Origin of the sequence: Marinobacterium nitratireducens (assembly GCF_014645375.1) — a bacterium.
GTDB lineage: Bacteria > Pseudomonadota > Gammaproteobacteria > Pseudomonadales > Balneatricaceae > Marinobacterium_A > Marinobacterium_A nitratireducens.
Genome location: NZ_BMLT01000005.1, coordinates 115344 through 173014, shown reverse-complemented (window position 1 = coordinate 173014; position 57671 = coordinate 115344). Strand labels below are relative to the sequence as shown.

Sequence of the window (57671 nt, the reverse complement as noted above, 5' to 3'; positions counted from 1 at the left end):
TGGCCATCGGGGCCGTCGCCGCGGTGCTGCTGTTCGCCGGCGGGCTTAAGGCGCTGCAAACGGCGTCGATTGTGGCGGCCCTGCCATTCTCGGTGGTGGTGATCCTGGCCATCTACGGCTTGTTGAAGTCGTTGCGCGCGGAGCTGACCGACGTGCGGGCCGCGAAAGACGCCGACCTGTCCAGGCGTTCGATCGAACCGGCCACGGCAAAGGCGGTTTCCGTGACCTCCACCAATTGATCGCGACCGGCACTGTCGGGTGACGATGCCGGTCGCTACCACGAGAACTGCCAGCAAAGCCGGGCCCTTTGGACTCGGCAACCACAAATTCTGGAGTTGTTATGTCCACACAAATCGTTCTTCCTCGCATATTGCAGACGGGCGCGGGTGCTAGTCAGGAAATTCCCAACGTTCTGGCCAGTCTGCACTGCCGCCGGCCCCTGATCGTCACCGACAAAATGATGGTTGAGCTTGGCTACGCGGCGCGGATTCAGCGCTGTCTGGAGCAGCATATGATCTTTCCGGACATCTTCGATGCCACAGTGCCGGAGCCGACAGTCGGCTCTATTCAGGCGGGTGTCGAGCAAGCCCGCTCGGGCGACTATGACTGCCTGATTGCACTCGGCGGCGGCAGCCCCATCGACAGCGCTAAGGCGATTGCGGTACTGACCAAACATGGCGGTCAGATGCGCGATTACAAGTTCCCCCGCATCGTGCTGGAAGGAGGACTTCCGGTCATCGCCGTACCGACCACGGCCGGCACTGGGTCCGAAGTGACGCGCGTCACCATCATCACAGACGAGACCAGTGACGAGAAAATGCTCTGTGTCGGTCTCGGCTTCATGCCGGTGGCGGCGCTGGTCGACTACGAGCTGACACTGAGCCTGCCGCCGCGCATTACCGCGGACACCGGTATCGATGCCTTGACCCATGCGATCGAGGCTTATGTCAGCAGGAAGGCCAACCTCTACAGCGATGCCCAGGCGCTGGCGGCGATGCGCCTGATCGCCCCGAACCTGCGCCGGGCTTACCAGGATGGCTCGGACAAGGTCGCGCGTGAAGCCATGATGCTCGGCTCGACCCTGGCTGGGGTGGCCTTTTCCAATGCCTCGGTGGCGCTGGTACATGGCATGAGTCGGCCGATCGGCGCCTTTTTCCATGTGCCCCATGGCCTATCCAACGCCATGCTGCTGCCGACCGTCACTGCCTGGTCGATTCCGGCGGCGCCCGAACGCTACGCCGATTGCGCCCGGGCCATGGGTATCGCAAGCGAACAGGACGATACCGACACATCCAACCGCAAGTTGCTCGACGAGCTGCGGGCGCTTAACGACGAACTGCAGGTGCCGAGTCCCGAGTTGTTTGGCATCGAACGCCAGCGCTTCGTCGAGCTGTTGCCGGTAATGGCGGAGCAGGCGCTGGCGTCCGGCTCGCCGGGCAACAACCCGCGTGTACCCGACGTTAACGCCATCATCGAGCTGTACCGGCAGCTCTGGTAAACCGACGTAACCCGGGGCTGTCTGCTGATGGCCCGAACCAACCTTGAGGACAACACAATGGAAACACTGGGACACCTGATCAACGGCCAGATGCTGGTAGAGGGCACGCGCCGCCAGGACGTATTCAATCCGGCTACCGGCGCCGTCAGCAAGCAGCTGGCGCTGGCATCGCGGGAAACGGTCGAGCAGGCGATCGCGGCGGCCCACGAGGCCTTCCCTGCCTGGCGCGACACGCCACCGATCAAGCGGGCACGTATCATGTTCCGTTTCAAAGAGCTTCTGGAGCAGAACGCCGACAAGATTGCCGCGCTGATTGGCGAAGAGCACGGCAAGATCGCCCACGATGCGCTCGGCGAGCTGCAGCGCGGCATCGAAAACGTCGAATATGCCTGCGGCGCGCCGGAGCTGCTCAAGGGCGAGCACAGCCGGAACGTCGGCCCCAATATCGATTCCTGGAGCGAGTTCCAGCCGCTGGGCGTCGTGGCGGGCATCACACCGTTCAACTTCCCGGTGATGGTGCCGCTGTGGATGTTCCCGATGGCACTGGTGTGCGGAAACTGCTTTGTGCTCAAGCCGTCGGAGCGGGATCCCTCATCCACGCTGTTCATCGCCCAGCTACTGCAGGAAGCGGGATTGCCGGATGGCGTCATGAGCGTCGTCAACGGCGACAAGGAGGCGGTCGATACCCTGCTGCACGACGAGCGGGTGCAGGCCGTCAGTTTCGTCGGCTCGACGCCGATTGCCGAGTACATCTATTCAACGGCCACCGCCAACGGCAAACGTTGTCAGGCGCTCGGAGGCGCCAAGAACCACGCCATCGTGATGCCCGACGCCGATATGGACAATGCCGTCAACCAACTGCTGGGCGCGGCCTTCGGCTCGTCCGGCGAGCGCTGCATGGCACTGTCGGTGGCGGTCGCGGTGGGCGATGCCGCGGCCGATGCGCTTGTCGGCAAGATGAGCGCAGCCATGGCCGGCCTCAAGGTGGGCGCCTGTACTGACAGCAGCAATGATTTCGGCCCGGTGATCACCCGCCAGCACCAGGAAAAGGTACTCGGTTATATCAACAGCGCCGAAGCGCAAGGGGCCTCTGTTGTCGTCGATGGACGTCAGGTCAGCGTGCCCGGGCACGAAAACGGCTTCTTCGTCGGCGGTACGCTGATCGACCACGTCACCCCCGAGATGGTCAGCTACCAGGAGGAGATCTTCGGGCCGGTGCTGCAGGTGGTGCGAGTCCAGACCATGCAGCAGGCAATGGAACTGATCAACGCCCACGAGTATGGCAACGGAACCTGCATCTTTACCCGTGACGGCGAAGCGGCGCGCTACTTCAGCACCCATATTCAGGTTGGCATGGTCGGTATTAACGTGCCGCTTCCGGTGCCAGTGGCCTATCATAGCTTTGGCGGCTGGAAGCGTTCGCTGTTTGGCGACCTGCATGCCTACGGGCCAGACGCGGTACGCTTCTACACCCGACGCAAAACCATCACCCAGCGCTGGCCGAGTGCCGGGGTGCGTGAAGGGGTCGAGTTCTCTATGCCAACGCTGAAATAGTCGTTTGTGCCTGCAGGCGTCCGTCCGAAAGTGGACGCCTGCCGTTACACGGGCCGTATCCCGATCGCACCTGCACGGTGGCTTCAGGCTGGCGCTCGGGTCGCCGATCGGTGACACTCGTTGCAATAGAACCGTCGGAGCAACCCTACGCCCATGAACAAGAAGCGCCTGCCCCCCCTGAACTGGCTGAGGTCCTTTGAAGTCTCCGCCCGTCATCTCAATTTCACCCAGGCTGCGACGGAGCTCAATCTGACGCAAGCCGCGATCAGCCAGCAGGTCAAGGGGCTGGAAACCCAGCTGGGAACCCCTCTATTCAAGCGCCTGCCGCGCGGGCTCGAACTGACCGATGCCGGCAAGGCTTATCTGCCGCCGGTGCGCGATGCCGTCGAAAGCCTGGTGGCGGTAACCGATGAACTCTTCGGCCAGGGATTCACCAAGGCGTTGACCATCAAGGTCAACCTGGTGTTTTTTACTCGTTGGCTTGTGCCCCGCCTGGAACAGTTCCGTGCTCTGCACCCTGAGGTGGGACTGCGCTTTACCAGCAATATATGGGTCGACGAACGAAAGTGGGATGCCGACCTCGAAATACGCTATGGTCTGGGCGCCTGGCCGGGTCTGAAGGCGGAGCGGCTGACCTGGGACAAGCTGCTGCCCGTCTGCAGTCCGACGCTTGTCGGGGGCGGTTCGCTGCCGACATCACCAGAGGAGTTGGTCGGTCAGACGCTGCTCCATGTGATAGGTTACAAAGAGGGATGGAGTTACTGGTTGGGTCAAACCGGCTTTGCCCATCTCGAAACATCACCGGGCATACGGTTCGATACCCTGATCTCGGCGTTGGAAATGGCAACGCAGGGACATGGTATCGCTCTGGGACGAACCTCGTTGGTATCGGACATGCTTGCCGACGGGCGACTGGTAGCCCCCTTTCCCCAGCAAGTTGAGACCCAGGAAGCCTTTTATCTGACTTATCCTGAACATCAGTATGTGCACCCCCACGCCGAAACATTCCGTGCCTGGATTGTTGGAGAAGCCGAGAGCGGGCACGACTGAGAACGAAGCCATTTACTTCCGGTTATGAAGTCCCGGGGCCCATTAGCGTGCTGCAGCTGTGGCCGATTTGTGCCGTGTGCGACTGCATGGTGGATGTCTTCTTGGAATTAGCGCGTCGCTCGAAAGCTAGCGCCAACAAGTCGGAGTTTACGTAGCTATCTCTAAGTGGTGCCGTTGGTGAGCAAATAAAGAAGTTTTGTGAGGTGGGTGGCACTGGTCGGGTAGTCGCCTGATGCTAGACTGAAACAACATGCGAGCGTCCTTGCTGCCAAATAGTCGGGGAGGGCGGCGCTATCGAACCCGCTTCACGCGGCCGCCGGTCCATTATGAAAATAACCCTCCATGCTATACCAGGCTGGCGCTGAAATGAACGTAAACGTCCAGTATGCCGTTCGGTTGTGGTACGGGGCTGGTGGAGGGTGTACAGTGCTGGCAGCAGCCGATCAGAAGTGAGGTTTTGTGAGGTTCGGTACGACCGGGTGGCACGGTGGGGGGGCTATGGGAAAGATAAAGGGCAGCCCAACGGGTGTCGAGGTTGCCCTTCTTGTGTCTGTTCTGGTGGCTACTTCGCCTGGGTTAGCAGCCAGCTGTTGGCCGCGTATCGGCCCGCGTTCTCACGACGGTGGGCCAGAGGCTCCTGTGCGTGTGCCTTGACCCAGAGGTCGTGATAGTGGCTGAGCCGGTCGTGCCTCTGATTCATCGAGCAGCGCCCCAACAGGCGGTTGACGAAGTCGCGGTCGTCCTTGAGCAACGGCAAGTCCTGCAGGTCCTCGGCGAAGAGCAAGCGCGGTTGGGTTTCATCCGCGCCAGGCTCTACCAGTCTGTAGTGTCCGGGTGCATCTTCGTATGGCTCAGACAACCTCCAATTTTCACTAAAAGCCCCCGGTGACTGGTCGACAAAACTGACAAAAGGGGTAATGTCGGTTTTGTCGGTGCCGTGTTGGGTGCGTTGCCCGATTTTCTGCAGCCAAGGGTTCATGCTGCATCCTCGAACGTTTGCCAGAAATAAGCGGTCTTGGGTCGCCCTGTGGTCTGCGTTTCCTCCACCAGCAGGTAGTGGTGATCAACAAGCAGCTCCAGGGCCTCCCGGACCGCGTCGGCACTATCCAGCCCAGCCCAGCCCTTGCGCTGGATATCGCGACTGCTGAAAGGATTGGGCAGCTGGTCCTGTTTCGCGACGATCGTCTTGGCCCCATTGATGTCCCGGTTTCCGGCGGCGCTATACAGCCGTTCAGCATGGCTGCGCAGGTAGCGCGCCCAGCCAAGTGCACGGCAAGTGGAGTCGTGGTCTACTTCACCGCGCTGGCCGTCAATCACCGCGAACAGCAGTGCCAGGGAGCAAATGGTTTTCGGCATCTTCAGCAGGTGCGCTTCGAGTGCCGGCAACAGCTCCCCACTCCTGGCTTCCGCTTGAAGCTCGGTCATCCACTCGATGAAAACCTGCTGGGCATCCGGAGTGAAACGCCAGTACGGCGGCTGCCCCTCGTTCAGCTCGAAGCTCAAAGCCTGGAGCCGATAGAAGGTCTGCTTGTACAGCTCCTTGGCTCTCGCGTCCGGAGCACGGTCGTTCCAGGCCCAGTTACGTACCGGATCCGGCCAGACGGCAAGCTGGAAGCGCTGGATCAGGCCATCGTCATCGGTGCCGCGCGTTGCGCCCCGTACCAGCGGCGCAATTTTCGCCGGCTGGATACCTCCGATGATGGAGAGGTTACAGTGCTCGATGGACACCGTGCCCCGTCCAATGCGGTCATAGGTGTAGCGGCCGTCTCCATTGAAGCACTCCAGGTAGAAGGCTCGGTCGGCGGCGTACTCATCTTGCTGCATCTTCGAGAGCCAGCCCGCCAGCTCATCGCGTACCAGGACCAGCCCGTTCGGGTTTTCATTCAAGCGTTCGCCGAGTGCCTCTACGGTCGCGTCGTTGACGATCAAGCGGGGCGGCGCCTCCGGTACGGCGACGGAAGACTCGAGCAGAGCCAGCTGTGCCTTGGCGCCGTCGCGGTCTCCCTGGTCGGCGAGCTTTTTGGCCCGCTGCTTGGCTGCCTTGCGCTCCAGTTCGAGCAGCTCGGCATCTATTACCGACTCCGCCAGTTGAGCCTTGTGCGCTTCCTTCATCTCGCGTTCGATCAAGTCGAGAGGGAAGCGCATAGCGCTCAGCGACGGCGACTTCATCGCCGAGGGTCCGCCGATCATCGCACCCCAGAGGTTCGGTGTGATGGTCCAGTCGTCGTTCTGCTTCGGGCGGATCAGTACCTTGCGGCCGAGTACACCTGCCAGGCTAACCAGTGCCGCGACGGCACAGAAGTCGGGCGCACACTGCTGGCGATTGGCGACGTCCATGACATAGCTGCGGATCACTTCAGGCAGCAGTGCTGGATCGAAGGGCTCCACCGGCGGCAGGCTATTGGGCAGCGGTACCGGCTGCGTTCGAGTCTGTGCCACATTGACCGCCCGCGCTTGGTCGAGAAGCTCCCGCGCCTGGTCCGGGGTCACATCGGCTGCATCAGCCTTATCCGGGAGTGCCTGGGGGGCGATCAATAGCAGTTCGGACGTCAGGCCCTTGAGCTGTTCGATGATCACCGCCGCAGCTTTGCAGCCCGGCTCGTCGTTGTCCGGCCAGATCACAACTTTGCGGCCCTTCAGCGGCTCCCAGTTGGCTTTGGAGACTGCGTTGGTGCCACCCATCCAGGACACCGCCACCAGCTCCGGGAACAGCTGTTGTGCCGCATCAGCGGCCTTCTCGCCCTCGCAGACCAAGACCTTGGCATCGGGTTGGTGTGCCAGTCGGTCCAGGCCATACAGCGGGCGGAGGGAGCGGCTGGCCAGGCCTTTCCAGCGCCAGCCACTGCCCTGGCTGTCCTGCCAGTAGGTCAAGGGCAGAACCTGCTTGCGTTCGCTGACCGGATCGAAGCGGCAGACGTAAAAGAGCACCTGGCCCTTGTTGTCACGGTATGTCCACGAGCTGGTCGCCTCGCCGAATTTGAAATGGGTTTTCGGCGGCATCGGTGCAGTGGCCGGAGCCGGGAGCAGGATCTGCTCCCCGGAGCCGGTTGGCTGGTGGTGTGCATCATTTGCCGCCGCACGCATTGCGCTGAGCTGGTGGCGATTCATCAGGTCCAGCGCGGCGGTCTTCTGATCACTAAAGTTATTCAGGTAGGCCCAGAGGCTGATCAGATCGCCGCCACAGTCGCTGGTCGAGAAGTCGGCCCACTTTCCGGAGTCGAGGTTTACCCGGAACGAGCCGGGTTTCCGGTCGTGGCGTGTGGGATTGAGTGCAACCCACTCGCGGCCTTCAGCCTTGCCGTCCGGCAGCCACTCCGGCACGAGTCGAGAAGGGGTGAGCAGGCTGTTGATCATGGCGAAATCAACAGCGCTATGCTGATTCGCCAGGTTCATTATGCGGCCTCCTTGTTCGGCAGCTCCTCAGAGCCGCCGGTCAGATCATTCTCGGAGAGCAAGCAGGCAAAGGCGTGCAGCCGCTCCTTAACCTCTTCATAGATAGCTTTGTAGTGGCGGTTTTGTGCCATCCCCGAGGTCAGCGCGCACTTCGCGATGATCTCGGCGGTGGCCAGGAGAGCCAGTTCGTGATCAGTGAGTCGGTCGCGCAGTCCTTTGCAGTCTTTGGGGCTTCTGGTCGGGAACAGCGCCTTGTAAATAGCTCTGGTAATGTTCCCGTGCTGACGCACGGCGTTTTTGCTGCCCTGCTCGATGGAGTATTTTCTGAACTCATCGACCACCTGGCTGAGATCCTTGCGAGCGATCTTGCCTGCGGATCGATTTTTCTGCCAGTCGGGCGTCCGGCAGACCTCGTCCAGTTCCCAGTGCTTGCCCGCCTTGCGGAAAAGGCGCTTGATGAGCTTCAGCAGTTCGGGGTGGGGCGTACGTCCGCAAATAAACGGAAGGATCTTCAGAACCGCAGACTCGTCCAGGTGATAGTCGCTCGGTGCGGTACAGGCGTTGGCCGAGTACGCCGTAGCATACTCATGCGCGCCGATGAATCGATCTTCGATCAGCGAGTTGACGAGCGCCATGACCTTCTTGTGAGACTGTCGGCATGTTTTTGCTACAGCCTCGACAGGCACGGTGACGACGTCTTTTGGCGGAACCGGTTGCGGCAAGAACGAAGTCGTCGATTGCATGTAGGTGCTCGGGGTATTTTTCTTGACGTTGACAGAGCCAAGGCTGGTGGTGCCAAGAATGAGGGTTACTGCCGCCATTACGCTGCCACCTCCCGTGCTTCGAGCCACTTCGACAGGTCGGACTCTCGGTAACCAACACAGCGCTCACCGATGCGGATCTTGCGCGGGAAGGTCGGGTCGTTCTTGGCAATGCGGTACAGGGTGGCGCGGCTGACGCTGATGAAGTTGGCGGCGTGGGTTGGGCGAAGGATCTGGCTTTTGTGCATTAGGCTGTTCCTGTTGAAAATTAGTTGGCTAAAGACGAACGGAAACAACAAGGCGACGGTGGACCAACCGGCGCTTTATGAATGTTCAAGCCCAGGGGGAGGGGGTTGCTCGAATGGCATCGGCATTCTTTAGAGTTCTTCGCGAGCTTCATTAAATACTAATGCTTTATGGCTAGTGCTGGTTTTGGTGTGATGAATGTTTTCGATCGCTGTGAGCTAACAGGCTTTCGAGTAATTTTTAGGTTTTCAGTTTTTTTGAAGTTTTTTCGATTTTTTAAGGTTTTTTATCTGTTGGAAGGGTCCTTACGCTTGAAAAGTGGTGGATGATTCATAGCTCTCCTCGGTGGTTTCTGAAATTGGATTCATTAGTGGGCATCGGCGAAGCTGACTCCTTCGTCGTAGGCTCGCTCCATTACTGTAAAGCGGTCTGCGCATGCCGTAGGGCGCGCTCTTTGTGGCTTCCTAAGGATGCGCCAGCTTGGTTTTGCAACACCTATGCAGCTCCGTGCACGCCTCCTGGTTTGCGTTTTGGTTCAGGGCTGCATTGCGAACCGGAGGGGCGTGGAAAGTTATCCATATGCCCGTAGTTGTAGCTCGGGTTACTTCACTCCGTCGGCTGGTGTCTCGTTAATGTGCGTAAGATATCGTTTTGTTTTAAAGCGTCAAGGTGCGATATGGGTGTTTTTATATAATAATTTTTGTCATGGTTGTTATTTTTAAATTGCAAGCTGAAATTGTTGTGAGTGCTTATTTGTGTGACAAAGTCAATACGTTAAAGGAAAGGCGTGCGCGTGCATTTGAATCCATTTCGTTTAACCGAACTGTGTTAGAGTTTTTATTAACTTCGGGGCTGACGGCAAGTGTCTTGCGGATTGGGGAAGGGGCTATGAGGAATGACAGTGCTCGCCAGGCTAGATGGTCAGCAACCTGGCTTACTTGGAGTGGCGGAATGCTTTGAGCGGTTACTCGGTCTACTGCTTCGGCAGACCGAGTTCGTCGTAGTGTGTTGGAATTCGCGCAGGTGCTTCTTACGCGCAGTAACATGACAAGCAGGTGGCTTCAGATCTGGCGCTGCCTAAAGTTGGCCACGACAACCGTTGTGCTTGGCTCTCTGCTCAGCAGCTCCAGGCGATCGCCAAGCTTGCTCCATGCTTCGCGCATCTGCGGCCAGTAGCTGAACTGTTGGTAGGTCCGCTTGACCTTGCTCTGCTCGGTGTGGTTTAAGCAGCGCTCCGCAACCTCGGGCAGGACGCCCAGCTCCACCATCAGCGACGCTCCGGTGCGGCGGAGGTCATGCGGGCGCCACTGCTCCCCGGTTCCAGAGGTTAGCATTAGAGCTTCTGCGTGCTTGGCAGTTCGCCCATTCAATACCTTCTCAGGAGCGCGCTGCCGGTCGGCCACCTGTTTAGTAATCGCCTTCTCGTTGATATGGCCGTCAGAGCGAGCGGCCGGAAACAGCCATGCAGTTCCGGACGTTAGCTGGTGCAAGCGCTGGAAGTAGTCGAGTGCAAAGTCCGACAGGTAGATTTCGTGCGCCTTGCCGTTCTTGCTATTCTCGGACGGGATGCGCCAGATCCGGGCTTCAAGGTCAACATGCCCCCAGCGGGCCTTGAGTAGCTCCCCAATGCGGCAGCACGTAGCAAACTGGATTGGCAGCGCAAGCTCGTTTGTGCCGACGAGGCCCGCGCTGGGCAGCTTTTGGAATAGCTCCCGGATTTCCTTCTCATTCAGGACGCGCTCGCGGATCTCGCCGGAGCTGCCCACTTTCGACTTCTTGATGCTGGCGGTCGGGTCCTGTTCAATAAAGTCACGCTCGACGGCGTAGCCGAAAAGCTGACGCATCAACGAAAAGACTGCTGTGGCGATTCGAAGTCCACGCTTCTTGACGGTGCTGTTGATCGTACTGATGTGGAGTTTGCGTACATCCTCAATGCCAAGTTCGCCGATCACGGGGAGTACGTCTTTCTCCATCATCCGCCGCGCTTCTGCTCCACCGTCCTTGCGACGAACAAGATCGTCCGAACACCACTGCTCGAACACGTCGCGGACTGAGACTCTCGCTGCTTCACGGCTGATCCTGTCGAGCTCCGTGCGCTTCTTGTCAGCTGCGGGGTCCTCACCACGCTTGGCTCGCGCCTTGTGCTCCGCCGCCAGGTCGCGAGCCTCCTTGACCGTTAGCGAGTCTACTGGAGCGCCCTTACCATAATTGAAGGGCCCCAGGCTCATGGAGCGGTTGACGTAGTTGTCTTTGGGCTTCTTGATCGGAGCAGGTGCTATCTTGGCGGAATAGCCAAACACCCAAAACTTACCCCCGGCCGGGGTTACTCGAAGACGCAGGCCTGGCATCTTGCTGTCTTTGAAGTACTGGGTCTTCTGAGTTGCCTTGATGCTCTTGCAGAAGCTATCGGGGTTAGTGGCGGGGATGTCGTTCTTGGCTGCCATGATGTTGTCTCGATTCTGGTGCAGGACTGGTGCAGGAAAAGTGGTCCTGACACTGCGTGAGACAATATAGAACAATATCTACATAAAAGTACATTTAAAACAGTTGGTTATGTGGTTTGTGGTGAGCGCATGAGAGACGTAAATGACAGTGTGAGATGCTAAAAAACTAGCATGGGGTGCAAGGGGTCGCAGGTTCAAATCCTGCCGTCCCGACCATTAATTAAACGATTCGTAGTATCCACTCCAAGAGTCGTATTCCGTCGGTCATCCGTTTCTTCTGCAATCTCCTGTAAAACTAATGCCGACTTGGCATCGATGCACGCTTGCAGTTAGTCATTTGTTCGAGACTTGTCCTTTCGTTATTCCGCGAATCCGGCGCATCCGTAGGATGGGTTAGCGACGCAACTGCGTTTCGGTATCAGCGCGACTGGATTTTCGGGCGTCGCGTAACCCATCACCTGTTCTGGCCGGCCGACCATAAGCAGAATTTCAGCAGTAGCTTAAAATAGCATTCCCCGTTATTTTAAATTAATGTCTAAAGTAAAATAACGGTTTGGTTTATTTTAACTTTAGCGAGGGTTCTGTGGAGAGAGGCGTATCAGGGCGGTTTGTCAGCAGTATCGCGGGCGGTGTGGAATGTCAGGCCTTCATACCGAACCCCTTGCCGCCGGATCCGCCGCTGCAGATCGATTCCAAGCTGCAGCGTCGTATCAACGAAGCTATGCTGGCGCTTGGTCGCCTGGATGCCATCAGTACACTGCTCCCCGATGCTCACCTCTTCCTGTACAGCTATGTTCGCAAGGAAGCGGTGATGTCCTCGCAGATCGAAGGTACCCAGTCGTCGCTCAGTGATCTGATGCTGTACGAAATGGAAGGGCAGCCTGGGGTGCCGCTCGATGACGTTCAGGAAGTGTCCTGCTATGTTGGCGCCTTGTCATTGGGATTACAGCGTATCGGCGAAGGGCATCCGATAACGTATCGCCTGTTAACCGAGCTTCATCAGGCCCTGATGACCTCGGGTCGTGGTATCAGTCGAGGGCCCGGTGAATTTCGTAAAAATCAGGTGTGGATTGGCGGGCACCGCCCAGACGAGGCAACCTTTGTGCCTCCAACGGCGGATCAGCTTGCGGATTGTTGGGGAGAGCTCGAAAAATTCATTAACGATGTACCTGAAGCCACTGATCCGTTGATCAAGGCGGCTCTGGTGCACGTTCAATTCGAAACCATCCATCCATTCATGGACGGCAATGGTCGTCTCGGCCGCCTGCTGATTCCTCTGATACTGGTTGAAGCAGGTGTACTGCATCAACCGCTTCTCTATCTGTCGCTGTTCTTCAAGAAGTACCGGCAAACCTATTACGATCGCTTGCAGCAAGTGCGAACATCCGGAGACTGGGAAAACTGGCTACTGTTTTTTGTCGATGCCGTTTCGGCGACCGCAGCGCAGGCCGTGAGCACAGCGCAAAAGCTAAACCAGCTGCGTGCCGCGCATAAGATGACAATACAAGGGCTCGGCAGGATGTCGGGCTCCGCGGGTTTGATCCTGGATGCATTTTTCGAGCACCCGATCGCCAGTATCGCTAGGCTGGTGCAGAGCACTCAGTTGACGCCGGCCACCATCGCCAGAGTCCTGGAGAGACTGGAAGCGTTGGGGATGGTTCGTGAAATGACAGGACAAAAGCGTAACCGGATCTACGCCTATAGCGACTACATTGAGATTCTTAACCAGGATCCATAGCGATCCTGAACTCGGGTCGTGTCGCCGTCATTCCTGTATGGTATTCAGCTTATCGGCTTCTTATTATTAGTTCTTCTTCACGCTAAAAGTCGCGCAATGTCACTGCAGGAAAGGAGTCCGGGTTGACCAATAAAACGATCGATACCTACCACCGACAGGCACAGGGATTTGCGGATCAGTACGACTCTGTGCCGGCCGAGCAGGTTCATGGTGAGTGGCTAACTGTGCTTCAGAGTATGCCGGCTGGTCGCGCGTTGGACGTGGGGGCTGGCAGCGGCCGGGATGCGCGCTGGCTCGATGCGATGGGGTGGAAGGTTACGGCGGTCGAGCCTGCACAAGCGCTGCGTACGACTGCGCAGAGGAGTACGCCGGCTTCCGTCGAGTGGGTCGAGGATAGATTGCCTGAGCTTGGGCGGGTTACGGCAGCGGAGCAGACCTTCGAGCTGATTTTGCTGTCGGCCGTCTGGATGCACCTGCTTCCGGAACAGCGTCGACGTGCGCTCGAGGTGCTGGCTGGCCTACTTGCTCCCGGTGGCCTGATGGTGATAACGCTGCGCTTCGGGCCTTCCGATCCGGCGCGCCCGATGTACGAGGTCAGTGTCAGTGAGCTAAAAACGCTGGCTGCGCCATTGGGCCTGAGCCTTACGACGGAGGAGTCCGGCTCGGAGGATTTTCTGGGGCGCCGAGAGGTCCGCTGGCAGACGGTGCTGATTCGGCATCGCGGTGGGGAGACGTAAGCATGAGCAACGCCCGGCTTCTTACCGGCGGTACTGACCGCCCCCTGCTGGCGGCGTTGCGTCATGCCATCGCTCATGCGACTGAGATCGAGATCGCGGTTTCCTTTATCAAGGTCAGCGGACTGGACCTGATCTTCGATGACCTCGAGGTCGCGTTACTATCCGACCGCGATATTCGTCTGACCATCCTCACCAGTGATTACCTGGACGTGACGGACCCCCGTGCACTGCGTCAGTTGATGCTGCTGGCGGAGCGCGGCGCGGATATCCGGGTCTTCGAAGCGGGCAAGGGCGATAGCTTCCACCTCAAGGCCTACATATTCGTGCGTTCGCAAGAGGGGGATTTGGTCAGCGCCGATGCCTTTATCGGTTCGAGCAATATCAGCCGCATTGCCCTGACCGACGGCCTCGAGTGGAATTACCATATCGATTTTCCCAACGATGCGGATCGGCATGCCGCCATGCGCATCGATGAGATCCGGGATCGGTTTCGCCAGTTGTTGCAGTTGCCGCAGGTGAGTTCGCTTAGTTACGACTGGATCGAAAAGTACGAAGTCCGTTACCGGGCGACCCGCAAGGTAACACCTTTCCCGAGGGTTGCGCCGGGTTCGGATGAGCCCGAGCCGCCGATCCCAGCACCGCGCGAGCACCAGCAGAGTGCGCTCGAGGCATTGGAGCAACTGCGGCAACGGGACGCTCGTCGAGGCCTGGTGGTGCTGGCGACCGGTATGGGCAAAACCTACCTGGCCGCGTTCGATTTCAAGGCGTTCGGCGCTCGCCGTGGTCTCTTTGTCGCGCACCGCGAAGAGATTCTGCTGCAGGCTGAGCAAAGTTTTCTAGCGGTGCTGCCAAAGCTTCGGATCGGTCGCTACACCGGCAAGCAGAAGGACACCGAGTTTGACGTGCTGTTCGCGTCGGTGCAGACACTAGGTCGCGATCGGCACTTGAATCGTTTCCAACCGGACTACTTCGATTACACCGTCGTCGACGAGTTTCACCACGCTGCGGCGGCTGGTTACCAGCGCTTGCTGGAGTATTTTCGACCGCGTTTCCTGCTGGGGCTGACGGCGACGCCCGAGCGCAGCGACCGCTCCGAGATCGTCCAGCTATGCGATCACAACCTGGTGTTCCGGCTCGATCTGTTCGACGGTATTTCGTCAGGGCATTTGTGTCCGTTCCATTATTTCGGCATCTACGATGCCGAAGTGGACTACGAGCACATTCCCTGGCGCAATGGCCGCTTCGACCCTGAGAAACTGTCTAACAAGCTGGCGACGCTCGGTCGCGCCAGGCATGCGCAGCAGGAGTGGCGCAAGCGTGCCGGCTCCCGAACGCTGGCGTTTTGCGCCTCCCGTAACCACGCTGATTTTATGGCGGAGCAGTTCCGCAAGGCGGGGATCGCCGCGCTGAGTGTGCATGCCGAATCGGAGGCGACTCGCAGTGAGGCACTCGAGAAACTGGCGAGTGGTGCCATCGAGGTGCTGTTCTCGGTCGATCTGTTCAACGAAGGCGTGGACGTTCCCAGCATCGATACGGTGATGATGCTGCGCCCGACCGAGTCCAAGATTCTGTTCCTGCAGCAGTTGGGTCGCGGGCTTCGCACCGATGCCGGCAAGTCGCACCTGGTGGTGCTGGATTTCGTCGGAAACCACCACAGTTTCCTTAACCGACCGGAGTTGCTGCTGGGTCCGTTGTTGGGCCATACGCCGAATCGTCGTGAGTTGATCAAAGCGGTGGAGGAGAGCGCATCGTTGCTGCCCGATGGCTGTTTCGTCAATTACGACCTGCAGTTCGTCGATTTCCTCAAGTCGATGGCAGCCAACAACCTGACCGAGGATTACTTCAAGCTGCGGGACAACTTGCAGCGCAGGCCAACGCTGACCGAAATGTGGCGCAGCGGCAGCAGCTTGCTCAAGCTGCGCCAGCAGTACGGCAGTTGGTGGGAATTCCTCGACGAGCTTGGCGAAACGACGCCGGACGAGGCGGGTGCGATCGAACTCTACGGCCAGTGGTTTCGGGACCTGACGACCACGAAGGTCAATAAAAGCTACAAATTGGTGTTGTTGAAGACCCTGCTCGAACGGAACGCGATACAGAGTCAGGTAGCGGTCCAGCAACTTGGCGAATGGTCGTATGACTGGTTTTCCGAAAAAGAGGACTGGCAAGCCGACCTGCCAGACAGCATGCGGCCGCTTGCGAATGTCACAGAGGCTAAGTGGCGTTCACAGTGGCGAGATATGCCGATCAAATATTGGTGCACGCCGGAGGCGTCCGGGATTAGCTGGTTCGGGCTCGATGGCATGAACTTCTCGTTCCAGCAGAGCATTGCGGTTGACATCGCGGAGACGTTCACTCGGATGACGCAGGAAATTCTGGACTGGCGCTTCGCGCAGTACGCGGCTGACCGACTGCCGCAATTGTCCCTCGTCGACGTTACGGCTATAGCGGACAACCATGAGGCGTCCGCCGAGGAAGCCCAGCTGCCATTCTTTCCCAATATTCGCATCGCCTGCGGGCATTTCAAAACCGGCAGCGCAGATGCCGAAGAGCTGGTAAGCATGCCTACGGGCTTCGGTGCGCTCAGTCAGGACCGTCACTTTATCGCCCGGGCGTCCGGCAACTCCATGAATGGCGGCCGAAATCCCATCCAGGACGGTGACTATCTGCTGTTGGAGCAGATTACCTCGTCGAGTGCTGGCAGCATCACCGGCGATATCGTGGCGATCGAGCGTCAGGATGCCGGCGGCGACAATCAGTATCTGCTGCGCAAGGTGCTCAAGGACGACCGCGGCCAATACATCCTGCGCGCCAACAACCCCGAGTATGCCGACCTGCAGGCGTCCGAGGAGATGGCCACCTTCGCGCGCTTCAAGGGAATTGTGGATCCGCGGGAGCTGTTCGTTGGCCGGTCGTTCATGCGCGAAGAGATACCTCCGCTGTTCGGCGTCGAGTTCAATCCGGGAAACTGGCAGTCCGGCCACGTGGTGCTGGCGGAGCAGGGCGTGCATGTATTGCTGGTAACGCTGAACAAGCAGGGCAAGAGCCAGGATCACCGTTACCACGACTACTTCATCGATCCACACCATTTCCACTGGCAGTCGCAGAACTCGACCACGCCGGAAAGCAAGCGGGGACGGGAGCTGATCCATCATGAGCAACTCGGCCTTCAGGTGCATCTGTTCGTGCGCGATCACAAACTGCTCAATGGTAAGGCGGCGCCGTTCCGTTATTACGGACCGGTCCGCTATGTCCGCCACAGCGGCAGCGCGCCGATGAGCATCGAGTGGGAATTACGGTGAGTAGGCTTTTGAAAATCTCTCTGCATAGCCGAAAGCCGCGTTGAAACCTGTCACTTCAGTTCCTTGCTGCGTCTATTAATTCTGTTGATGGGTTGCGCCGCGACATACATGGCGCTAACCGGAAGCCTGGTGCCAACGCGGCTCCACCCATCCTACTACTGCGTTAAAAACAGGCTCAAAGTCGGGTGGGTTAAACGACGCCTCGTATGAAGCGTAGTCGCGGGCTTGTCCACGACGTCGCGGGGACCAACCTGAAACTTCAGTTCTTTGCTGCGACTGTTGATTCTCTTGATGGGTTGCGCCGCGACAACCATGGAGCTAACTGGAAGCCTGGTGCCAGCGCGGCTCCACCCATCCTACTACTCGCTGATACTGAGGACCGGGAGAGAGCCCCTAAGGCGCGACCGGATCATAGAGCAGTGCGTTCTGCCATTCGCTGATGAAGCGGCGTCGCTTCGACTGGTCCAGGTAGACCATCAGGGCCGGGCCCAGGACGATCGGGTGAAAGTTGGGCAGCTGTTCGCCAGTCAACGCATCGATCGAAAAGGGGCCGGTGGCGCGGGGATGCAGGGCGATCAGCTCGCCATTGTCGGCGATGACCTGCTGCCCCTGGAACGACAGCAGGAAGCGCAGAAAGCGTTCGGCGCCCCCTGGATTCGGGGCTTTTTTCGTGATGAAGGCGACCCGGCTGACGACCAGCGCATAGTCCTCCGGCACGATCACGCCGATGCGCGGGTCGCGCTGGGCGCGGGCCAGGGCGTAGGAACCGAGCAGGTTGTAGCCGAGCACCAGATCGCCTTCGGCGATGGCGTCGAGCAGCTGCGAGGTGCAGCAGTAAACCTGGGTGAAGGCACGGCCCAGGCTTTCCTTCAGGCGGCCGCTGAGGCTCGAGGTGACCTCGTCCTGGGTGGCCACCAGGTAGCCGACACCGGATGTGCGGACATCGTAGGAGCCGACCCGGTGCTGGAAGAAAGCGCCATCGCTGCGCAGAGCCGTGGCCAGGTCTTCGTGGGTGGTCGGCAGCGGGCGGCCGGCGAATGCGGCCTTGTTGTAGACGAAGACCACCGGCTCGTAGCTGAAACCGAAGGCCTCGTTGCGCCAGTTCGCCCAGGCCGGCAGTTCATCGAGTACCGGATCGTCGAAGGGGCGGGCGAAGCCGTCGTTCACCAGCCGCACCTGAAGATCCATTGCCGAACTGATCACCAGGTCGGGATAGCCTTCGTCCTCGAGCGACTTTATCCGCTCATGCAGCTCCATGGTGTTGAACTCGCGATACTCCGCCGCGAGGTCGGGATTGGCAGCCCGAAAGGCCTCGAGCACCGGCTGTATCGCCGGGGCATCGGTGGCGCTGTAAATCAGTACCGGGTCCCCCTCGTCGGTCTCCGCCAGTGCCGGAGCCACCAGGATTATCAGCATGAGCAGCAGGCTGCACAGGCGCTTTTTCATGTTGAGCCTCCCGGCAGATGCAGCCGCGCCCGCAGGCCGCCAAGCGGGCTGTTTTCGAGAAACAGATCACCGCCGTGGGCTTCGGCGACACTTTGCACGATGGACAGTCCCAGGCCCGAGCCCGATGCCTCTGTCGCCAGGCGCGAGAAACGCTGCAGCGCCTGGCGGCGCAGGTGGGGCGCAATGCCGGTGCCGCGGTCGTCGACGATGATATCGAGCCCGCCGTTTGCAGCGGCGACCAGCTGCAGATCGATCTGGTTGTCGTCCGGTCCGTAGCGCACGGCATTGTCGAGCAGGTTGCGCACGGCTTCGCGCAGACTCACGCGGTCGGCGGGAAGGCTGCAGTGCGGCAGGTCGCAGTGGTAGGCGAAGTCGATATCCCGGTGGGCGTGATCCCGCACGCACTCCGTCAGCAGCTGTTTCAGCAGGGCGTCGATATCGATCGGTTCCAGGCTTTGGGTGTCGCTGCGGTGGACGACCATGGCATGGGCCAGCAGCTGGTTGGTCAGGCGTGTCAGTTGCAGGTGTTGCTGGCGGATGGTATCCAGACGCTGGGGCAGGGTGGCCGGGTCATTGGTCTGGCTGGCGATGTCCAGCTGCGCCTGGGTTGCGCTCTGGGCCGTGCGGATCTGGTGACTGGCATCGGCGATGAACGTCTTCATGGCCTCGAGGTTGTCGAGCAGCCTGCGGTGATAGCTGTTGATGGCGTCCACCAGGGGCGACACTTCCTGGATCGGCGTTTGTGCCAGTGGCTCGGTATCGCCGGCCGAGCGCTGCTTCAGGGTGCGTGATATCAGGCTGAGCGGGTCCAGCGCCCGGTTGATGCCGAACCAGAGCGCCGCCAGCGCGAGCAGCATCAGGCCCAGCAGCGCCAGCAGTGCCTTGTAGAGAATATCGACCATCAGCTCGCGACGGGCATTGAGCGTCTGCCCGAGGGTGACCTGGACCCAGCCGGAGACCGCGGGCTCGGTGAGACGCTTGCTCTGGATGACGAAGCGCAGGGGTTCGCCGCGGTAACGGGCATCGTAGAAAAAGGGCTTGTCCGACGGCTCGAATGTCTCCGGCTGCGGCAGGTCGTCGTAACCGGTGATCCATTCTCCCTGCGGATTCCGCACCTGGTAAAACACCTTGTCATCCGGCGCCAGCTGCATCATTTCCAGCGCCGCATAGGGCAGGTCGAGATCGACGCGGCCGTTACGGACCAGCAGCCCCTCCATGATCGAGAGGCTGGCACTGTTCAGCAGCCGGTCGTAGGAGTAGTCCGCTGCCTGGCGGGCATAGCGCCAGGCGCCGAGGCTCAGCAACAGCAGCACTGCCACCAAAAGCAGGGCCGTGCGGGACAGCAGCCGTCGCCGCAGCGAGTAGCCGCGTTTAGTCGTCGACATGGGCCAGATAGCCAAGACCACGGATGGTCTTGATGATCAGCGACGAGTCGGCGAGCTGCCGGCGCAGGCGTGTCAGCGCCTGTTCGATCGCGTTGGGCGTGTAGGCCTCGTCGAAGGTATAGAGCCGGTTGGCGATATCGTCCTTGGTCAGGACGCGATCGAGGTTCTTCAGGAACAGCTCCAGCAGCTGCACCTCCCGCGGCCGCAGTTCGATCGGCCGGCCGTCGACGCTGGCACTCTGGGTCGCCAGATTGAAGGTCAGGTTGCCGAACTGCAGCTCGTTGCTGGCATCGCCGCGCTCGCGCCGTATCAGCGCGCGGCAGCGGGCCGCCAGCTCGCGGAAATCGAACGGCTTGACCAGGTAATCGTCGGCGCCCAGGTCCAGCGCGCTGACGCGATCGTCGATTTCGGCCCGGGCCGTCAGTATCAGCACCGGAATCCGTTTGCCGGCCGCTCTCAGGCTTTGCAGCAGTTGATAACCGCTGCGCCCCGGCAGGTTGATATCGAGAATGAGCAGGTCGAAGTCGTCGAACGAGAGACTGCGCTCGGCGTGTTCGACCGAACCTGCCCAGTCCAGCGGGTGGCCGAGGTTGAGGAAGTACTCGCGGGTCGCGTCGGCGAGGGCCTGGTTGTCTTCTATCAGCAGCATGCGCATAAGGGCTGCAATTGTCTCCCTGTTGTTGCCGTCCGGCAACGCTCTTTTTGTTGCGCGCTGTCAGGCTGGTGTCAGTTTGAACGCTTAGAGTCCGTCTTGCAGAGCTGCCAAGACGCAGCCAATTAGAAAAAGTATAAGCGGAGACAAAAGATGACTATCAAATTCGGTGCCCTGTTGCTGACCGGCGGTCTGGCCCTGGCTGCAAATGCCATGGCGTTCGAACCCTCCAAGCCCGAATGTATCGCACCGGCCAAGCCCGGTGGTGGCTTCGACCTGACCTGCCGCGTTATATCGAACGGTTTTGCCGATGCCGGCCTGCTCGCGACGCCGATGGCCGTCACCTTCATGCCGGGCGGCGTTGGTGCCGTGGCCTACAACCATATCAACGCCAGCCGTCCGGACGACGGCGATGCATTGGTCGCCTTCAGCTCCGGATCGCTGCTGAACATCGCCCAGGGCAAGTTCGGCAAGGATCTGGACGAGTCGGATGCCCGCTGGGTCGGTGCGGCCGGGGTCGACTACGGTGCCGTGATCGTCAAGGCCGATGCCCCCTGGAGCACCCTCGGCGAGCTGGTGGCCGATCTGCAGAAGGATCCGACCAAGTATGTACTGGGTGCCGGCGGCGGCGTGGGCAGCCAGGACTGGATGAAGGCCGCGATTCTGATGAAGTCTTCGTCGGTCGATCCCAAGTCGATGCGCTATGTCGCCTACGAAGGGGGCGGTGAAGCCCTGGCCGCGCTGATGGGCGGTCATATCCAGGTGTATCCGGGCGATGTCGGCGAAATGAAGGGCCAGCTCGAAGCCGGCAAGGTGAAAATGCTGGCGGTGATGTCGCCGGAGCGCCTGGACGGCGAGTTCGCCGGGATTCCGACGGCCAAGGAGCAGGGCTTCGACGCCGAGTGGACCATTCTGCGCGGCTACTACCTGGGGCCGAAGGTGTCCGACGATGCCTACGCATACTGGTCCGGTCAGTTCAGCAAGGCCTACCAGAGCCCGGCCTTCATGCAGACGGTCGCCGACAAGGGGCTGATGCCGTTCAAGATGCAGGGCCAGGAGTTCGACCAGTACGTCAAGGAGCGCGTTGGCTACATGCGCAATCTGGCTCGCGAAGCCGGCCTGATCGACTGAGGCCCCGCCATGTATGACCGCATCTTTGCGGGTACCCTGCTGCTGCTGTCCGGGCTGATCGCCTGGACAGCAGTCGGCTTCGACGTACCCTTTCAATACGAGCCGCTCGGGCCCAAGGCCTTCCCGGTCATTCTTTCGATACTGCTGGCACTGACTGCGGGCTGGTTGCTGGTCAAACCCAGCCGTAACGACTGGCACCCGGATCGATCGGTCCTGATGAAGCTGCTCGCAGGGCTCGCGACGATGACGTTGTACGCCGTTTTGTTCGAGTCCGCGGGCTTTATCGTGGCGACCTTCCTGGTTGGCACCGTTTTCAGCTGGCTGTTCGGCGAAAAGCCCTGGCGCGCCGCGGCCTATTCCCTGGCGCTGAGCCTGTGCGGGTACTTCCTGCTGAAGGACCTGCTGCAACTGAACGTGCCCGCCGGCGCGTTACTGGGAGGTTGAGCGATGGAGATTTTCAATCATCTGGCGACCGGATTCTCGGTTGCCCTGGCCCCGATGAACCTGGTGCTGGTGCTGGTGGGCTGTTTCGTCGGTACGCTGATCGGATCCCTGCCGGGTATCGGCCCGATCAATGGCGTGGCGATTCTGCTGCCGCTGGCGTACGCCATGGGTTTTCCGCCGGAGTCGGCGTTGATCCTGCTGGCCGGGGTCTACTACGGCGCCGAATACGGCGGCCGCATTTCCAGCATTCTGCTCAATGTACCCGGCGATGCCGGTGCCATCATGACCACGCTCGACGGCTACCCGATGTCCAAGCGCGGTGAAGGCGGGCGGGCGCTGGCGCTGTCGGCGGTCTCGTCCTTCGCCGGCAGCATCGGTGCGCTGCTGCTGATGGTGATATCGGCGCCGCTGCTGAGCCAGCTGGCGATCCAGTTCGGGCCGTCCGAATACGTGCTGCTGATGATCTTTGCCTTCACCTGCCTGGCGACCATGGTCGGCAGCCGGCCGGTAAAAACCCTGGTAGGGGTCCTGATCGGGCTGCTGCTGGCCACCGTCGGGGTGGATTCCGGCACCGGGGTGCTGCGCTTTACCATGGGCATTCCCAACTTCTTCGACGGCGTCGACTTCCTGGTGGTGGTGATCGGCATGTTCGCCATCAGCGAAGTGCTGGCGCTGCTGGAACACTGGGCCCGTAACGATCTGTCGATCACGCCGGTGGGCCGCAGCTTCGTCAGTTTCGCCGATCTGATGAAGGTGAAGTGGGTCGTGCTGCGCTCGACCGTCATTGGCTTCCTGATCGGCGTGCTACCGGGCACCGGCGCGTCGATTGCCAGCGCGGTTGCCTATGGCACCGAAAAGCGGTTTGCCGAGGGCGACGACAGCCAGTTCGGCAACGGCGATATCCGTGGCCTGGCGGCACCGGAAGCGGCCAACAATGCCTCGGCTGCCGGCTCCATGGTGCCGATGCTGACGCTGGGCATTCCCGGCAGCGGTACCACCGCGATCCTGCTGGGGGCGCTGCTGATGTTCAACATCACGCCGGGTCCGCTGCTGTTCGAGCAGCAGCCGCAGATCGCCTGGGGCCTTATCGCCTCGATGTTCGTCGGCAACCTGGCGCTGCTGGTGATGAACCTGCCGCTGATCGGGCTTTTCGTCCGGCTGCTGTCGATTCGCCAGGCGTATCTGGTGCCGGTGATCGTGATGCTGACCTTCGTCGGAATCTACTCGATCCACGGCGACAGCTTCGACCTTTACTTCATGGTACTGCTGGGCATCTTCGGCTTTCTGCTGCGCAAGCTCCACTTCTCGCTGGCCCCGGTCATACTGGGTCTGGTGCTGGGTGAGGTGCTGGAGGAGAACCTGCGTCGGGCGCTGTCGATCAGCGGCGGCGACTGGTCGATCCTGCTCAATGGGCCCATGACCTATACCCTGGCCGCGGCAACGCTGGTCGCACTGCTGGCACCGGGTCTCTGGCGCCTGTGGAAAAAGGGGCGCGGTACCGATGGCGCCGTTGGCCGGAAACTGGTTGAAGAGGAATAAGCACGTACCATGATGCTGACGGGACGCACGCTGCTTGTCGGCATCATCGGGGCACTCGCCGCGCACTGGCTGGGTGTCCCGTCCGCCTGGCTGCTGGGGCCCGTCATCTGCGTGACCCTGGCGGCCCTCCTCGGGCTGCCGGTGGGCATGCCCAAGGCCACCACCTCGGCGGTCAGTCTCTTCCTGGGCATTTCCGTTGCCCTCAATCTCGATGCCGGCCTGTTGCAGCAGCTCGGACACTGGAAGCTCAGTGTGCTGCTGCTGTGCCTGATGCTGGCGCTGCTGCTGACCCTGCTGTTCCGCTACTATTCCCGCCAGCCGGGCTGGCAGAGCATCGAGGCGCTGTTCTGCTCGGTGCCCGGCAATCTGGCCATCATGCTCAGCCTCGCGGCAGACACCTCGGCCGACCTGCGCCGGGTCGCGCTGGTGCACAGCATCAGGGTCTGTTTCCTGGTGACCCTGCTGCCGCTTTTCTTTCCCATCGCCGAGCGCCAACTGGGCATCGCCGCCATTCAGATCACTCATCCCGAGCGCCTGCTGCTGGTACTCTTGCTGGGCCTTGCGATCGGGACCTTGCTGTCCCGTTTAAGGGTGCCGGCCGCCATGCTGTTCGGCGGTTTCGCCGCGGCGCTCGCGGTGAAGCAGTTACTGGGCTGGGAGCATGGTCTGCCCGACAGCCTGATGGTCGGCCTGCTCGTTGTGCTGGGCAGTGCCATCGGCGCCCGCTTCAATGCGGTAAGGCTGTCTGAGGTGCTGCCGGAGCTGCGGGCGGCGCTGGGAGGGCTGCTGATCACGCTCTCGATCTGCGGCGTCTTCGCCTGGGGGCTGTGGTATTTCCTCGGTGTTTCCTGGATCCAGGCGATGCTGGCCTACGCCCCCGGCGGCATCGAGGTGATGATCGCCATTGCCATGAACCAGCAGGTCGATGCGGTGTTCGTCGCATCGCACCAGATCTTCCGCATGATCGCGATGAGCCTGCTGATTCCGCTGCTGCTGCGCCGCCTGCAGAAAGCGGTGGTCTGATCGCGAACGCCCGCTGCTGCAGAACGTCGGCCCCGCCAATATCGCAGACCACAGCATCAGGCGCCTCTGCACTGGCGACTATCGGGGCATGCTCACCGATATCGATGGTGCGGGACAGGTTTTCAATTATCCGCTCCCTCGCGCTCTGGTGTCTGGCGTTGCTGTCCCAGTCCCCCGAGGTTGCAAGTCCATAGCCCATCAACGTGCCCACCACCATGCTTCCGTCTCCCTCCCGCTTGCCTGTCCGGCAAACCGGCGAAAAGGGCCCTGCTGGGCAATCCGGCTTCTGACGTGTGTCGATCCGCTATGACGGGCCTGAGTTCCGGTTACCTCTCGATGCCGCGATGTTTCCTGCCTTCAAAGCCGTAGTTTGCTGATTCGAAATGGATGAACAGTTAATCTTAATTTCGCATAGTAAAATTAAATTCCTCAAAATTGATTGTTATGGTTTTAATGTGATAAGTTGATTTTGAAATATTTGAGAGGTCAAGGCGATTAGGGGTCATCCATGCTCCATCACCCTGTGGGTCCTGCGAGGGAGCCGACCCGCTAGCTGGGAGCAGAGGATGTTCGAGACAACCGATCGAACCCGGACGCCGCCAAAGGTTTCCGTAAAGCGCGCACCTGTGCAGGGTGCGCAGCTCAATGCAACCTGACATCAAGCCCCTCGATATCACAGGGTGTCGATTTTCCTGGCGTTATTGCCATACGGGCCGGTTTCGCGTCGGCCAAAAAGCCGTTCGCCTCCCTGGCGTATACCGATCGAAAAGAGTGAGGATCGATGCGTACCACTGAGAGCCTGTTCGAGCGCCACGGTGCCCGATACCGCTGGCTGGCGACCGCAACCGTTATGATTGGCACCATGTCCATGGTCCTGGCGTCGACCATCATCAATGTGGCGATCCCGAGCATCCGGCAGGCGTTTGATATCAACCAGGTCCAGGCCCAATGGCTGGTGACGGGGTTCATGGGGGCGATGACCCTTGGCATGTTGACCAATGCATGGTGTGTAAAGGCCTTCGGTCCCCGTGCCACCTATATCGTCTGCATGAGTGTCTTCTTGCTGGCAAGTCTGCAGGGTGCGCTCAGCCCCGACTACAACTGGATGGTGCTGTCACGGGTGCTGCAGGGATTTATGGCCGGTTTCATCCAGCCACTGGCGCTGGTGGTCATCTCCGAGGTCTTTCCGCTGGAGCAACGGGGAAGAGGTATCGGCATCTATGGGTTCGGGGTCATTCTCGGTCCGGCGCTTGGGCCGGCTCTGGGTGGCCTGCTGGTGGATCTGCTGTCCTGGCGCGCGGTGTTCTTCATCACCATTCCCTTCGGTCTTGTCGGATTGGCGATGGCCTGGCCATTTCTGCGCAGCCGGAGCGGGATCGAAAAGCGCCCCCGGCTGGACCTACCGGGACTGGTGCTGCTGGCCGCGACTCTGGCCACCCTGTTCTGGGGGTTGTCCATCGGCCAATGGGAAGGCTGGGGCCAATCCCTGGTCTGGCTGGCGACATCGCTAGGCCTGCTTACCGGCTTCGTGCTGCGCCAGTTGTACTGTCGTGAGCCCTTGCTCGACATCCGGGTATTTCGTTCTGCCGGGTTTGCGGGCAGTGTCCTGGTGGCGGTGACAATCGGTGCCAGCCTGTTCGCAATCACCTATCTGGTGCCGTTGTTCGTGCAGGACGTGCAGGGACGGTCGCCGAGCGCGGCCGGGGCCCTGTTAATGCCTGCAGGATTGGTGATGGCGGCAGTTTTCCCGTTTTCCGGACGACTGGCCGACCGCTTTCCTGCTCCGAAACTTGCACTTGTCGGCCTGTTGCTCATGATTTGCGGCTTGGCGCCGATGCTGGGTGCGAATCAGGAAACCCCGATGTTCATGCTGATGCTATGGCTGTTGATCGGCCGCATTGGCCTGGGCGTGATGATGCCGCCGGTGACAGCCGGTTCACTCAGGTTGCTGGAGCCTGCGCTACTCACGCAGGGGACTGGCGTGGTGAACTGCGCGCGACAGATCGGCGGCGTGCTGGGGGTCAATCTGGCGGCGTTGATGCTGGAACTGAGCGCCAGTTCGGATCTGCTGGATTATACGGACCCACAGGCCATCGTAGCCGGTTTCCAGAATGCCTTTCTAATGCTGCTGCTGCTGTTTCTGGCGGCCCTGTATCCCTTGTGGTTGATGCATCGTGGCACCCAGAGTGTCAGCAAATCAATGACCGCCGTAGAGGTGGTCGAACCTGAGTGAACATGCGTCCGTGCGAATCCCGGTGGCCGGAAGCGGGGCCATCGGTAGCCCTTACGGTACGCAAGGCGCGCATCCCTGGCGTGGCGGCGCCGCGGCTGGAGACCGTTTAGGCGTTGATGCAGATGCGTGAAGCGTCCCAGGACAGCTCCTCGAAGGACCAGCGATACCCACTTCAACAACAATAGCCCTGCAGGAATATCACCATGAAAAATGCGTTTGTCTGCGATGCGGTTCGCACGCCCATCGGCCGCTATGGCGGTGCCCTTTCCGGGGTTCGTGCCGATGACCTTGGCGCGGTTCCGCTACGAGCACTTCTTTCTCGCAATCCCGGGCTCGATCCTGCACTGATCGAAGAGGTCGTGTTGGGTTGTGCCAACCAGGCGGGGGAGGATAACCGCAACGTCGCGCGCATGTCGCTTCTGTTGGCTGGCCTGCCGGTGGAAGTGGCAGCCACGACAGTCAACCGTCTGTGCGGTTCCGGTATGGATGCTGCCGGCATCGCGGCGCGAGCCATCAAGGCCGGCGAGGCAGAGCTGCTGATCGCCGGTGGCGTCGAGTCGATGTCGCGCGCGCCCTTCGTGATGGGCAAGGCCGAGCAGGCCTTCAGCCGTACGCCGAACGGGCTCTACGACACCACCATCGGCTGGCGCTTCATCAACCCGCTGTTGGAGCGCCAGTACGGCGTCGATTCCATGCCGGAAACCGCGGAGAACGTCGCCGAACAGTTCGGGATTGCGCGTGAGGACCAGGACCTGTTCGCCCTGCGCAGCCAGCAGAAGGCGTCTAGGGCGCAGGCCGAGGGACGCTTCGCCGACGAGATCGTGGCGGTAGAGGTGCCCCAGGGGCGCCGCGGTACATTGAGGGTGGAACGCGACGAACACCCCCGCGCCGACACCACGCGGGAAACCCTGGCGGGACTGAAGGCGCCGTTCCGCGCCGGCGGCTCCGTGACGGCGGGCAACGCCTCGGGTGTCAACGACGGTGCCTGCGCCATGATCATCGCCTCCGACGCGGCGGCCCGGCGCCACCAACTGACGCCGCGGGCGCGGATCGTCGGCATGGCGACTGCCGGTGTCGAACCGCGCATCATGGGGTTCGGACCCGCGCCGGCGACTCGCAAGTTGCTGCAGCGCACCGGCGTGTCGCTGGATCAAATCGGCATCATCGAGCTGAACGAGGCCTTCGCCGCCCAGGCGCTGGCGTGCACCCGCGACCTAGGACTCGCCGACGACGATCCACGCGTAAATCCCTATGGCGGCGCCATCGCGCTGGGTCATCCGCTGGGCATGAGCGGTGCCCGCCTGCTGACCACCGCCAGCTACCAGCTACAACGCACCGGCGAGCGCTATGCGCTCTGCGCCATGTGCATCGGGGTGGGGCAGGGGATCGCGATACTGCTGGAGCGCATCTGACGCATCTGCCCCGCAGTCGCGAGCAGTCGCGGCTGCGGGGCCGGAATTCCAGCGACGTTATCATTCGTCATTGCCCTGGCCAGGTTAATGCCCCAGGTTGTCGGCACATAGATGCAGTCGCGCATCAGTAGCGCTGCAGCCTGGCGCCGCCGTATCCGAGTCTGCTGTGCCGTTGGCGCCAAATTGTCTACTGACGGCCCGGCGGCTGGCTGCCGGGCGCATGGCTTGATTGGGTTGGAGGCGGCTTAGAGCGGCCGGTCCGCCGGCGAGCTGCCGGTACGATAACGATGGGTACCCTGGGCTGTGGCAATCAGCACGCCGTGTTCATCGTAAATTTCGCCCGTCGTATTGAAAATGCGCTGACCTCCGCTGATGCGCCGCCCAACTGCCCGCAGCTGACTTCCCCTCGACTGGGCCAGAAAGTTGGTGCTGAGCGATAGGGTGACAGCCTTGCGATTCCAGGTTTTCAACGGGCTGTAGAGTCCCGAATATCCGCAGACTGCGTCGAGCAAGGTGCACAACAACCCACCGTGCGGTACACCGCTGCGGTTGAGGTGTCTCGGATCGAGGTCCAGTACGAGCACCGCATAATCGGGCTCCCACTCGACGAGACGTACGCCTATCAGCTGCTGGAAACCGACCTGCTCTTCCAGTTCGGGCTGTACGGGGGAAACGGGCTTGGTATTCATGTGCGTGTTCCTGTCCTAGATCCGGCTCGGTCTCGAGAGCTGCCTTTAACGCGGTTCCGAGCATCAAGTTGAAAACAAGCTTTGATTATTTAAATATAGAAATGAAGTTTTACTATGCGAAATTATAGTAGTATTTTTGTCTTTTTATTTAAAGTTTTGTTTCATTTTTGGTCTCTTTGGTGTTCGGTTTTCCGTGGTTTACGGACCGGTTGTTTGTATTTGGCCGGTCTGCAAATGGCCTGGCGGCTGACACCGCAGCAACGGGAGTGAGTTGATGGCTTTACCTGAATCCTTCAAGGGCCGGCTGCGGTTGCCCGCCGTGGTCGCGCCGATGTTCCTGATATCGGGGCCGGACCTGGTCGTTGAGTGCTGCAAGGCGGGACTGGTCGGGACCTTTCCGGCGCTGAACTGTCGCAGCAGCGAAGCATTCGAGCAATGGCTGATCGAAATTCAGGAGCGCCTGCAAGCACATGAGCGGGAAGCCGGAAAAACGCCGGCGCCCTTTGGCGTTAATCTGATCGTGCACAAGACCAACGCGCGTTGGGAGGCGGACCTCGAGCTGTGCGTCAGGTACCGGGTACCGCTGGTTATCACCTCCCTCGGCGCGGTCTCCGACCTGGTGGACAGGGTGCACGGCTACGGCGGTCTGGTGTTCCACGATGTCACCAATATGCGTCATGCCCGCAAGACAGTAGCAGCGGGAGTCGATGGCCTGATTGCGGTCTGCAACGGTGCCGGCGGCCATGCGGGTACCCTCAATCCCTTCGCGCTGCTGTCGGAGATCCGGGGCTTCTTCGATGGTACCCTGCTGCTGTCCGGCTGCATCAACGACGGCCGCCAGATCGCGGCGGCCCGGCTGCTCGGTGCGGACCTCGCCTACATGGGTACGCGCTTTATCAATACCGCCGAGAGCCAGGCGGACGGCGACCTGCAGCAGATGATCGTCGATGCCGAGGCGGCCGATATTCTCTATACGACGGAGGTGTCCGGTGTGCCCGGCAACTTCATTCGTCAGAGCATCGTGCGGGCAGGCCTTGACCCTGACAACCTGGCCGGCCGCAATCAGTTGGACTTCGGCACCGAGAAGAAAAAGGCCTGGAAGCACATCTGGTCAGCGGGGCAGGGGGTCGGCGGCATCGGCGACGTGCCCGGCGTCGCATCGCTGGCGGCACGCCTGATCGGCGAATACCGCGACGGCTGCGGTGCGCTGGCGGCCGACGGCTTCGCGGTTGCGGGTGTTCTGTCGGAGGTGGTCCATGGCTGAGGTGACACCGGATATTCTGGTACGCCGCGACGGCGGGGTGTTGTTGCTGACGCTCAACCGGCCGGCGAAGAAGAACGCCCTGACGACGGCGATGTATCAGGAGCTGAGCCATTGGCTGCAGCAGGCCGATGTGGACGACACCATCCGCTGCGTGCTGCTCAGTGGCAGCGGCGACAGTTTCTGCAGCGGCAACGATCTGGGCGATTTCGAGCGGCGCAAGAAGGGGGAACCCTCGCCGGGGATCGCCTTTCTCGAAGTGCTGGCGGCGACGCGTACGCCGGTGGTGGTGGCGGTGAACGGCCTCGGTGTCGGCATCGGCGCCACCCTGCTGCTGCACTGTGACCTGATCTACGCCGCCCGTGGCGCCTGGCTGCGCTTCCCCTTCGTCGATCTCGGCCTGGTGCCGGAAGCGGCGTCGAGCCTGCTGTTGCCGCGGCTGCTGGGGCGGCCGCGTGCCGCCGAGCTGCTTTTACTGGGCGAAAAGCTGGGCGCCGAGTATGCCGCGGACCTCGGTCTGATCAACGCCTGTCTCGACGACGACGCGCTGTTGCCCCATGCGCTGCACCAGGCGCGACGGTTGGCGGACCTGCCGCGCCGGGCGCTGCAGCAGGCCAAACAACTGATCCGCCAGCCCGACGCCGAGACAGTGGTGACGCAGATGCGTATCGAGGCCGAGCACTTTTCCCGGCTGCTGCACTCCGCCGAGGCTGTGGAGGCGCGACGGGCGATTAGGGAACGACGGCGTCCCGACTTTCGGGGCGCAGAAGCCGCAGTGCAATCCAGTGCCGACCGGGCGGCAAGTCTGGCCAAAGAGGATTGACGAGGATGCTGGATATCAACAAACCGGGCCTGACGCTGGCCGTCATCGGCGCCGGTACCATGGGGCGCGGTATCGCACAGCTGGCGCTGGCCGCCGGTGTCAGTGTCATGCTGGCGGATGTCGTCGAGGACACAGCAGTCGAAGCCCGCAGCTTCGTGCTGAAGATGCTGTCACGGCAGGCCGAGAAGGGGCGTCTCGACGCCAATCGCCTGGTGTGGGCCCGGGACGCCTGCATCCCGGTGGCGCTTGACGACGACCGCGCTTTTGCCGGTTGCGACCTGGTGGTTGAGGCCATCGTCGAGAACATCGATATCAAGCAGCGGTTGTTCCAGCGTCTCGAGCGCATCGTGCCGTCACACTGCATCCTGGCATCCAACACCTCCTCGCTGTCGATCACCGAGATTGCCTCGGCCTGCGAAGCGCCCCAGCGTGTCGCGGGATATCATTTTTTCAATCCGGTACCGCTGATGAGAGTGGTCGAAGTAATCCGTGGTGTGCGGACCTCTGAGGAGACCGTGCAGGTACTGGTCGAACTGGCGTATCGTTTTGGCCACCGGCCGGTGCTGGCGGCCGATATGCCCGGCTTCCTGGTCAATCACGCCGGCCGCGGCTACAGCACCGAGGCGCTGCGCGTAATCGGTGAGGGTGTGACGGATGTCGAGACCGTCGACCGCATCATGCGCGAGAGCGCGGGTTTCCGGATGGGCCCTTTCGAGCTGTTCGACCTGACCGGTCTCGACGTCTCTCACAAGGTGATGGAGTCGGTCTTCGATCAGTTTTACCAGGATCCGCGCTATCGTCCGAGCCCAATCGCCGCGCAGCGGGTGCGCGCCGGTCTGTACGGGCGCAAGAATGGCGAGGGTTTTTATCGTTATCAGGACGGCAAAGCGCAGCGCAACGCGGAGGCGCCGATGCCGCCCGCGCGCCCGGTCCCTGTCTGGGTCAGCCCGGCGGTGCCGGAAGGGAGCGCCGAGCTGCTGCGGGCGCTGAGCCATGGCAGTGCACGCCTGGAAGAGGGCGAACGCCCGAGCGACCGGGCAATCTGCCTGGTGACCCCTCTGGGACAGGACGCGACCGGTGCCGCCCTGGTCCAGGGGCTGGATCCGCGTCGCACCCTGGCGGTGGATACGCTGTTTGGTCTTGACGGCCGCCGCACGCTGATGCCGACCGTCACGACGACGGCCGAAACCTGTGAGCTGGCAATGGGGCTGTTGGCCGAGGATGGCACACCGGTGAGCCTGATCCGCGACAGCGCGGGGTTCGTCAGCCAGCGGATGGTCGCGATGGTGATCAATACCGCCTGCGAAATCGCGCAGCAGCGCATCGCAACCCCCGAAGACATCGATGCTGCGGTAACACTGGGGTTGGGCTATCCGCATGGTCCGCTGGCATTCGCCGACGACCTGGGCGCAAGGCGTATCCTGCAGGTGCTGGAAAATCTCCAGGCCTGTTATGGCGACCCCCGCTACCGTCCCAGTGTCTGGTTAACCCGCCGCGCACGGCTGGGGGTACCGATGGTAACGCCGGATTCGGGGCCGGAGATCGCCGGGCGCTGATACTGCGACCTGGCCCGTGAGTGCAGGGCAAGCGTTTCGAGGCCGATATCACGGCAGCCGATGGTGGGGAGTGTGAATGGGTTGTACACTCCTCGACTCATAACAATTGACCGTAATGGGATTTCGATGCAGCAGATCATGAGCTTCCCTCGGGAAAAGGACAGCAGCGATCGCAAATTCATCGAGGCCCTGGCACGGGGCCTCGATGTTCTCAGGGCATTCGGACCGGGTGCCGGACTGCTCGGTAATCAGGAGATCGCCAACCGTACCGGGCTGCCCAAGGCCACGGTCTCTCGTCTCACCTACACACTCACCAAACTCGGTTACCTGAGCTATTCGCCGCAACTGGAGAAATATCAACTCGATGTCGGCGTGCTGGCGCTGGGTTACGCTTACCTGGCCAACCTGCGGGTGCGCCAGGTCGCCAGGCCGCTGATGGAACTGATGGCCAAGCGGACCAAGACGGCCATTACCCTTAGCTGCCGGGACCGGCTCAGCATGATCTACGTCGAAAACGTGCGCGACGAGGAGGCCACCATGCTGCGGGTGGAGATCGGCAACCGGCTGCCGCTGGCGACGACGGCGCCCGGAAGGGCCTATTTAGCCGCGTTGCCGGAAGACGATCGCAACTTTCTGATGAGGTTTCTCGAGGAAAAGGCCGGGGATGACTGGCCGCAGGTCCGACAGGGCATCGAAAAGGCCGTAAGGGACTATGCCGAAAAGGGCTACTGCGTTGCGCTGGGGGATTGGGACCGCAGCATTAATTCCGTTGCGGTACCGCTGCATCTGCACGACGGTACCCTGATGGCATTGGCCTGTGGCGGCCCCTCCTACCTGGTGTCGCAACAGATGGTCGAAGAACAGCTCTGCCATCAGCTGGTGCACCTGGCGCGGGAAATTCAGTCGATCGCGCTATAGCCTGAGCACCGCCTCCCGTCTGAGCACCGGATCGATCCGGTGCCCTGCCATTCAACGCTTTCGATGCCGCAAACCTTTCTGGGTGCGACGAACCGAAAAAAGAGGGGTTGCCATAAGGCAACCCCAAAAGGTGGGCGAACCAAAAGAGAAGGGAGAGCTATCGAGCCGGGGTCATGCGATTTCGAACAGGGCTGCCATGCCCATACCGCCGCCGATGCACATGGTCGTGACGACGTAGCGGGCGCCGCGGCGCTTGCCTTCGATCAGCGCGTGGCCGGTCATCCGGGCTCCGCTCATGCCGTAGGGGTGGCCGATGGAGATGGCGCCGCCATTGACGTTCAGCTTGTCGTTGTCGATTTCCAGCTTGTCGCGGCAGTAGAGCACCTGGACCGCGAAGGCTTCATTCAGCTCCCAGAGGTCGACGTCGTTGATCGACAGACCGTGGCGCTTGAGCAGCTTGGGTACCGCGTAGACAGGGCCGATACCCATTTCGTCCGGTTCGCAGCCGGCGACGACCATGCCGCGGTAAATGCCGAGCGGCTCGATACCGCGTTGCTCCGCCAGCTTGCTGTCCATGACGACGCAGGCCGAGGCGCCGTCGGACAGCTGGCTCGCGTTGCCGGCGGTGATCACACCTTCCTCGCCAACGACCGGCTTGAGGCTGGCCAGACCTTCAAGGGTGGTCTCGGGGCGGTTGCACTCATCCTTGTCGATCAGGACGTCACGGTAGGAAATCTGCTTGGTCTCCTTGTCGACCAGCGCCTGAGTCGCCTCCATGGGGACGATCTCGGCATCGTAGCGGCCCGCTTCCTGGGCGGCGGCGGTGCGCAACTGGCTCTGCAACGAGTATGCGTCCATCGCTTCGCGGCCGATACCATAGCGCCTGGCGACGATTTCGGCGGTCTGCAGCATCGGATAGTAGATGCCCGGATAGGCGGCCTTGAGCGCCTCGTCCTGATACCGGAAGCGGTTGGCATGCTCGTTTTGCACCAGGCTGATCGAGTCGAGGCCGCCGGCGACCATCACCGGCACCTGGTCCACCAGTACCCGTTGCGCAGCCATCGAGATCGCCTGCAGACCGGAGGAGCAAAAGCGGTTGACGGTAACGCCACTGGCACTCACCGGCAGGCCGGCAGCGAGCGCGGCCTGGCGGGCAATATTGCCGCCGGTGGCGCCTTCCGGCAGACCACACCCGAGGATCACGTCTTCGACTTCATCCGGCGCAATGCCGGCGCGCTCGACTGCGTGGCGGATTGCGTGCCCGGCCAGCCGGGCGCCATGGGTGTTGTTGAGTGTGCCGCGGTAGGCCTTGCCAATCGGCGTACGGGCGGTTGAAACGATGACAGCTTCTTTCATTGTTATTGGCTCCTGAAGGCAAAAGGGAATCAGAGATCGGCGAAGGATTTGTTCTCGGCGACCAGTCGCTCGAGTAGCGGTGCCGGCTTCCAGATGTCGCCGTAACGGGACTGGAATTCGCGGATCTTGTCGAGTACTGCCGGTAACCCGATCTCGTCGGCGTAGCACATCGGGCCGCCGCGGTAGACCGGGAAGCCATAGCCGTTGACCCAGACCACGTCGATGTCGCCCGGACGCTGGGCAATACCCTCTTCGAGAATCAGTGCGGCCTCGTTGACCAGCGGATAGATCAGGCGTTGCACGATCTCGTCGTCGGTGATCTGGCTGCGTTCGATGCCCAGCTCTGCGGCGGCTTCACGGATCACGTCGTCGACTTCCGGATCGGGAATCGGCGCGCGCGAACCGGCGTCGTAGCGGTAATAGCCCTTGCCGGATTTCTGGCCCAGGCGGCCGAGCTCGACCAGCCGGTCGGCGACGGCGCCTTCCGAGGCCGGTATATTGTCGCCGCGCTCGCGCCGCTGCTGACGTATGCGATAACCGACGTCGAGGCCTGCCAGGTCGCTCATCGCTATCGGTCCCATCGCCATGCCGAACTGGTGGACGGCCTTGTCGATCTGGACCGGCGATGCGCCTTCCAGCAGCAGGGTGCCGGCTTCGCGACCGTAGCCCTTGAGCATCCGGTTACCGATGAAACCGTCGCAGACACCTGCGACCACGCCCACCTTGCCGATACGGCCGGCAAGTTTCATCGAGGTGGCGAGCACCTCGTCGCAGGTCTTGGCGCCCCGCACAACCTCGAGCAGACGCATCACCTGCGCAGGGCTGAAGAAGTGCAGGCCGACGACGTCTTCGGGGCGGCCGGTAACCGCGGCGATCTCGTCAACGTTCAGAGTCGAGGTGTTGGTCGCCAGGATGGCGCCGGGCCTGCAGACTTCGTCCAGTCGCTTGAAGACCTGGTGTTTGATCTCCATGCTTTCAAACACGGCTTCGATCACCAGATCCACACCGGCAAAGTCGGCATAGTCGAGGGTGCCGGTGACCAGCGCGGCGCAGGCGTCGGCCTGTTCCGCCGTCAGACGTCCTTTCTTCCTGCGGTCCTGGTAGTAGTTGCGGATGGTGGCAAGCCCGCGATCCAGTGCCTCCTGCTGCACCTCCAGCAGCGTCACCGGAATACCGGCATTGAGGAAATTGATGGCGATGCCAGCCCCCATGGTGCCTGCACCGATGACGCCGACGCTACCGATTTCGCGTATCGGTGTCTCTTTCGGCAGACCAGCAACGTTCGAGGCTTCGCGGTCTGCAAAGAACAGGTGGCGCTGTGCTTTCGACTGCGGCGAGCTGATCAGCTTTACGAACAGTTCACGCTCGGCCTCAAGCCCCTCGGTGAAGGGGAGTCGGGTGGCGCTTTCCACCGCATCGATGCAGGCCTGCGGCGCTTCGAAGCCGCGCTGCCTTTTCGCTGTCGCCTGGCGGTAGCGGTCAAAGAAGCCGGCATCCAGTGCACCGCTGTCGACCGCCTGTTCGCTGCAACGTCTTGGCGCGGCGCCGGAGTCGGCCAGCTCACGCGCAAAAGCGATCGCCTCTTCGGTCAGGTCGGTGACGGCGATGCGGTCGACCAGGCCGATTTCCAGCGCCTCGGCGGCCTTGACCTGGCGGCCGGAGACGATCATGTCGAGGGCTTTCTCGACACCGATTACGCGCGGCAGACGCTGGGTGCCGCCGGCACCGGGCAGCAGGCCGAGTCTGACTTCCGGCAGGCCGACCCGGGCCGCTGGTGCGGCGATGCGGTAGTGGCAACTGAGCGCCGTTTCCAGGCCGCCACCGAGCGCGGTGCCGTGCAGGGCCGCGACGATGGGCTTGCCGACCGAGTCCATGAGACTCAGGACGTCCGGCAGCGAGGGGGCCTTCATCGGCTTGCCGAATTCGGTGATGTCAGCGCCGGCTATAAAGGTGCGGCCTTCACATCTGAGTACGATTGCCTCGACCTCGGTGTCCCGGTCCGCGGCGCTAAAGGCTTCGGCGAGACCTGAACGGACCGGGTGCGACAGCGAATTGACCGGTGGGTTGTTCACGCTGATCAGGGCGATCCCGTCTTGTGTTTCGTACTTAACTGTTTCGCTCATGGTGATCTCTCAGTCGGCTGTTGGTTGATGGGCCTTTCTGACAGCAACTGTCAGGCGGCCACTAACGACTGGTCCCGATACTACAATTCGATACTGTTAATGTAAAATATGATTTCGCACAGCGGATCATCTTTCTGTGTATGGTTTTGCCAAAGCGTCATGGTTGCGATGCCGGACAGAGACGCCAGCACCGGCGATGGTTCACCCGATTCGACTTGGAAAGTCGTGAAGCGGGTACGGTTTTTGGTGTTGTGAACAGGGTTTATCGGGTGATTATCGCCTAATAATGCTGTTTTCAGTGTCTTTTCTGATCGTTCGGTGGAAGCTGGGGTTGTTGGCTGCCGGTATGAAGAGGAGGCATTCCGTGGGATCTACATCCGTCTTTTGTGAGTTCCCCTGGGCGAGATCGGCAGGAGGTACTTGCTGGCAATATGATTTATTAGTTTCGCTATGTGAAATTACAGTTCGCTTGTTGATTTGATATTTTGTTGGTGTTACCTTGCCCTGACGTTGGTTAAGACGGGTTGGTTAACGAGATGAATATCGATTTCACAGAACAAGAACTGGCCTTCCGGGAAGAGGTGCGCGCCTTTTTCCGTGAGGAGTTGCCGGAGCAGGTAAGGTACAAGATTGACAACGGGCTGCGTATCAGTCGGGATGACCAGGTCGCCTACCAGAAGGCACTGCATGCGAAGGGGTGGGCCGGGGTCAACTGGCCGGTCGAGTACGGCGGTACCGGCTGGAGCTCCGCGCAGAAGTACATCTTCTTCAATGAGGCTGCCGAGGCCGCGGCGCCAAGGATCATTCCCTTCGGCCTGTCGATGGTGGCGCCGGTCATCTACACCTTCGGCAGCGAGGAGCAGAAACAGCGTTTTCTGCCGGACATCCTAGCCAGCAACGTCTGGTGGTGTCAGGGTTATTCCGAGCCCAATGCGGGCTCCGACCTGGCGGGCCTGAAAACCAAGGCTGTACGGGACGGCGATCATTACATCGTCAACGGCACCAAGACCTGGACCACCCTCGGCCACTATGCCGACTGGATTTTCTGTCTGGTGCGCACCAGCGATACCGGTCGCAAGCAGGAAGGAATCTCCTTTCTGCTGATCGACATGAAAACGCCGGGCGTCACCGTCAAGCCGATCATTACTCTGGACGGTCGTCGCGAGGTCAACGAGGTCTTCTTCGAGGACGTGCGTGTCCCGGTCGAAAACCTGATCGGCGAGGAAGGCAAGGGCTGGACCTACGCCAAGGTCCTGTTGACCCACGAACGAACCAATATAGCGGGCGTGGCCCCGTCCAAGCATCGCCTGAGCACGTTGCGCAAGCTCCTCGACAACCCTCCGGCGGGCATGGGTAACCTGCGCCAGAACAGCCTGTTTATGGCACGCGTAATACAGGCAGAGGTGGAACTGAAAGCGCTGGAATTCACCGAACTGCGCGTGCTCTCCGCCGTGTCGACCGGCAAGGCCCCGGGACCCGAATCGTCGATCCTCAAGATCAAGGGTACCGAAGTGCAGCAGATGATCGACGAACTCTACCTCGAAGTGGCGGGCTACTACGCGCTCCCGTTTGTCCCGGGGCAGTACGAGGACGGCTATGACGGAGTGCGCATCGAGCCACATTTCGCACCCGATGTCGCACCGCACTACTACAACAACCGCAAGGTCACCATTTACGGCGGCACCAACGAAATTCAAAAGAACATCATCGCCAAGGCGGTGCTGGGGCTCTGAGGGAGACAACAATGGATTTTGCACTGAACGACATCCAGCAGATGCTGCAGGACAGCGCTGCGAAGTTCATAAAGAACGACTATGACTTCGAGACCCGTCGTGCGCTGACCGAAAGCGAGCTTGGCTACAGTCAAAGCAACTGGCAGCTGTTCGCCGAGCTGGGCTGGCTGGCACTTCCGTTCGCCGAAGAGTTCGGAGGTATGGGGGGCGACCTGAGCGACCTCGTGGTGCTGCAGACCGAACTCGGTCGTGGGCTGGTGGTAGAGCCTTTCCTGTCCACGGTGATTCTGTGTGGCGGTCTTATCCAACGTCATGGCAGCGATGCTCAGAAGGGCGAGCTGATCGAGAAGGTCCTCGCCGGGGAGCTCAAACTGGCCCTGGCCAGTGCAGAGCCGCAGGCTCAGACTCGTGTCGAGGACGTCGCGACCACTGCGGTAGCCGATGGCGACGGTTACCTCCTGAATGGGCACAAGTGCGTGGTGCTGGATGCCCATAGCGCCGACATGTTGATCGTTGTCGCCCGTACCGGAGGGGTGGCGGGGGACCGGGACGGTATCACCCTGTTCCTGGTCGATCCGAATCAGGCCGGTGTGGAGCTTTTTAATTATCCAACCAACGATGGTGGGCGTGCTGCAGAGGTGCGTCTGAACCGGGTGCGCGTTTCCGCAGGTGCCCTGCTGGGTGATAAGGACAACGCCTTCCCCGCGCTCGAGGCGACTTTCAATCATGCGATCGTGGCGCTCAGCGCTGAAGCCGTCGGCATCATGGACAGGCTGCTCGAAGCCACCGTTGAGTACTGCAAGGTGCGCAAGCAGTTCGATCAGCCGATCGGTAACTTCCAGGTGCTGCAGCATCGCATGGCTGAGATGTTCATCGAGTGCCAGCAGGCCCGCTCGATGCTGTATTTCGGCGCGATTACCGCAGCGGCCGGCGGCGAGGAAGCCGCGCGCGCGGCAGCACTGCTCAAGGTCAAGATCGGTAGTGCCGGGCGTCTGGTAGGCCAGCAGGCGGTGCAGTTGCACGGCGGCATGGGGGTTACCGATGAGCTGGATGTCGGTCACTTCTTCAAGCGTCTGACCATGATCAATACGCTGTTCGGTTCCCAGGACGAGCACCTGCAGCGCTTGGTCTTCAAAGCCCAGGCGGCTTGAGGCTCAACTGTTTGGCGAGGTAACAGTCTGACGCCTCGCCGACCGGTAATGCGGCAGTCGCGCGGCGGTTACTCGGTAATCGCCGTCGATTGTCCTGAATTCAAGGACTCCGAGTAACACACTCATGTCGATGGGGGCGCTGACTGAAAATTACATCCTGGCCCAGGTAAGGGGGGCTGAATACCGAGGTTCTAAAGCCTATCCCACACAGTGGTAATTCCTTTAAGAACTCTTCCTTAGAGAGTTTGACCGAATGCTTGGCGTTTATATAAAGGTGATTTTTTGTATTGCGCCTTAATAATCAAGGTTCTCTTTGGTTGGGACTTTGTATCTCTAATTAAATTTCAAGTTTGGTGCATGATTTGTTTTTAAAAATATTTTTTTAAATTGATGGATGGATAGAAAAATGTTAAAAGAAAATAAAAAAAACTTACTGTTGACATTGCCTGTAGTAGGATTTAGTTTCTGTTCGAATGCCTACGCCATTGATGTGCCAGAGTCATTTGAATATCGGCTTTACGGTCAAATAAATCAGATTCTGATGTTTGCCGATGATGGGGAAAAGAGCGAACAGTTTATTTCGGACAACTCCAACAGTGCATCTCGTCTTGGGGTAATCGGTAAAGTTGATACCCCAGAAGGGTTTGAAATAGGTGCTCGCCTGGAAGCAGGCTATGCACAAAACCCATCAAACATGGTCACAATGGAAGCTCGCACCATTGATGCAGAATTTAAAGCACGCCAAATCAATCTACATATTGGTGGTGATTTCGGTAAATTAACTTTAGGTCGGACGGATGGCGCGAACAATGGAAATGCAGAGTCTGATCTCTCGGGCACTACGCTCGCTCTGTTGCAGAGTCCAGTAGGTATCGGTGCTCGATTGCAGTTTCAAGATGATGGAATGTATGGGCCACCAGTCGCTTTAGTTTTGAACCACCAGGATTTTGAAAGCCGGTACGATCTGATCAGATATGACACACCAGAAATTGGCGGAGCAGTCATTTCGGCCAGTACAGGTATTAAAGACGACAATGACGTATACGAGATTGGGTCCAAGATCAAGCACAAGTTCGAAGGTGGTAGCCGGTTAAGCGCTGGGCTAGGTTATTCCGCCGAAATGAAAGATGGTGTTGCAGACAAGGAAGAGACTTATGGTGGCTCTGTATCCTGGTTGTCAAGCAATGGATTTAACGTATCTTTAACGGCAACGCGAAAGGTCGATGATGACGAATCAAATCCTGATGCAGATTATCGATCGGTAAAAATTGGCTACAAGAAAGGCAGGCACGCAGTTGCTGCGATTTACGGACAGGGTTCTGATCAAGGTAAGGAAGGTGATGATGCAACCTACGCAGGCGTCGGTTACCTTTATGGCGCTGCCAAGTGGCTGCAACTTTATGGTGCCTACACAGTGCAATCTCTTGATAGAGACGGGCGCGATTACGATGATATAAACATCGCATATGCTGGCGTGAGAATTGGCTTCTAAGGCTATAGTTGATTCTACTTATCCACCCTTTATTGTCCTTGCCGTTTTCCGGCTTTCAGCGGGAAAACGGCTTTTTAAAGAAATGTCGATTTTTCTTATGCAGATGCCTGTCATGTCGCTGAAGTCCCGTCCTCGTGACTGACTGCATTGCCATCGATTCCCGGTCACGACATGGGGGATGAGGAAACGCAGGATAATGAGAGCACTTGTCAGTCTGGAACTTAGCGGAAACATTGGCGTTATCCGTGTTGACAATCCTCAGGGCAACATGCTGTCCCAGCCTGTCCGGGCGGGACTGCTTGAAGCGATAGAACTGGCCGGCCAGACCAGCGAAATAGGCGCCGTCGTGCTGCTTTGTGAAGGAGATACCTTCATTTCAGAGTCGAACGGGCCAGAGTTGGATACGCTGACGCAGTTCTCATCACTGCAGTCGGTCGTCACTGCTTTCGAACGCTGCGACAAGCCCCTGATATGCGCGGTTCAAGGCAAAGCCTCCGGTATTGGCCTGGACATCGCGCTGGCGTGTCAGTATCGAATCGCCAATCGCAATACCCAGATCGTCCTTCCTTGGGCCAGAGCTGCGGTGACGCGTATGGCGAAGTGCTTGTGCAGGCCAATTGACGCCGGGTTGGTGGGGCGTTCGATCTGCGCGGACGACGCGCAGGAGTTCGGAATCTTGCACCTTGTGGTCGAAGAGGACGCTCATACCACCGCGCTGGCTATCGGTCAGTCGCTTGCCGTGCGACTGCCGGCGGAGAACAAAATGCGCTTTCCCTAACGTGTATCGCTCGCAGCAGCCAGGCACAGCCAATCTCGTTCTGACCGTTTCTGGCGGGCGTTGCGATGCACAACTTTCGAAATGCGGAACAAGTTGGCGGATATTACGTTTAATAAAGGTTGTATACTACCGTTTTCGGAAAAGCTAACCGCAGAAAAGGTTCTCATGCAGCCGATCCTAGACTTCCCGCGAGAGAAAGACAGCGACGATCGCAAATTCATCGAGGCCCTGGCCAGAGGCCTCGACGTTTTACGTGCTTTCGGGCCCGGATCGGGCCTGCTTGGAAACCAGGAGATTGCCAGTCGAACCGGGCTGCCAAAGCCCACGGTATCCCGTCTGACGTATACGCTCACCAAGCTGGGCTACCTGAGCTATTCACCGCAACTGGAAAAATACCAGCTGGATGTCGGCGTCCTAGCGCTGGGATATTCCTTCCTTTCCAATCTCCGGGTACGCCAGGTCGCCAAGCCGTTGATGGAATTAATGGCCAAACGTACCAAGACTGCGATTACCCTAAACTGCCGTGACCGGCTCAGCATGATCAGTGTCGAAACCGTACGAGACGAAGAGACAACGACGCTACGCCTGGATGTCGGCAGCCGTGTGCCATTAGCGACCTCTGCTTCTGGACGTGCCTATCTGGCTGCCTTGCCGGAGAATGACCGTGACTTTCTGTTGCAATTCCTCGAGGAGAGGGCCGGTGACGAATGGCCGGTTATCCGAAAGGGTATCGATCAGGCTCTGAAGGATTACACGGAAAAGGGCTACTGTGTTTCGATCGGCGACTGGGATCGCAGCGTCAATGCGGTCGCCGTACCGCTGCAGCTGCAGGACGGTACGCTGATGGCGCTGGGCTGCGGGGGGCCCTCCTACCTGGTATCGCAGCAAATGATCGAAGATCAGCTGTGCCACCAGCTAATTCACCTGGCGCGGGAAATCCAGGCCGTCGCACTGTAGCGAACAGTGCGCAGTGCCCGCTCCAGACTCCGATGGATTGCCGGCTCGTCATTTTAGGGGAGCCCCGGTTTTCATAAGCTGGATGGTTAGCGGGACGATTCAATATCGCTATAAGCTGCGGTTTTGCCGGAACCGACCCGTATCATTGGGCAGTGACGTAGCAGAGCTGTTTCAAGATGAGTGAGCGTAATGAACTTCAAGCATCTTCGGTCACTGGTGGCCGTTTGGGAAGAGGGTAGTTTTTCCGCTGCTGCGGCAAAGCTTAACATCGTTCAGCCGGCACTGAGCCAACACATTATTGCTCTTGAGCGTGAATTTGAGGCGGAGCTGTTCAAGCGCACGCGCAGGGGGGTGGAAATTACGCCGACGGGGAAGCGTCTGCTAAGCCACGCGTTGCTGATTCTCAAAAATGCGGAGATTGCCAGAAACGACATCAAAGCATCGCTGTGCGATGAGCCGGTCGGCGAGGTGGTTGTGGCGTTGCCGTTCACCATGGCGCATTACCTAGCACCACGATTGATTTGTGCGGTCGAGGAGTCGTTTCCCCGCATTAGCATTCAGGTTGTCGAGGGCGTGAGCTCGGAAACCGGTAGTGTCATAGATACCGGGAAAGCGGAGATTGGCGTGGTTCCCAACGCGGCCGAGCTTGAAAATGCTGACGCCATTCCCGTGCTTCAGGAGCACTTCTGCCTTATCGGTCTCCGGGGGCGTCCGGAAGACTCGAAGGAACCGGTGACCCTCTCTGACGCAGTCAAGGCACCTTTGGTTCTGGGAGACAGGCAGTTGAGCATGCGACGTGTCCTGGACGAGCAGGTGCTCGCCATTGGCGCTTCACTCAACCTGCGCATGAGTCAGAATTCGCCGCGCACGCTGAGCGGCCTGGTTGATTATGGCATGGCATGTACCATTTCCAATTTGGTCAGGGCCGGCGGGCGGCAGAGCATGTCCCGTGACTATTTCGTCCGCAGGATCGTCAGTCCGGAAGTGACTCGCACGATTTCCCTGGCCTGGCCCCGCAGCCGCTCGCTATCTCGCCCCGCCGCCTGTGTACGTGATGTCCTTATGGAAATCATGCAGAATGCCATTCGCCTGGGCGACTGGGAAGGAGAACTGATCGTGACAGATCGGTGATATCAAGAAATATGATTGCAGGTACTGCGAATTAAAATTTTATTTTGTTTTGTTGTACAGGTAAGGTGGCTTTCAAAGCAAAGATAATAGCCTAAATGGCCCTCGGATCGTGCAACCCATTTACCGCAATGAGTGATCCGCTCGAATCCCGGCAATCTTTCTGCTTCTCTTCTTCTGTTAATCCACCCGCGCGTCTTTTGTGCTGGTGTGGCCGATCAACTGCCTAAAAGCCATAGCGGAATATCGGAGACAAAATAATGCATCAGCAAACCCATATTGCATTAAGCCCTACTTTGCCACCTGAGTTTGCCGGCCCTCTGGCGATGTTGGGACACCTGACTGTTGCGTGCCGGGAAGTCACCAATGGTACACGTGTTTATGCCTGTACCGCAGAAGACCTGGTCGATGAGAACCTAATCAGCAGGCTGCCATCGTCACTCGAGCTCATAGCCATCGCCGGTAGCGAAACCGCTCATGTCGATCTCGAGGCAGCGAGGGCCCGCGGCATCAAGGTGAGCAATATCCCCTTGGCGGCGCGGGACACCGCGCTAAGCCTGAAGGCGAATATTGCGGCTTTTATTGACCGTGGGTTTCCCTTGAACGGGGTGCGAGCACCCGAGCAGGACAATCTGTAGCGCTGCTTATGTTGGCGGAAGTCTAACATAAGTGATTGAATATAAATGACTTATTGTGGGAAAAGTTCGTCTTGATTAAATATGCGGGCCAGGCCCCATGGTCTGATGAGTGTGTTGATTATAGGTATCATAATAAATGATACGAGTGATCATGAAATAGTTTTTTATTTTGTATTCGGAGCCAGATAAGGTGGTTCTGAAACTAACAATAATACGACAACAAGGTGCCTCGTTATGCTATTCCTCACCCTGAGCGGAATCTCCGCACGCATCCTCGCCGGAGCTTTCTCCGTTTCACTTCTTCTTTCCTTTTCCGGTTTGTCCTTCGCAGAGGCGTGGCCGGCCAAACCCCTTACCCTGCTGGTAGGCTTTGGTGCCGGCGGGGGAGCCGACACGCTCTCCCGGTTGGTGGCGCGTGAGCTGGAAAAGGAAATAGGGCAACCGGTGGTTGTAAAGAATGTAGCAGGCGGGGGGGGAGTTGTAATGGCCACAAAGCTGAAAAACTCAGAGCCTGACGGATATACGTTCGGCCTGGCTTCCAACTCCTCCTTCGATAGCATGCCTTGGTTTGCAGAGCTTGAATACAAGGCTGATGACTTCGATTACCTCACGACCGTCACACAACTGCAAAATGCCATAGTGGCCAGTGGCGATGCACCATTTAACTCTTGGGATGAAATGATTGAATACGGTAGAAGTAGTGGTTTGACTTTCGCTTCTATCTCGCCTATTACTCGCAGATTTATAAATCTGGTGGCTGAAAAAGAAGGTGTCAAAATCCGCATCGTTCCAATGCGGGGTGGGTTGGAAATAATGAATAGCCTGATTGGAGGGCATGTCGATATTGCATGGAGTGCAGGTGTTCACCAGGCCTATTTATCAGATGGGAAGTTGCAGGTTCTCGCTGCGCTGAATGATGAGCGGTTGAGCACCTCGCCGGAAAAGCCGACCGTGCGCGAGCTGGGTTATGACAAGTCTTATACAACTTATTTCATGTTTTCAGCCCCAAAGGGCATACCTGAAGCTATTTTAAATAAGTTGACTGATGCTCTGCGAAAGGCCAGTGCTTCCCCGGCCGTAGCCGAGCTTGCAGAAGATCGTATGGCGTTTCCCAACGTGGTGCTTGAACCTGAAGCACTGAAAAGCTTCGTCCTCAATAACTCGGATTATTATCGAGAAGCATACCGTAAGTGATATCGTCATTCCTTGTCTTGTTGGAGTTGAAAAACCATGACAGAAGATAAAGTCGACTTCTGGGCTGGTGTGGTTATTGTAATTGCAGGTCTTTTCGTTACCTTATATGTAATCCCGTTTCATGTGGATAGTGGATTTGGTTTCGGCTTGTCGCCTAGATTCTTTCCTTACATCTGTTCCGTAGCAATTACAGCTCTGGGCGCTTTCCTGGTGTTTTTCAGGGTGTTTGGGAAAGAAGAGGGGGAGGTCCGTTCGCTACTGACAATCAAAGTTTCAGGTCGCCTTGTACTCTTGGCGGGCCTGTTGGCGTTGGGTCTTCTGGTAATGAATATCTGGGGTTATCTCCCCGGTGGGATGTTTCTGGTTGCAGCATTCATGATTGCATTAGGAGAAAAACGTCTATCCTGGATCATTCCCACGGCTGTTGGCTGGCCTCTGTTTCTATGGCTGCTTTTTGAAAAACTTCTCGAGACTCCTTTGCCGGGTTAAATCGCTATGTTAAACGACATTCTATTAGGTTTATCTGACGCGCTGACGTTAACAAATTTCCTCTATATTGCGGCGGGAGTGCTGATAGGACAGGTGTTTGCGGCAGCCCCCGGGGTTGGAGCGCTGACCGCTGTCACCATTGCTGTTCCGTTTACCTTCTATTTGAACCCCGTTACTGCGATCGGGTTCCTGGTGGGTATCAACAAGGGAGGGACACTCGGTGGGGCTGTCTCATCCATCCTCATGAATACACCGGGGTCACCGGAGGCGACGGCAACCGCATTCGATGGTTACCCGATGGCAAAAAAGGGCCAGGCGCTTAAAGCGTTGAGAACCGCTCATTTTTCCTCGGTGACGGGTGATGCCATCAGCGACATGGTGCTTTTCCTGGTCGCGGCACCGCTGTCGATTCTAGCGCTCCAGATGGGGCCTGCCGAGATGGCGGCAGTGGTTTTGGTGGCGCTGGTCGTGGTTGGGGGGCTTGTCGGGAACTCCATTGTAAAGGGGCTGATTGCGGCCTTTCTGGGCGTGCTGTTCAGCCTGGTGGGTACCGACCCTGAAACCGCAGGTGGTCGCTTTACATTTGGCATTCCCGAACTGATGGATGGTCTTTCCATCAGTGCCGTCGGCATTGGGGTTCTGGCGCTGGGTGAGATATTCCGGCAGATGGTTTTCCACGGGGATGAAGCGAACGGTTCTGCCCAGGCTGCCGAACTCGGAAGCCGGGAAGCCAATCGCTTTCGCTGGCGGGATTATCGCTCTGTGGCACCGACAATATTCAGATCATCGGCTATCGGTACCATTATCGGAGCCATCCCAGGGCTCGGGTCCACCGCAGCGGCATTCCTGGGGTACAGTTCAGCCAAACGAGCGGCTCAGGACCCGGAGTCATTCGGCAAAGGTGATATTCGTGGCGTGGCTGCTACAGAAGCTGCCAACTCAGCGGTTGTCGGAGCAAACTTTATTCCATTATTGTCCTTGGGGATTCCAGGAAATGTAGCGGCCGCTCTCATTCTTGGCGCCTTCATAATTCACGGTATTTCACCAGGTCCACAGTTATTCGCTGAACAATCCAGGCTGGTTTACGCGCTTTTCGGGGCCATGATGATCGGGACCTTCTGTAACCTTTTCATCGGCCTGTTCAGCATGAGGCTTTTCTCAAAGTTGATTCAACTGCCCTTGGTGTTGGTGCTTCCTTGCGTGGTGTTATTGTGCGTCACGGGAATCATTGTTGCGTCAAATCTTTTTGGTGCCTGGTTGCTGGTGGGGTTTGCGCTAATGGGGTTCTTGATGCGAATCCTAAACTTCTCTTTTGTTACCTTCATTATCGGTTTCGTGCTGGGTCCGATGTTTGAGCTGAATATTCGTCAGACTATTCTTCTGTCTGATGGCAATATTGGGTTTTTGCTCACGCGTCCGATCGCCTGCGGATTTATCCTGATGGCGCTGTATATCGCCTGGAGGTTGGGGAAACGTCGGAAGTTGGGAGCTCCGCAGCTGTCCATGTAATCGTTAATCGGAAGAATACAACAGGTCGATTTGTCTGTGAGGTTCTTTGTATATTGCGCCCCGTTGAGTGGGCGCAATATCCGGTCTTCTTGATAGCTTGATCATCTTGTCGACAGAAATTACACCATCAAATTACTCACTCGATTCTGAAGAAGATTTCTTCGGATTTTTATCGTGTTTTTCCGTTTTAGGTTTCACGGTAGGTATTTTTTTTGATAATACCTGAGCAATAAAAATAATATTTTTATTGGTCTGTTTATGTCGGCATTATTTGAATACGACTCTGTAATATGCCGAATAAAAGGAGATAAAAATGAATCTCGGTCGATTTATCAGTCGCAGCGCCCGTTATTGGTCAGGTGCACCTGCCGTTGCCGATAAAAGGGGCTCTATCACCTACGCGGAATTGGACCAGCGCTCCAGCCGCCTGGCAAATGCCCTTCTGGGCCTCGGCCTCGAGCCGGGTGATCGTGTGGCGATGTATTCGCTAAACCGCACAGAGCTGGTGGAGATAGAAGTGGCGCTTTACAAGGCCGGTTTGGTAAAGGCGCCTTTGAATGCTCGACTGTCTCTGGATGAAGCAATTCACGTCATCGAGGATGCCGATCCACGGGTGCTGATTGTCGGCCCGGAACACGCCGAGCAAGTCCTTGATCGGCAGCGTGACCTGCCTTCGATTGAGCACATCGTGGTGATCGGCAAATCGGGCGAAGACCACTATGAAGGACTGCTCTTCAAGGGCGCGTCAGCGTCTCCTGATTTTGACCTCGACCCCGAGGCTCCCGCTGTGCTGCATTATACTTCGGGATCTTCAGGGCGCCTGAAAGCGGCCGTGCAGACCTACGGAAATCGTATGGCGCTGATACGAAAATCGTTCATGATTCCTGAGTCAAGGAGTAAGGTCACCGAAAAAATGGCCCATGTCGGACCGGTCACTCATGCCAGTGGTATGCAGATCATGCCGGTGTTGCTGAATGGCGGATGCCACTACCTGATCGACCAGTTCGATATCGAATCTCTGCTTGCCACAATTGAACGTGAAAAAATTACCCGCTTTTTTGCCGTCCCAACGATGATCTACCGTCTGCTGGATGCGCATCAGGGAGGTAAGTACGATCTGTCCAGCCTTAACCGCATAACTTATGGTGCGGCTCCAATGGCACCACCACGCCTGCGCGAAGCCATCGAGACATTCGGTCCGATTTTCACACAGGGGTACGGTGCAGGTGAGACAACGTCCACCATCACGTCTCTTCTGGCATCGGATCACGTCCGCGGCCTGGCAGACAAGCCGGAACTGTTGGCGTCCTGTGGCCGCGCCTTCGGAGAATCTGAGGTCATGATCGCCGATGACGACGGAAACCCGGTGGCCAGCGGCGAGCCGGGCGAAATCCTTGTGCGCGGTCCCGACGTGATGCAGGGCTACTGGCGTGCACCGGACCTGACTGCGGAAGTACTGAAGGATGGCTGGTACCACACCGGCGATGTCGCCACAGTTGATGAGGAAGGCTTCTTTTTCATTATCGATCGCAAGAAGGACATGATCATTTCCGGCGGTTTCAATGTGTATCCGGCCGAGGTTGAGTCGGTTCTCTTCAACCATCCCGCCATTTCAGAATGCTGCGTTGTCGGGGTGCCGGACAAGGAATGGGGCGAGAGCATTACGGCCCTGGTCGTGCCCAAGCCAGGCGCATCGGTTTCGGAAGCCGAGCTCGCGGCATTTTGTACCGCCCGTCTGGCCCGTTTCAAGAAACCGAGAACCTTCCAGTTCACCGAGGAGTTGCCCAAAAACCCCAACGGCAAGGTCGCTCGCCGACTGGTACGGGAAAAATTCTGGCAGCAGCAGGACCGGAAGGTCGGTTAACATGAGGGGACGTCACCATGTTTGAGATATTTACAGGATCGGAAACCGGCGAGCAGGTACGCCGTGAAGCGCAAGAGTTCATCGAGAGCTACCTCAAACCTCTCGAGCAGGAGCACGGAATTACCTACGAAAGCGTGGTGCCCATCGAGCTCTTGCGGCAAGTGTGGAAAGCCTCGCGTGAAGCGGGGCTTTACGGAGCCCAGCTGCCGGAGGAACTCGGCGGCCGGGGACTGAGCGTTTACGATTATTGCCTCCTTAAGGAGGACATTGTATCCGCCGGCGCGAAACTCGGATCCCATGTACTGGGGGAACTCGGCGGTCCTCCGAGGGTGGGCCACCTGTTTAAATTCGCCACTGAAGAGCAGCTGCACTCGCACTTCTTGCCCGTCGTCCGCGCCGAGCGTACCTGCTGTTTTGCGCTGACCGAACCCAATGCCGGGTCCGACGCGAGCCGGCTGGAAACCAGGGCCGTGAAGGACGGTGACCACTTCGTACTGAACGGACAAAAGCGTTACATCTCCGGCGCTCCCTATTCGGATTTTGCGATTTTAATGGCTGTGACGGACCCGGATGCTGGCGCCAAGGGGGTTACGGCCTTTCTGGTGGATTTCGATATGCCGGGAGTCTCACTGAACAGTGACTACATGCCGATATCCGGGCAACGAAGTCACGCTGATATCCACCTGGATAATGTCCGGATACCTGCAAGTCATATTATCGGTGGACTGGGTCGTGGCTTCCTGCTGGGCATGTCGCGCATCAACGTCAACCGCTTGCTTCACTGCCCCACTATGCTGGGTCTTGCCCGGCAGGCCTTGATGGAGGCCGTGACCTATGCGTCCAGACGTGAGCAATTTGGCACTCCAATCGCCAGCTTCCAGGCCATCCAGCACATGCTGGCCGACATGGCGACGGAGCTGCATGCGGCGCGCAGTATGATGTTCGACGTCGCGGCCCGATTGGATCGCGGGGAAGATACCCGTGAAGCTTCATCGATGTGCAAGCTTTACTCCTCGGAGCGAGCCTTTCAGATTGCTGATCGAGCCGTCCAGATACACGGTGGTGCTGGCTTGATGAAGGGGAGCAAGGTTGAGTGGATTTTCCGTGCGCTGCGCATGTATCGCATCGTCACCGGCACCAGCGAAATCCAACGCAACACCATTGCCAAGGGGCTGCTCAAGGATTTGAAAGCATCCACGAGCGTTTAATTACAAGGCCCTCAATCCAAACATTCGGCAATCCTCCTGGCAATTCCCCAATTAGGCGGCTGATACAGGGTGACGGCAGGTCGCAAGCGACCTGCTTGCAGCCGCTTCGGTATGCCGATGCGCTGCACGCAGCAGCGATCCGGCAGGCGGTCTGCCCTGGCGCCTAGTCGAACGAAAAATATTCTATCGGAGAACAATAAGATGATTCGTGATCAGCAACGTCAGTCCCAGTTGCTCGACGAAATCCGGACCTGGGTCCGGACGGTCGCCATCCCCAACGAGAATCGGGTGGAGCAGGATGGCGTCGTACCCGAGGACCTGGTCGCGGATCTGCGCGAGCGTGGCTTCTTCGGCTGGAGCATCCCGCAAGCCTATGGCGGCCTTGGGCTGACGACCGAGGAGCTGGTGCAGGCCGCAATGGAGCTGTCGCAGTGTTCGGTGGCGTTTCGCGCGCGGGTCGGCACCAATACCGGAATCGGCTCCGAGGCGCTGGTGGCCGACGGCATCGAAGAGCAGAAGCGCCACTATCTGCCCAAGCTGGCGTCGGGCGAGTGGACCGGCTGTTTTGCGCTGACCGAAAAGGAGGCGGGCTCCGATGCTACCGCGCTGGCGACCACGGCGGTGCGCGACGGCAACAGCTACGTGTTGAACGGCGCCAAGTGCTTTATCACTAACGCGCCGATCGCCGACCTGTTCACAGTGCTTGCCCGTACCGACCCCAACGAGCCGGGCCATCTTGGTATCAGCGCCTTTCTCGTCGAGCGGACCATGCCGGGGCTGCGCACCGGAGAGCCCTATCGAATGATGGGGCAATCCGGCTCGCCGGTATCCGAGGTCTATTTCGAGGACTGCCGCGTGCCTGCGGCGAACCTGATCGGCGGCGTCGAGGGCCAGGGGTTCCGCACCGCGATGAAGGTGTTGAACAAGCAGCGGCTGCACCTGTCGGCGCTCTGCACCGGGCCCGCTATCCGCATGCTCGAAGATGCCGTCCGGCATGTCATGGCGCGCCGTCAGTTCGGTCAGCCGTTGGCCGACTTCCAGCTGGTGCAGGCGATGATCGCCGATTGCGAAACCGAGATCAGTGCGGCGCGGGCACTGGTCCTGGACACTGCACGCAAGCGCGACCTCGGCGAAGACGTCACCAAGGCTGCGTCGATGTGCAAGTACTACGCGTCGGAAATGTGCGGCCGCGTCGCCGATCGCGCGGTGCAGCTGTTCGGCGGCTCGGGTTACGTGGTTGACTACAGCTGCATCGAGCGTTTCTACCGCGATATCAGGCTGTTTCGCCTTTATGAAGGTACCAGCCAGATCCACCAGTTGAACATTGCCAAGCAGGTGCTGCGCGAAGCGCAAGCTAACGTCGCCTGAGTCCGGCAAACGGCGACTTTTGCGAGGTTCAGGAGTGTTGTCGATCCGCTGGAGTTGTTTGTCGGTGGACCGTTCATGCGCGGAGCGATAGCACCGCTGTTCGGCGTCGGGTTCAATCCGGGAAACTGGCGTTCCGGCCAGGTGGTGCCGGCGGGGCAGGGCGTTCATGAATTGCTGATCGCAACTTCAGCTGAGGGGAGGCGACGCCTGTGTTGCGATGGTTCGGTGTGTCTACAATGTGCCGGGATAGCCCTGCAATGCAGGGCTGGTGCCAATCAACAGGTTTAATGTGATTATCCCAAGGTTTTCACAACCTGTAGTACTTTGTCTCAGCGTTATCCGATCATCGCTCCTCCCCTGGTTGCACTGTGGTGGGTCACTGCCCGGCGGTGGCTGATTGCTGTGACCGGACAGTGTGGAATGGTTTCAGTGACTCAGCAGCAGCGGTATGGGACTGTGCTGCAGCAGGTGGCGGGTAACGCCACCGAATGCCTGCTGTTGCAGGCGGTGGTGGCTGTAGGCACCCATCACGATAAGGTCGCAGTCCTCGCCTTGGGCTGCCTCGAGCAGGTCGGCGCCATCGCTGCGGTGACGGTGTTCGACTCGCTGCGTTTTCGCGTCGATGCCGTGGCTTTGCAGATAGGCTTGCAGCGCCTCCGAACCGGGAACCCGGTCGGAGGTGGTTTCATGGGTCAGTATCCGCACGTCGCCGCAACCACGCAGCAGTGGCAGGGCACTGCGCACCGCCCGTGACGCCTCGGGGCTGCCGTTCCAGGCAATGGCGATGCGCTGCGGGTCGAAGCCGGTCTGCGTCCGTGGCATGACCAGCACCGGGCTGCCGCTCTGCAGGATCGCGGCCTCCAGTGTCGCACTGATTGCGCCGCTCCTGCCCTGGGGAATGATCAGCAGGTCGGCGACTCTGCCGCGGCGTGCGACCAGTTCGCTGCGCAGCCCCTCGACTTCATGCCAGCAGGCGCAAGCGCTGTCCGGCAGGCACTCTTCGCTGATCGTGACGCCCCCCTGATCGGCCAGCTGCTTAAACAGCTCGCGCAGCTGTTCGGCGTCCTGGCGCGACTGGGTATCGGCGATCCGCTCGAGCTCCTGCATGAACTGGCGTGACAGTCCTGCGATTTCGTGGGGTACGAAGCGGCTGGGATGGGCGCTGGCATGCAGCACCTGCAGTTGGGCGCCGAAGTACTTTGCCACCGCCAGCGCTCCCTGCAGTCGTTCGGAAGCCTCGCCGCTGCTCGACAGCGGCATCAACAATATTTTTGGCGTGTTCATACGTTACTCTCGTCAGCTCAGGGGCCAGGGCATCTGCACCAGGTCCTGCAGCAGGCCGCGGGGAAGGGTTGCTGCCAACTGGCTCCTGCGTAAAGTTTGTTGCGAATATTAGATTGAGGTCTTACCCATCTATACTCTGACTTCTTATGCAAACGATGCTGATGATTTTGACTCAGTTTTTAGCTTGAGTTACGTCGTTACCACCTAGTATCACCGCCAATTCGGTTTTGAATTTCTCTACGCGCTCATCGAGTTCACTAATTGCGTCTGCTGTCTCTTTGGCACCGTGCCTCCCAACAAAGAAAAAATGATTTCCTTTTACTTCTCTCGCCAAGGTGGTCGAAGATTTTTGAGTTATATCTTTGAGCGAGGCGACGTCTGTTTCTGAGATGGTGTTGGATTTATTTACTTCCTTGTATAGGCTTAGAATTTTGTTGGCGTTGTAGAGACTCCAGGTGGAAGTATCAGTCAATGTATGACGTATGTCTGCTTCGGAGCTTGGAGTGATCATTGCAACTAGAGGCATGCTGCCGTATTCGTAGCCTTTTGCGTCTTGAATATCTTCCCAGTGATCACGTACGAACTGATTTTGACCTTCGCGATATCGAAGGCCATATCCCTGCTGTTGGATCGAAATATTTCCCGTATATTCTGTCTCATAAATCTCCCATGGAATAATGGCATCGCCGCCATTAGCCAGGGTGTTTGCATCGATTTGTTTGAACCACTTCGGGATGTCCTGAGAACGATCTGCTAAGCCGGTAGAAGTCATGTTCACTGACTTGTTCATCGTGATGATGCCGGGAAGCGGTGGAGTGGCAGCAAGAGACGTGTAAAAATCGATTTTTAGTTCGATTTCATTTGCAGCTTCAGAGTATGCCTGGACTATTTTTCCGGCCATGCTCCAGCCCAGTATGATTACCTGGTTTTTAAGGTTGTTCTCTTTTATTGTTCGAAGTGATATTTCAGCTGCCTGAGCGCCCCAGTCTCGAATGGTGAAGTTAGGATAAGCATTATCCATGGCCCCGCTTTTGGTCTCTATCGGGTATGATATCCCCAAGAAGTTATAGCCCTTCTTGTTAAGCCAGTAAGAAAGAAAGTTGTCTTCTTCACTTCCGGTGTGGCCCCCATATGAGATACGTGCGCTATGATGGGCGCCGGGTATGAAAACGATCAGGGGCTCGCTGGAATCTCCCTTAATGAATTTTGTGATAGCAGGGTAGCCTCTGGCTTCAATTATCTCCTCTCCTGCCCACAGGTTTTCAGCGCTTGCACTATTAGAGGCAATCGCGCCCAGAGTGGCCATGACTACCAGAGTTCCAGCTGATTTGTAGATTTTTTTTAGCATTGATGGATCCTCTTACAACGGGGAATCGCCTTTGCGGCTCTTGATACAGGGCTGCTGCCGGAGATGTCGAATGACACTCCGGCAAAAGCCGATCGGGTTTTCAGATCAGCTCAGGGGCCAGGGCATCTGCACCAGGTCCTGCAGCAGGCCGCGGGGAAGGTCCAGCACCATCAGATGGGCCAGGGTGATGAGGAACCCGAGCGCGGCACCGGTCAACGACAGGGTCCTGAGCAGCGAGGTGCGCGCCTTGGTCATCAGGAATACAACGAAGAACAGGCCAATGGCGATCAGGTAACCGAACAGGTAACAGCCGAGAATCAGTGCCGTGAGCCAGTACAGGTAGTGCGGCAGGCGAGCCACGGTGCTGTCGCTGTCGTATCCTGCTTCGACCTCGTTATCGAAGTTGACCGGGTCGTCAACCTGGCCGCGCAGCAGCTTGACCAGTACCGTCAGCGACAGTATCAGCATCAGGCCGCTGATGCCGGCGGTGAAGACGCCGCCGAGGAACGAATGCTGGAAAGCGTCGTAGAGCGCGAAGCCGAAGAAGGCGACCACCGCCGCGGCAAAGATGACCTGCGGTTTCAGGTTGCGGGCACGACGGCGCGGCGGTTCAGCGGCGGCCGGCGCTTCGGTGCTGTCGTCACCGCTGTTGCGCTTGGCGCGGACGGCGAAGTAGACCGACAGTACGGTGATGAAGGCAATGATCATCACGCCGGGTTTGGTCAGGAAGGACCAGCCGTCGAACTGAATCGCCTGGTACAGATAGGTCTCCATGCCGCCGGCCAGTACGAAGCCGATCAGGAAGGCCGGGCGGGGCCAGTCGAAGCGTTTCATCAGCACGCCGAGCACGCCGATCGCCAGCAGCGCGACCAGATCGCCGAGGCTGCGGGTGGCCTGAAAAGCGGCGAAGCAGATCACCATCAGCATGAAGGGCGCCATCAGCGCGTAGGGAATCAGCGTCAGGCGCGAGACCCACTTAGACAGGAACAGGCAGGAACCGGCGCCGATGACGTTGGCCAGAGCCAGCGACCAGACGATGGTGTAGGTGGTGCCGAGCTCCGCACCGACCATGGCGGGGCCGGGTTCGAGGCCGATCAGCACCATGCCGCCGAGGAACACTGCCATGCTGCCAGAACCGGGGATGCCGAACAGCAGCGTCGGCACCAGGCCGCCGCCCTCCTTGGCGTTGTTGGCGGATTCGGGCGCGATCACGCCGCGCACGTCGCCGTTACCGAAGTCGGGCTTGTCTTTGGTGGTCTGAACGGCATGGCCGTAGGCGATCCAGTCGACGACGCTGCCGCCGAGGCCCGGCAGGGCGCCGACGAGCGTGCCGATTACGGCGCAGCGGATTGCCAGCCATTTGTTGCGGATGACGTCCCTGAGGCCATCGAACCAGCCGCTGCCGAGTTCCGAGGCTTCGTTGATGGCGCGATTCTGGCGCAGCAGGTCGATGATTTCAGGAATCGCGAAGATACCAAGGCCGACGACGACGAGCGGAATGCCGTCCATCAGGTAGATGTTGTCGAAGGACATGCGGTATTCGCCGGTGGCGGGGGCGGCGCCGAGGCTGCCCAGCAGCACGCCGATACCGCAGGCGCTGATGCCTTTTACCAGGCTGTTGCCGGCGAGTACGCCGACCATGCTGAGTCCCAGCAAAGTGAGCATGAACAGCTCGGCGGAGCCGAATGCCAGGATCAGCGGGCGGGCGATCAGAACGAAGGCCGTCAGGAGCAGGGCGCCTAGCAGGCCACCCAGCAGCGAGGCGCTGAAGGCGGCGCCCAGGGCGCGGGCCGCGTGGCCCTGCTTGGCCATCGGGAAGCCGTCCAGCACGGTGGCCTGGGAGGCGCTGGAGCCGGGAATGCCCATCAACACCGACGTGAAGGTATCGGAAGTCGGAATCACCGCAACCAGGCCGATCAGCATCGCCAGTGCGGAGATGGGTTCCATGCCATAGAGGAACGGTAGCAGCAGCGAGAGGCCGGCGATACCGCCGAGTCCCGGGAAGATACCGATCATCAGGCCAAGAAAGACACCGCCGGCGAGATAGGCGATATGCTCGATGCTGAGTACGGTCAGCAGCGAGGAAGCAATAGTCTCAATCATGGGAATCACCTTGGGAAGGAGCGGGCTGGACCCTGTCGGTCGCAGCCCGCTGAGGTGCCTGTAGGAATCAGTTGGCGCTCGATCAGAGACCGGCGCTGTAGCGGCTGTTCAGCCAGTCGATGATCCAGGCCTTGGCGGCGTCGTCGATCTTCAGCGCTTCGGCAAACATCATCTGGGCATCGCTGCCGACGGCCTGCTCGTAGTTGCCGAGCACGTCTTCGGCCTCGGTCTCGAAGCCAGGCTTGGCTATGACTTTCGCCACGGCTTCGCTGTAGGCCTGCACGACGTCTTCGGGCGTGCCCTTGGGCAGGAAGAGGCCTTTCTGGGCCGCATAGCCGGCGATGAAGAAGGATTTCCAGGCGCGGAAAGCTTCACTGTCCGGCGCCTGGCCATGCACCATCTCGTAGGCTTCGACGAAATGCGGCAGGTCCGGGAAGTTCGGGTCGCGCTTGATCTTGCCGTCCTTGCCCAGCACGCCGTAGCTGAACAGCGGGATGGCCTTGCCTTCGTCAACCAGTGGCTGGACCTTCTTGATGAAGGCCGAGGTGGTCTGGGCGTCGATGTTGACTTCGCCACGCTCGAATGCCAGTCGGCCTTCGCCGCGGCCCTTCATGCCGAAGACGGCCTTAACGTCCATGTCCAGCAGGTCGAGCGCGAGCAGTGTCACCAGGTCCATGCTGGTGGCGCCCTGGCTGGCGAACTTCATATCCTGGCCC

45 protein-coding genes (2 of these 45 cut by a window edge) are annotated in these 57671 nt (G+C 59.3%); 30 read left to right on the top strand and 15 right to left on the bottom strand.

Annotation, left to right across the window (positions count from 1 at the left end; all coding sequences use genetic code 11):
* The 4 genes from IEX85_RS11115 to gcvA form a co-directional block, all read left to right on the top strand.
* Positions 1-239: the 3' portion of a BCCT family transporter gene (locus tag IEX85_RS11115; protein ID WP_229721886.1), read on the top strand. It extends 1387 nt beyond the left edge of the window; only the last 239 of its 1626 coding nucleotides appear in the window; the start codon falls outside the window, past its left edge; the stop codon is at positions 237-239.
* A 101-nt stretch (positions 240-340) separates the two neighbouring features.
* Entirely contained in the window at positions 341-1498 is a 1158-nt protein-coding gene (locus tag IEX85_RS11110) for an iron-containing alcohol dehydrogenase (protein WP_188860666.1), read from the top strand.
* A gap of 57 nt (positions 1499-1555) precedes the next feature.
* A complete protein-coding gene (locus IEX85_RS11105) occupies positions 1556-3052 on the top strand; it encodes a CoA-acylating methylmalonate-semialdehyde dehydrogenase (protein ID WP_188860665.1) in 1497 nt (498 codons plus the stop codon).
* A gap of 153 nt (positions 3053-3205) precedes the next feature.
* Positions 3206-4102 (top strand): transcriptional regulator GcvA, encoded by an 897-nt coding sequence (gcvA, locus tag IEX85_RS11100; protein WP_188860664.1) that lies wholly within the window; start codon positions 3206-3208, stop codon positions 4100-4102.
* Positions 4103-4664: 562 nt separating this feature from the next.
* Here the strand turns inward: gcvA and IEX85_RS11095 are convergent.
* The 5 genes from IEX85_RS11095 to IEX85_RS11075 form a co-directional block, all read right to left on the bottom strand.
* Positions 4665-5081: a hypothetical protein gene (locus tag IEX85_RS11095; RefSeq protein WP_188860663.1), complete on the bottom strand. Its 417-nt coding sequence runs from the start codon at positions 5079-5081 to the stop codon at positions 4665-4667.
* Positions 5078-7495: a DUF3987 domain-containing protein gene (locus IEX85_RS11090; protein ID WP_188860662.1), complete on the bottom strand. Its 2418-nt coding sequence runs from the start codon at positions 7493-7495 to the stop codon at positions 5078-5080. Before IEX85_RS11090 ends, IEX85_RS11095 begins: the two co-directional genes overlap by 4 nt.
* On the bottom strand, positions 7495-8316 hold the full coding sequence (locus IEX85_RS11085) for a hypothetical protein (RefSeq protein WP_188860661.1): 822 nt from the start codon (positions 8314-8316) through the stop codon (positions 7495-7497). The genes IEX85_RS11090 and IEX85_RS11085 overlap by 1 nt, the downstream gene beginning before the upstream one ends.
* Positions 8316-8504, bottom strand: coding sequence for a helix-turn-helix transcriptional regulator (locus IEX85_RS11080; protein WP_188860660.1), 189 nt, complete (start codon positions 8502-8504; stop codon positions 8316-8318). Before IEX85_RS11080 ends, IEX85_RS11085 begins: the two co-directional genes overlap by 1 nt.
* A gap of 1059 nt (positions 8505-9563) precedes the next feature.
* On the bottom strand, positions 9564-10946 hold the full coding sequence (locus tag IEX85_RS11075) for a tyrosine-type recombinase/integrase (RefSeq protein ID WP_188860659.1): 1383 nt from the start codon (positions 10944-10946) through the stop codon (positions 9564-9566).
* 583 nt (positions 10947-11529) lie between these two features.
* On the opposite strand from IEX85_RS11075, the gene IEX85_RS11070 reads away from it, so the two are divergent.
* The 3 genes from IEX85_RS11070 (at position 11530) to IEX85_RS11060 (ending at position 16720) form a co-directional block, all read left to right on the top strand.
* Complete coding sequence (locus IEX85_RS11070) at positions 11530-12684, top strand: Fic family protein (protein ID WP_188860658.1); 1155 nt, start codon at positions 11530-11532, stop codon at positions 12682-12684.
* 122 nt (positions 12685-12806) lie between these two features.
* Positions 12807-13421, top strand: a complete 615-nt coding sequence (locus IEX85_RS11065) for a class I SAM-dependent methyltransferase (protein WP_188860657.1) — start codon at positions 12807-12809, stop codon at positions 13419-13421.
* Between the two features lie 2 nt (positions 13422-13423).
* Positions 13424-16720, top strand: coding sequence for a DUF3427 domain-containing protein (locus IEX85_RS11060; RefSeq protein WP_188860656.1), 3297 nt, complete (start codon positions 13424-13426; stop codon positions 16718-16720).
* 393 nt (positions 16721-17113) lie between these two features.
* On the opposite strand, the gene IEX85_RS11055 is transcribed toward IEX85_RS11060, so the two are convergent.
* Genes IEX85_RS11055 through IEX85_RS11045 form a run of 3 tightly spaced genes read right to left on the bottom strand, consistent with a single transcriptional unit; the run spans position 17114 to position 20200 of the window.
* Positions 17114-18166 carry an ABC transporter substrate-binding protein gene (locus tag IEX85_RS11055; protein ID WP_188860655.1) on the bottom strand — a complete coding sequence of 351 codons (1053 nt, stop codon included), beginning with the start codon at positions 18164-18166 and terminating at the stop codon, positions 17114-17116.
* Positions 18163-19551: a sensor histidine kinase gene (locus IEX85_RS11050; protein WP_188860654.1), complete on the bottom strand. Its 1389-nt coding sequence runs from the start codon at positions 19549-19551 to the stop codon at positions 18163-18165. Before IEX85_RS11050 ends, IEX85_RS11055 begins: the two co-directional genes overlap by 4 nt.
* Positions 19538-20200 carry a response regulator transcription factor gene (locus IEX85_RS11045; protein ID WP_229721885.1) on the bottom strand — a complete coding sequence of 221 codons (663 nt, stop codon included), beginning with the start codon at positions 20198-20200 and terminating at the stop codon, positions 19538-19540. Before IEX85_RS11045 ends, IEX85_RS11050 begins: the two co-directional genes overlap by 14 nt.
* A 156-nt stretch (positions 20201-20356) precedes the next feature.
* Here IEX85_RS11045 and IEX85_RS11040 point away from each other — a divergent pair, with 156 nt between their 5' ends.
* The 6 genes from IEX85_RS11040 (at position 20357) to pcaF (ending at position 27985) form a co-directional block, all read left to right on the top strand.
* On the top strand, positions 20357-21334 hold the full coding sequence (locus IEX85_RS11040; RefSeq protein ID WP_188860652.1) for a Bug family tripartite tricarboxylate transporter substrate binding protein: 978 nt from the start codon (positions 20357-20359) through the stop codon (positions 21332-21334).
* Positions 21335-21343: 9 nt separating this feature from the next.
* Complete coding sequence (locus IEX85_RS11035) at positions 21344-21778, top strand: tripartite tricarboxylate transporter TctB family protein (RefSeq protein ID WP_188860651.1); 435 nt, start codon at positions 21344-21346, stop codon at positions 21776-21778.
* A 3-nt stretch (positions 21779-21781) separates the two neighbouring features.
* Positions 21782-23317, top strand: a complete 1536-nt coding sequence (locus tag IEX85_RS11030) for a tripartite tricarboxylate transporter permease (protein ID WP_188860650.1) — start codon at positions 21782-21784, stop codon at positions 23315-23317.
* A gap of 9 nt (positions 23318-23326) precedes the next feature.
* Entirely contained in the window at positions 23327-24340 is a 1014-nt protein-coding gene (locus IEX85_RS11025) for an AbrB family transcriptional regulator (RefSeq protein WP_188860649.1), read from the top strand.
* Between the two features lie 781 nt (positions 24341-25121).
* The gene (locus IEX85_RS11020; RefSeq protein WP_188860648.1) at positions 25122-26573 is read left to right on the top strand and encodes a DHA2 family efflux MFS transporter permease subunit; all 1452 of its coding nucleotides are present in this window, start codon (positions 25122-25124) and stop codon (positions 26571-26573) included.
* Between the two features lie 203 nt (positions 26574-26776).
* Positions 26777-27985 (top strand): 3-oxoadipyl-CoA thiolase, encoded by a 1209-nt coding sequence (pcaF, locus tag IEX85_RS11015; protein WP_188860647.1) that lies wholly within the window; start codon positions 26777-26779, stop codon positions 27983-27985.
* Positions 27986-28230: 245 nt separating this feature from the next.
* On the opposite strand, the gene IEX85_RS11010 is transcribed toward pcaF, so the two are convergent.
* Positions 28231-28674, bottom strand: a complete 444-nt coding sequence (locus IEX85_RS11010; RefSeq protein ID WP_188860646.1) for a PaaI family thioesterase — start codon at positions 28672-28674, stop codon at positions 28231-28233.
* 274 nt (positions 28675-28948) lie between these two features.
* Between IEX85_RS11010 and IEX85_RS11005 the strand changes: the two genes are divergently transcribed.
* The 4 genes from IEX85_RS11005 (at position 28949) to IEX85_RS10990 (ending at position 33232) form a co-directional block, all read left to right on the top strand.
* Positions 28949-29938, top strand: coding sequence for an NAD(P)H-dependent flavin oxidoreductase (locus IEX85_RS11005; RefSeq protein ID WP_188860645.1), 990 nt, complete (start codon positions 28949-28951; stop codon positions 29936-29938).
* Positions 29931-30758: an enoyl-CoA hydratase-related protein gene (locus IEX85_RS11000; RefSeq protein WP_229721883.1), complete on the top strand. Its 828-nt coding sequence runs from the start codon at positions 29931-29933 to the stop codon at positions 30756-30758. Before IEX85_RS11005 ends, IEX85_RS11000 begins: the two co-directional genes overlap by 8 nt.
* A gap of 5 nt (positions 30759-30763) precedes the next feature.
* The gene (locus IEX85_RS10995; protein ID WP_188860644.1) at positions 30764-32314 is read left to right on the top strand and encodes a 3-hydroxyacyl-CoA dehydrogenase; all 1551 of its coding nucleotides are present in this window, start codon (positions 30764-30766) and stop codon (positions 32312-32314) included.
* 126 nt (positions 32315-32440) lie between these two features.
* Positions 32441-33232: an IclR family transcriptional regulator gene (locus IEX85_RS10990; protein ID WP_229721882.1), complete on the top strand. Its 792-nt coding sequence runs from the start codon at positions 32441-32443 to the stop codon at positions 33230-33232.
* Positions 33233-33403: 171 nt separating this feature from the next.
* Here IEX85_RS10990 and IEX85_RS10985 read toward each other — a convergent pair whose 3' ends face one another.
* Both IEX85_RS10985 and IEX85_RS10980 read right to left on the bottom strand, forming a co-directional pair.
* Complete coding sequence (locus IEX85_RS10985) at positions 33404-34588, bottom strand: acetyl-CoA C-acyltransferase (protein WP_188860643.1); 1185 nt, start codon at positions 34586-34588, stop codon at positions 33404-33406.
* Positions 34589-34617: 29 nt separating this feature from the next.
* Positions 34618-36711: a 3-hydroxyacyl-CoA dehydrogenase NAD-binding domain-containing protein gene (locus IEX85_RS10980; RefSeq protein ID WP_188860642.1), complete on the bottom strand. Its 2094-nt coding sequence runs from the start codon at positions 36709-36711 to the stop codon at positions 34618-34620.
* A 536-nt stretch (positions 36712-37247) separates the two neighbouring features.
* Here IEX85_RS10980 and IEX85_RS10975 point away from each other — a divergent pair.
* The 13 genes from IEX85_RS10975 to IEX85_RS10915 all read left to right on the top strand — a co-directional run bounded on the left by IEX85_RS10975 (position 37248) and on the right by IEX85_RS10915 (position 52220).
* A complete protein-coding gene (locus IEX85_RS10975) occupies positions 37248-38444 on the top strand; it encodes an acyl-CoA dehydrogenase family protein (RefSeq protein WP_188860641.1) in 1197 nt (398 codons plus the stop codon).
* 11 nt (positions 38445-38455) lie between these two features.
* Complete coding sequence (locus IEX85_RS10970) at positions 38456-39595, top strand: acyl-CoA dehydrogenase family protein (RefSeq protein ID WP_188860640.1); 1140 nt, start codon at positions 38456-38458, stop codon at positions 39593-39595.
* Positions 39596-40001: 406 nt separating this feature from the next.
* Positions 40002-41087 (top strand): porin, encoded by a 1086-nt coding sequence (locus tag IEX85_RS10965; RefSeq protein WP_188860639.1) that lies wholly within the window; start codon positions 40002-40004, stop codon positions 41085-41087.
* Positions 41088-41283: 196 nt separating this feature from the next.
* Positions 41284-41865 (top strand): enoyl-CoA hydratase/isomerase family protein, encoded by a 582-nt coding sequence (locus IEX85_RS10960; protein WP_188860638.1) that lies wholly within the window; start codon positions 41284-41286, stop codon positions 41863-41865.
* Positions 41866-41958: 93 nt separating this feature from the next.
* Entirely contained in the window at positions 41959-42822 is an 864-nt protein-coding gene (locus tag IEX85_RS10955) for an IclR family transcriptional regulator (protein ID WP_229721881.1), read from the top strand.
* Between the two features lie 189 nt (positions 42823-43011).
* The gene (locus tag IEX85_RS10950) at positions 43012-43953 is read left to right on the top strand and encodes a LysR family transcriptional regulator (RefSeq protein WP_188860637.1); all 942 of its coding nucleotides are present in this window, start codon (positions 43012-43014) and stop codon (positions 43951-43953) included.
* Between the two features lie 257 nt (positions 43954-44210).
* On the top strand, positions 44211-44588 hold the full coding sequence (locus tag IEX85_RS10945) for a hypothetical protein (protein ID WP_188860636.1): 378 nt from the start codon (positions 44211-44213) through the stop codon (positions 44586-44588).
* Positions 44589-44822: 234 nt separating this feature from the next.
* Positions 44823-45782, top strand: a complete 960-nt coding sequence (locus IEX85_RS10940; protein ID WP_188860635.1) for a tripartite tricarboxylate transporter substrate binding protein — start codon at positions 44823-44825, stop codon at positions 45780-45782.
* Positions 45783-45818: 36 nt separating this feature from the next.
* Positions 45819-46271 carry a tripartite tricarboxylate transporter TctB family protein gene (locus IEX85_RS10935; protein WP_188860634.1) on the top strand — a complete coding sequence of 151 codons (453 nt, stop codon included), beginning with the start codon at positions 45819-45821 and terminating at the stop codon, positions 46269-46271.
* A 6-nt stretch (positions 46272-46277) separates the two neighbouring features.
* Positions 46278-47780, top strand: coding sequence for a tripartite tricarboxylate transporter permease (locus IEX85_RS10930; RefSeq protein ID WP_229721880.1), 1503 nt, complete (start codon positions 46278-46280; stop codon positions 47778-47780).
* Between the two features lie 313 nt (positions 47781-48093).
* A complete protein-coding gene (locus IEX85_RS10925; RefSeq protein ID WP_188860633.1) occupies positions 48094-49644 on the top strand; it encodes an AMP-binding protein in 1551 nt (516 codons plus the stop codon).
* Between the two features lie 17 nt (positions 49645-49661).
* The gene (locus IEX85_RS10920; RefSeq protein WP_188860632.1) at positions 49662-50852 is read left to right on the top strand and encodes an acyl-CoA dehydrogenase family protein; all 1191 of its coding nucleotides are present in this window, start codon (positions 49662-49664) and stop codon (positions 50850-50852) included.
* A 201-nt stretch (positions 50853-51053) separates the two neighbouring features.
* Positions 51054-52220: an acyl-CoA dehydrogenase family protein gene (locus IEX85_RS10915; RefSeq protein ID WP_188860631.1), complete on the top strand. Its 1167-nt coding sequence runs from the start codon at positions 51054-51056 to the stop codon at positions 52218-52220.
* Between the two features lie 426 nt (positions 52221-52646).
* On the opposite strand, the gene IEX85_RS10910 is transcribed toward IEX85_RS10915, so the two are convergent.
* The 4 genes from IEX85_RS10910 to IEX85_RS10895 form a co-directional block, all read right to left on the bottom strand.
* On the bottom strand, positions 52647-53504 hold the full coding sequence (locus IEX85_RS10910; protein ID WP_188860630.1) for a universal stress protein: 858 nt from the start codon (positions 53502-53504) through the stop codon (positions 52647-52649).
* A gap of 172 nt (positions 53505-53676) precedes the next feature.
* Positions 53677-54852 carry a thioesterase domain-containing protein gene (locus IEX85_RS10905; RefSeq protein ID WP_188860629.1) on the bottom strand — a complete coding sequence of 392 codons (1176 nt, stop codon included), beginning with the start codon at positions 54850-54852 and terminating at the stop codon, positions 53677-53679.
* Positions 54853-54957: 105 nt separating this feature from the next.
* The gene (locus IEX85_RS10900; RefSeq protein WP_188860628.1) at positions 54958-56955 is read right to left on the bottom strand and encodes a tripartite tricarboxylate transporter permease; all 1998 of its coding nucleotides are present in this window, start codon (positions 56953-56955) and stop codon (positions 54958-54960) included.
* 82 nt (positions 56956-57037) lie between these two features.
* Positions 57038-57671, bottom strand: the 3' portion of a protein-coding gene (locus tag IEX85_RS10895) for a Bug family tripartite tricarboxylate transporter substrate binding protein (RefSeq protein WP_188860627.1). 485 nt of this gene lie beyond the right edge of the window; 634 of the gene's 1119 nt are visible here — the last part of the coding sequence; the start codon falls outside the window, past its right edge; the stop codon is at positions 57038-57040.

Excerpts from the sequence above, each read along its gene's own strand:
- IEX85_RS11110 (WP_188860666.1), top strand. The coding sequence starts at position 341 with ATGTCCACACAAATCGTTCTTCCTCGCATATTGCAGACGGGCGCGGGT.
- IEX85_RS11105 (WP_188860665.1), top strand. The coding sequence starts at position 1,556 with ATGGAAACACTGGGACACCTGATCAACGGCCAGATGCTGGTAGAGGGC.
- gcvA (WP_188860664.1), top strand. The coding sequence starts at position 3,206 with ATGAACAAGAAGCGCCTGCCCCCCCTGAACTGGCTGAGGTCCTTTGAA.
- IEX85_RS11095 (WP_188860663.1), bottom strand. The coding sequence starts at position 5,081 with ATGAACCCTTGGCTGCAGAAAATCGGGCAACGCACCCAACACGGCACC.
- IEX85_RS11090 (WP_188860662.1), bottom strand. The coding sequence starts at position 7,495 with ATGAACCTGGCGAATCAGCATAGCGCTGTTGATTTCGCCATGATCAAC.
- IEX85_RS11085 (WP_188860661.1), bottom strand. The coding sequence starts at position 8,316 with ATGGCGGCAGTAACCCTCATTCTTGGCACCACCAGCCTTGGCTCTGTC.
- IEX85_RS11080 (WP_188860660.1), bottom strand. The coding sequence starts at position 8,504 with ATGCACAAAAGCCAGATCCTTCGCCCAACCCACGCCGCCAACTTCATC.
- IEX85_RS11075 (WP_188860659.1), bottom strand. The coding sequence starts at position 10,946 with ATGGCAGCCAAGAACGACATCCCCGCCACTAACCCCGATAGCTTCTGC.
- IEX85_RS11060 (WP_188860656.1), top strand. The coding sequence starts at position 13,424 with ATGAGCAACGCCCGGCTTCTTACCGGCGGTACTGACCGCCCCCTGCTG.
- IEX85_RS11055 (WP_188860655.1), bottom strand. The coding sequence starts at position 18,166 with ATGAAAAAGCGCCTGTGCAGCCTGCTGCTCATGCTGATAATCCTGGTG.
- IEX85_RS11050 (WP_188860654.1), bottom strand. The coding sequence starts at position 19,551 with ATGTCGACGACTAAACGCGGCTACTCGCTGCGGCGACGGCTGCTGTCC.
- IEX85_RS11045 (WP_229721885.1), bottom strand. The coding sequence starts at position 20,200 with ATGCTGCTGATAGAAGACAACCAGGCCCTCGCCGACGCGACCCGCGAG.
- IEX85_RS11040 (WP_188860652.1), top strand. The coding sequence starts at position 20,357 with ATGACTATCAAATTCGGTGCCCTGTTGCTGACCGGCGGTCTGGCCCTG.
- IEX85_RS11035 (WP_188860651.1), top strand. The coding sequence starts at position 21,344 with ATGTATGACCGCATCTTTGCGGGTACCCTGCTGCTGCTGTCCGGGCTG.
- IEX85_RS11030 (WP_188860650.1), top strand. The coding sequence starts at position 21,782 with ATGGAGATTTTCAATCATCTGGCGACCGGATTCTCGGTTGCCCTGGCC.
- IEX85_RS11025 (WP_188860649.1), top strand. The coding sequence starts at position 23,327 with ATGATGCTGACGGGACGCACGCTGCTTGTCGGCATCATCGGGGCACTC.
- IEX85_RS11020 (WP_188860648.1), top strand. The coding sequence starts at position 25,122 with ATGCGTACCACTGAGAGCCTGTTCGAGCGCCACGGTGCCCGATACCGC.
- pcaF (WP_188860647.1), top strand. The coding sequence starts at position 26,777 with ATGAAAAATGCGTTTGTCTGCGATGCGGTTCGCACGCCCATCGGCCGC.
- IEX85_RS11010 (WP_188860646.1), bottom strand. The coding sequence starts at position 28,674 with ATGAATACCAAGCCCGTTTCCCCCGTACAGCCCGAACTGGAAGAGCAG.
- IEX85_RS11005 (WP_188860645.1), top strand. The coding sequence starts at position 28,949 with ATGGCTTTACCTGAATCCTTCAAGGGCCGGCTGCGGTTGCCCGCCGTG.
- IEX85_RS11000 (WP_229721883.1), top strand. The coding sequence starts at position 29,931 with ATGGCTGAGGTGACACCGGATATTCTGGTACGCCGCGACGGCGGGGTG.
- IEX85_RS10995 (WP_188860644.1), top strand. The coding sequence starts at position 30,764 with ATGCTGGATATCAACAAACCGGGCCTGACGCTGGCCGTCATCGGCGCC.
- IEX85_RS10990 (WP_229721882.1), top strand. The coding sequence starts at position 32,441 with ATGCAGCAGATCATGAGCTTCCCTCGGGAAAAGGACAGCAGCGATCGC.
- IEX85_RS10985 (WP_188860643.1), bottom strand. The coding sequence starts at position 34,588 with ATGAAAGAAGCTGTCATCGTTTCAACCGCCCGTACGCCGATTGGCAAG.
- IEX85_RS10980 (WP_188860642.1), bottom strand. The coding sequence starts at position 36,711 with ATGAGCGAAACAGTTAAGTACGAAACACAAGACGGGATCGCCCTGATC.
- IEX85_RS10975 (WP_188860641.1), top strand. The coding sequence starts at position 37,248 with ATGAATATCGATTTCACAGAACAAGAACTGGCCTTCCGGGAAGAGGTG.
- IEX85_RS10970 (WP_188860640.1), top strand. The coding sequence starts at position 38,456 with ATGGATTTTGCACTGAACGACATCCAGCAGATGCTGCAGGACAGCGCT.
- IEX85_RS10965 (WP_188860639.1), top strand. The coding sequence starts at position 40,002 with ATGTTAAAAGAAAATAAAAAAAACTTACTGTTGACATTGCCTGTAGTA.
- IEX85_RS10960 (WP_188860638.1), top strand. The coding sequence starts at position 41,284 with ATGAGAGCACTTGTCAGTCTGGAACTTAGCGGAAACATTGGCGTTATC.
- IEX85_RS10950 (WP_188860637.1), top strand. The coding sequence starts at position 43,012 with ATGAACTTCAAGCATCTTCGGTCACTGGTGGCCGTTTGGGAAGAGGGT.
- IEX85_RS10945 (WP_188860636.1), top strand. The coding sequence starts at position 44,211 with ATGCATCAGCAAACCCATATTGCATTAAGCCCTACTTTGCCACCTGAG.
- IEX85_RS10940 (WP_188860635.1), top strand. The coding sequence starts at position 44,823 with ATGCTATTCCTCACCCTGAGCGGAATCTCCGCACGCATCCTCGCCGGA.
- IEX85_RS10935 (WP_188860634.1), top strand. The coding sequence starts at position 45,819 with ATGACAGAAGATAAAGTCGACTTCTGGGCTGGTGTGGTTATTGTAATT.
- IEX85_RS10930 (WP_229721880.1), top strand. The coding sequence starts at position 46,278 with ATGTTAAACGACATTCTATTAGGTTTATCTGACGCGCTGACGTTAACA.
- IEX85_RS10925 (WP_188860633.1), top strand. The coding sequence starts at position 48,094 with ATGAATCTCGGTCGATTTATCAGTCGCAGCGCCCGTTATTGGTCAGGT.
- IEX85_RS10920 (WP_188860632.1), top strand. The coding sequence starts at position 49,662 with ATGTTTGAGATATTTACAGGATCGGAAACCGGCGAGCAGGTACGCCGT.
- IEX85_RS10915 (WP_188860631.1), top strand. The coding sequence starts at position 51,054 with ATGATTCGTGATCAGCAACGTCAGTCCCAGTTGCTCGACGAAATCCGG.
- IEX85_RS10910 (WP_188860630.1), bottom strand. The coding sequence starts at position 53,504 with ATGAACACGCCAAAAATATTGTTGATGCCGCTGTCGAGCAGCGGCGAG.
- IEX85_RS10905 (WP_188860629.1), bottom strand. The coding sequence starts at position 54,852 with ATGCTAAAAAAAATCTACAAATCAGCTGGAACTCTGGTAGTCATGGCC.
- IEX85_RS10900 (WP_188860628.1), bottom strand. The coding sequence starts at position 56,955 with ATGATTGAGACTATTGCTTCCTCGCTGCTGACCGTACTCAGCATCGAG.